Origin of the sequence: Chitinophaga sp. YR627, assembly GCF_900114995.1 — a bacterium.
In the GTDB taxonomy this organism is placed as follows: domain Bacteria; phylum Bacteroidota; class Bacteroidia; order Chitinophagales; family Chitinophagaceae; genus Chitinophaga.
In genome coordinates, this window is record NZ_FOUX01000003.1 from 865,072 (window position 1) to 922,742 (window position 57,671).

Sequence of the window (57,671 nt, forward strand, 5' to 3'; positions counted from 1 at the left end):
GTGTTTTGGAGTAATTCTTCATGACTGCCGGAACGGATGCCTTTTTTAGCAGCCCAGCTTTCCAGGTTAGGAAAAGAAGGTACCAGGAGTGCACCGGTAAATTTGCGGTTTTCACCAACAACCATGATCTGTTCAATAAAAGGAGATTCCTTGAACTTGTTTTCGATCGGTTGTGGCGCCACGAATTTACCGCCGGAGGTTTTGAAGAGTTCTTTTTTACGGTCGGTGATCTTAAGGAACTTGTTGTTCACGAGTACCCCGATATCGCCGGTATGGAACCAGCCATCGATGATGGATTCTTTGGTAAGATCAGGACGTTTATAATAACCGGGTGTAATGTTTGGTCCTTTACAACAGATCTCTCCGTCATCTGCGAGTTTTACCTCTACATTACTGATCAGCGGACCAACTGTACCGAACATGCGGTCTTTTTCGTCAACGCGGTTTACGCTGATCACCGGTGATGTTTCGGTCAGACCATATCCTTCCAGGATAGGAATATGAGCAGCGGTGAAGATCTTTAATAAGCGTACCTGACAAGGTGCAGAACCTACGACGATAGCGTCGATATTACCGCCCAGTGCATCCCGCCATTTTTGGAATACGAGTTTATTGGCAATGGACAGCTGGAAATTATACCACCAGCCCAATGATTTATTGATCTCATACTTTTTACCCAGTTCGACAGACCAGAAGAAGAGCGCACGTTTGATTCCTTTCAGCTCAAGTCCTTTTGCCATGATCTTTTCATATACCTTTTCCAGCAAACGGGGAACGGTCGTAAAGATGCTGGGTTTCACTTCACGCAGATTGTCTGCAATGGTATCCATGCTTTCAGCATAGTAAATAGGCACACCTGCGGTCAGGTATACGTAAGTGACCATGCGTTCAAACACGTGGTTGAGTGGTAGAAAGCTTAATGCCCTTGCTTCCAGACTAACCGGAAGATAAGGGATACAGGCGGTAACGTTACTCATGATATTATCATGTGTCAGCATTACACCTTTAGGCGTACCGGTGGTTCCGGATGTATAGATGATGGTGGCCAGCTGGTCTGGTTTTGTCGCTTCGCGGATAGCCGGTATACGATCCATGTCGGCCTGTGTGGCCATCTCCGGAATCTCCAGCCAGTGACGGGCACCTGCTATTTTATTGAATGAATAGATCTCTTTAAGCTGCGTCAGTTTATGACGGATAGGCTTGATCTTCTCTAGCATATCTTCTCCGCTGATGAACAGGATAGAAGCCCCTGAATCATTCAGGATAAACTCCATTTCGTGTTCACTTAAGGTTGGATAGAGGGGCGCGAGAATAGCGCCTGCCTGCTGACAGGCAAGGTCTGTTATCACCCATTCCGGACGGTTAGGAGAGATGATCGCAATTTTATCACAACCTTCAGGAGTTGCATCCCCTTTACCTATTCCCAGTTGTAGAAGCCCGGCGCTGAAACGCAATGATAGATCGGCTACTTCCTGTGTGCTGTATTTTCTCCAGACATTGTTTTCTTTTCCTACCAGCATGTCTGTTTTGGGGAAATTCTTTAGCTGGTGTTCGATTACATCAAATAATCTTCGTGGCTGCTGCTCCATGATCATAGATAGCTTTGGTGGTATGCGTTACGCCTGTTAAAAGTAGTGGAATTTATACGCCTCTGCGCTGCTTTTCTTCCTGCAGTTTTTCATATTCTTTTACAGCATCGCCAAATGGATCGCGATGCCATGCGTTAAAGTACTGGAATGCCAGTCCAAGTCCCCAGCCCAGTGCCGGCCATACAGGCCATGGTGTGCCACCATGTCCTGGTCCTTGTGTAACGAACCAGAGCACCCAGAAAAAGGCATTCATAATCAGATAAATGAGCAGAGAATTTCTGAAAGCTGCCCTTGATTTCGCAATCTTCCAGAGTCGTTCATCACGTTGCGTCGTTGTTTCCATATGTATTTGAGATTTTTAGAAAGGCTTGAATAAATATAATGTTTTTTATTGAATAGTACTGTAGGGGGAGAATACCTGGGGGGAGATGAAAAGGGGGTGTTAAAATTCACTGCCCAGCCTGTAACTGCTATGTTATTTCAGCACCAGCTGCTAATTTTGAAACAAGACCTGAAGGACAGACTACGTTACGCGATACAAGAAAATATCCCGTTATTCCACGAATCACACTTAAACTTATTGTTTGAACATTATTACGCTATTATATAAAGATTGTGTCTTAATGGTTATTTAATTGATGAAACCCAGAGCGTTTTATCTAATAATGCACTCACCAGTCTCTGGTGATAAAATTCCTTTTACCACAAGGGACCGGTGAGCTGGTTTTTTATTTTGTTTTGCCTGTACGATCTACGTTGGGCAGGAAACCTGTGAGCAATCCTATCAGCGGCAGATAGGCACATACATCAAATACATAAGCGATACTGGTGCTGTCAGCCAGTTTACCCAGTAAGGCAGACCCTATACCTCCCATGCCGAATGCCAGTCCGAAGAATAATCCGGCGATCATTCCTACTTTACCTGGTACCAGTTCCTGCGCATATACGAGTATGGCAGAAAATGCGGAGGACAGTATCACGCCAATGAAGACACTGAGCACAGATGTCCAGAGCAGGTTAGCGTGTGGTAATAACAGGGAGAATGGCGCTACACCAAGAATCGAAATCCATATTACATACTTTCTGCCGATACGGTCGCCTACAGGGCCACCGATAAAGGTACCTGCAGCAATAGCAAAAAGGAAGATGAACAGATAAACCTGTGCACTCTGTACAGAGATATGGAATTTATCAATGAGATAGAATGTATAATAACTGGTCATGCTGGCCATGTAGAAATACTTGGAAAAGATCAGCACCAGCAATATGCTCAGCGCAAATGTCACTTTCCCTTTTGATAACTGTACATGCTGCACATCGTCTGATCCTTTGGATTTACTACGGATGCGATGTGTGTTATTCCTGTACCAGGATGCGATATTCAGCATCACTACAATTGCCAGTAAGGCTGCCAGTGCAAACCAGCTGATACTGCCCTGGCCTTTCGGTACGATGATCATCGCTGCCAGCAGAGGACCGAGTGAACTACCCGCATTGCCACCTAGCTGGAAGAGCGACTGTGCCATGCCATGTTTACCACCTGAAGCCATATAGGCCAGTCTGGATGCTTCCGGATGGAAGATAGAAGAACCTACGCCTACCAGTGCAACGGATATGAGCACGAGGTAGAAATGGTGCGCCTGCGACAGACTGATAAGTCCGAGCAGGGTAAAGCCCATCCCGATTGCCAGGGAATAGGGTTGAGGACGCTTGTCCGTATACAGACCCACCAATGGTTGCAGTAATGAGGCCGTCAGCTGATAGGTCAGTGTGATCAGTCCGATCTGACTGAAAGTAAGTTTTAATGAGTCTTTTACAATAGGGTAGATCGCAGGGATCAGTGACTGTATCGTGTCATTGATCATATGCGAAAAACTCAGTGCCAGCAGTATAGAAAATACGGTATTGCTGGCTGCCTGCTGGGCCTGTGCTTTGGCTGTTTCCTGTAAAGTCTTTTCCATAGTGACTGTTTACTTTGTTGGCTCTTCGTTGTTATGTTGTGCAATGCGTTGCGCCCAGTGCCAGGCTTTCTGTGGGTCCTGTGCAATGATGCTGTTCAGCAGATTTTTATGTAGCTGCTGGGTTTCTCTGAAGGTTTCCGCGTTTTTGAATTGCGCGAGGAAGTGATTTTTCAGGTGATGAGCGACCGTTTTATACAGGTCCGTCAGAATACTGTTGTTGGAGGCTTCCGCAATGGATATATGAAAATTGATATCCGCCTCAATAGAAGCTGCTGTATCATCAATAGCGGCGGCTTCTTTTCGTTGCCGGAGCCAGGACTCCATCTTTTCCAGATCATCGGCCGTTCTGTTCAGCGCTGCTTTCTGGGCAATTTTCATTTCCAGGAGCAGGCGTACTTCATCCAGATCGTCGGCAGTGGCTCTTTTTAAGCGCTGGGGCAGTGGCTCTTCAATGCCTGTGCTGGCTTCCACAAAAGTACCCAGCCCCTGCTGTACACGGAGTACACCGCTATTGGCCAGGATGCGTACGGCTTCACGGATGGAGGAACGGCCTACGCCAAAAGTCTGCATAAGGGCTGGTTCCGTCGGCAGTTTTTCGCCCGGTTTATAAGTACCAAGGGAGATCTGTTCCTGTAAACGCTGGGCTACTTCGTCGGCTAGACTGTTTTTTCTGATCGTTGTCATAACTTAAGTCATCATATCATCTGATGATTCAAAGGTAAAAGAATCTCTTAATATCGGCACATCTTTTTTTATTTATCTTTGCGCCTCTTATAATGTAATAAGCGGTAAAACGTGCAACTTTGTAAGGGCTCTACTGATTTTTAAAACAAGATTCGCAAATGAAAGCATTTAATTTATTTATTCTATATCGTCTGCCATTAGGTATTCTCTTCCTGGTGGGTGGTGTTGCGCTGGGTATTACGATAGGATGGTGGGAAGCTACTATTCCTTTGCTGATAGCCGTAATATGCATTGTTACGCACTTTATGTTCGGACCAATGAGGCTGGTGCAGGAAGCTGTTGAAGCCGGAGATCTTGACAGGGCGATGGGAATGATGAATAAGATCGCTTTTCCTAAGCTGCTGTATAAACCTATCCGCTCCGTATACTACTTCATGCAGAGTAACATGGCGATGTACAATAAGGATCTGGACAAAGCGGAAGCTACTATCCGTCAGAGTATCGCGTCCGGCAGCCCGATGAAAGAATATGAAGGTATGCAGTACTTCCAGCTGGGTACCATCGCTTATCAGAAGAATGACCTGAAAGAGGCAGACCAGAACCTGAAAAAAGCGGTACGTATGGGACTGCCTGATAAGGAAAATACCGCTGCTGCATTACTGACCCTCGCATCTATCTGTATGAGCCGCCGTGACTTCAAAACTGCGAAAGATTACCTCCGCAGGGCTAAAGCACAGAAGGCTACTACTGGTCAAATAGTTAGTCAGATTAAAGAAATGGATAAGTACCTGTCCCGTATGCCAGGTTGATCAGCTGACCGAATTACAAAAAAGGCGTCCCTCCATTGGTGGGGCGCCTTTTTTATGCCCTTACTAATTCCAGTTATAGCAGTATATTTCCATATGTAATAACCAATTAAACCGTTATTTTTGTTTAAAACACGTTACTCCTATGTTCAGTTTTGACCAGATTCTGGCTATTACTTTCACGCTTTTCGCGGTAATTGATATTGTTGGTTCTATCCCAGTGCTGATTTCACTGAAAGAGAAGCTTGGCCATATTGACTCCGGAAAGGCGACTATCGCATCCGGTTTCCTGATGGTGCTTTTCCTGCTGGTAGGAGAACCTTTCCTCAATTTGCTGAGCGTAGATGTGCACTCCTTTGCAGTTGCAGGCTCGATCGTGATCTTTGTGATCGGGTTGGAGATGATCCTGGGTGTTGAGTTCTTCAAAAGTGAGAAAGACACAAAAACGGGTAGTCTGATCCCGATCGCGTTCCCCCTGATCGCGGGTTCGGGTACACTGACGACCATTATGTCATTGAAAGCCAACTATGAAGAAACCAATATCCTCGCGGGTATCTTGCTCAACCTGGTGATCATTTACGTGGTGCTTCGCTCCCTGAGCTGGATCGAACGTATGCTGGGTAAGGCGGGATTGATGGTCGTACGTAAATTCTTTGGTGTGATCCTGCTGGCGATCGCCGTGAAAATCTTCAAGACGAATCTCAATATGTGATCGAAAATAAGCGCAAACCGCTTTTGTAATTGATCTTTAAATACCTTAGTTTTGCCTTCCTTTCCTGGTGAACAGGATGGCTTTGGCCTCGTAGTACAATGGATAGTATAAGAGTTTCCGAAGCTCCAGATACAGGTTCGATTCCTGTCGAGGCTACTAAAAAGGCGATATAGCAATGTCCTGCTGTATCGCCTTTTTGTTTATAAACCCTTTACAGTCTTTAGAATTCAATTGTAGCTTTTGGGAATCCCTGGGTGATCTTCTTCTTATCCTCTTCACTGAACTTATTATACCGCAGATCCAGGTATTCCAGTGCTTTCAGCTCATAGATCGTTTCTGTCCAGTCGGTATCCATGTCGCCATCAAACAACAGCACATTGCCCTCATCAAGGCATTTGATAAGATCGTATTGGGATACATCAAACTGTTCTCTGATAACAGAAAGGAAGACAATTTTTGGAGTAATGGTTTTCACGATACAGGTAAATTTTTATTGACGGATATGCCGGCGATTATGGATGTTCCCGCATTTTGAAGAACATCTTAATACAAAACAGGAACTTCCGGAAAGAATTCCGTTTCTTCATTGCCAGCAGGTATTTCTTATAGGCGAAATACAGGCGCATACGATTGAAGTTGTGTATGAGAGAGTAGCTTTCGTATGTTTCAAGTAGTTCCCCAAAGACTTTCTTTTCCTTCGCAAATGCCGGTGGACAGTAATCACGGAAGGTCATCAGTCTGAATTTTGTGGCGTCGATTCTTTTTTTAGTCCCTGTATGTTTACTGGTGACATTGTTACCGTGCTGTCTCCATTTTACAAATGGTTTATCCAGGTATTTAATGGTACCGTGCAGGGTGGTAAAGAATCCCAGCCAGAGATCATGTGGCATATCCGGAAATGGCATAGCGGCATCGGCGATCTCTTTTTTCATAATCAGTGCATGCCCTGCTACACAGTTGTCAGTAGCAAAAACCAGGGGATTGTTGAAGTCCTGTATCTCCTTGAGATCAGAGTGATTCCAGCGTTTTTCCAGCTGGTCATTCACGATCTCAGAATCAGAAGTGATCATCGGGTAATCACCTATGGCAGCCATCAGTTCAGTTGTCTTTTCCGGCACCCACACATCATCCTGATCAGAAAAGGAAATATAGCTTCCTTTAGACAGGGTGACACCTTTCTCAAAATTCTTGATATACCCCAGGTTCACCTCATTTTCATATACATGTACATGAGGGTATTGACGGGCATATCTTTCCAGTATTTCGAAGGTATTATCAGTGCTGCGGTCATCTACAACAATGATCTCGGTATTGGGATACGTCTGCGCAATCAGCGAATCCATCTGTAACTCAATATATTTTGCTCCATTATAGGTAGCCACCACTATTGATACCAGCGGTTGCGCTGCTGCTTGGCTTGACATAGAAAATCTGCTATTAAAATATTAGCCCCGAAAGGCATGAGGGAGTAAAAATATTGATAATATTCATATTTACATAAAATCAGCTCAATGCTTTCGGCAGGGATTGCTTTAAAGCATAAGGCGCTGGTAACTTCCGTCACCAGCGCCTGTTACTATATCCGGCTTTACTATTTTTCCAGTACGCCTTTCAGTCTTGTCAGCCCTGTCTGCAGGTCGTCTCCGATCATTTTCTCAAAATCCATGAACAGCAGCATCAGATTAGAAGGATAGTCCATATGGCCATTAAAGCCCCATTTTACTTTGGTCTGAGTAGGGGATACCGCCTCCGTTGTCATATAAGCCTGTTCGGTAGATTCGAAGGGTTTATAGAAACGCAGTTCAAAATCGAGGCGTTCTCCTTCGGTGATCTTTTTGATCTCCTGTTCGCCTTTACCCACATCTTTTTTATCGCTGTCCCAGGCGGAAATGAAGCCCACCGTACCATCGGTGCCGGTATAGGTCTTTTTCATATCCGGGTCCATCATAGCCCATTTACTGTAGTCATTCTGATTTTTCAGCAGCTTGACATAGTCAAAAACCATCTGTTTGGGTTGGTTAATCACGATTTCCCGCTCAACAGCATAGTTTTTCTTTGTAAAGACCGCAATCAGCAGTAAAATGGCAATAACGGCGACAATTAACAGGAGGATCCTCTTTAAGACTTTCATGTAGTGTAGGTTTAAGTATCTGTTTACGTGAATGGTATATAGCTACCTGATTTGTAAAAACAATGCAACAGGGGAATTGTTTTCCGGTCTTACTCTTGCCAGTTCATACAGCTGATCATATAGTAAAACATGGCGCACACTGGCTCCCCCTTATATCTGGCAGGCTGAAATCCCTTCATTTGGAGAAATTCATCGCAGAGTTTTTCCTTCAGTTTATCCGGCATTCGGGTCTGAAAAAAGACGTCCGTAACCTTTCCCTGTCTATCAACAAGTAACTTAGCCCGTAAACTGTATAACAGGCATTCCGGATCTTCTCCACCCATGGAGCTGATAATGGGCATAATTTTCCTGCTGGAATGCTGCATCATGGTCTTTTCAAGACCGGGAAGGACTGGCATAATGTCAAACTGGTCATATACATGCGCACATTTTGACTGACAAAATGCGGCTTTTTGCACCCCTAATAGCACTAAACACGTGATTAATAATACTTTCATAGTCAGGAGATGGATCAAAATACGGCTTTCCCATTATCCACAACCGCTCACAAATCCATTTTTTTTCTCCAAATTACAGCCCTTTGGGGATTTAATATGAATAAAGACGATCTATATTGGTTAATATCCACCTCGCCAGCCATTCAAATGCTTCGCTTGCGCAATACGCAATGGATTTTACCCTTCCTATATGGTGTTTTTAAGGAGGAGAACCGGTTTTCTATATCAGAAGGCCAACTCACCCGTCTGCTTGCCGAAACGCTTGGCCAGCAGGATGATGGTACGGAAGACCTGGAAGAAGCAAAGATCAACTTTGGAGAGGATGAAGAAACCCGCGCCAGAAAGTATATCCTGAACTGGGTCCAGAAAAGGCTCCTGCAGGACCTGCCGGATGCCGAAGGGAATACCCAGTACCAGCTCAGTGCCTACACAGAGAAAGTGTTCCAGTGGATGCAAACCTTACAGCTGCGTCAGCACGTAGGGACAGAAAGCCGCTTTAAGCTGCTTTTTAATTCCCTGCGGGACATTGTGGAGAATACGGAAGATGACAGGGCTAAGAAACTGGAAATACTAAAGAACAAAAGATCGGAACTCGATAAAGAGATCAAAGCGCTCGAGTTGGGTATTGTACCTGACAGGTACAACAATGCCCAGGTGGAAGAACGCCTGGAATTGTTTACCCGGCTGTGTTATGAACTGATCAGCGACTTCCGTGAAGTGGAAGATAACTTCAAGGCTATTCACCGCACCATCGTAGAACAGCATACAAAAGCAGAACAAACCAAAGGCGCTATCATCGGTTTCGCCTTTGAAGCATATGATTCCCTACGGAACAGTAATCAGGGAAAGAGCTTCTATGCTTTCTGGGACTTCCTGATCTCCCGTGCAGGACAGGAAGAGTGGAGAGCGCTCACAGAGCAACTGGTACATACCGTTGAGGAAAGAAATATCAAAGCGGATGATCAGTTCCTGATGAACATCAAATCGATGTTGTTACAGCAGGGTAAAACGGTATACGATGCCAACGATAAGATGGCAGAAAAGCTCAGCCGTATTATTTCTGAAAAAGAAATAGCCCGTCACAGGCGTTTACGGAAGCAGATCAACAACATCAAGGAATTCGTCTTCGATCTGATCGAAGATCAGAATGTTGAAAGCGGTATTACGATTGACGACAGCGCGCAGATCCGCATGGTGATGGAAAAGAAGTTGTCTCTCGAACAGAAAAAATCAGCCGTAGAAGTTAAACAACCTGCCAATGCGACCGAACAGATCGCAGACGTAGAACGTTTCAGCCGAATGCTGAATACTTCTTTTATCAACAGAAAACAGCTTTGGGAGAAAGTGGAAACAGTGCTGAAAGATAAGCAGACAGCTACACTGAAAGAAGTACTGGAGCAGTCTCCGTTGGAATTTGGTCTGGCGGAAGTGATTAGTTACTATGACTTCCTCCGTGAAAAATCCAGCCGTGCATACATTGTAAAAAACACTACAGAACTGATTCCGCTGAATCCGGAGCAGACAAGATTTGTAGAGGTTCCATATCTATTATTTGGTAAATAACAGCACACACTATTATGAGCACAGCGAAAATACTACCTTATGCACCAGTAGTGGTAAAACTGTTGAAAGGCCCTGTAGAATATGTGGAGAAGGGCGCCTGGGAAAAACTCCTGCAATACAAAGTTGAACTCACCGGTTTCCTGCAACAACTGGGTCTGTACCTGGTGCTGGATGAACAGGATGGATTTGCTTTTGTAAAACATGCCTTGTCTGAAGATGATGAAGCTTATGTTAGCTGGGTACACCGCCGTTCTTTCAGCTACGAAGAAAGCATCATGCTGGTGTTGCTGCGTGAGATGATGGCCGAATTTGAGATCAGTGAGTCGGGGTCCCGCGAGCTGATAAAAAAACGCCGGGAAATCAAGGAATACGCAGAGTTGTTCTTCAAGGAAGGCGCCAGCCGTATCAAATTCCTCAAAGAAATAGACCGGTTGATCGATAAAGTAGAAGAAAGCGGATTTCTGCATCGTATAGAAAATCATGAAGTGCCTGATGAACAGAAGTTCAGGATCAGGAAAATTATCAAGGCAAAAGTAGACAGTGAAGCACTGGAAACTTTTCAGCAGCAGCTGAGCGAACTGGCCATTGGCAGTAGCGTGGAAGCTGAATAACATACCATAAAACTTTTTGTAAAGAACAATGCAGTTAAACGTTTTCAGTACTGATAATCATAAAAGTGGATTCCGATTACAATACCTCGAGGTATTGAACTGGGGTACATTTGATGAGCATATTCATAGTATTAAACCTAACGGGGAAACCAGTCTGCTGACAGGCGCCAATGGTAGTGGTAAAACCACCTTTATCGATGCCCTGCTGACACTGATGGTGCCTGAGAAAAGATATCGTTTCTATAACCAGAGTAGTGGTAGTGAAAAGAAAGGTGACAGAACGGAAGATTCTTATGTAATGGGCGGATACGGCATGGTCAATAACGAGGCCACCGGCGTAGCTAAAACCCTTTATTTAAGAGAGAATAAAGAAGATGCATACAGCATCCTGCTGGCCAACTTTGCCAATGAAGCAGATCAATATGTCACCTTGTTCCAGGTAAGGTATTTCGTTAACGGCGATATGCGTAAGATCTTCGGTGTTGCACACCGCGCTATGCATATAGCCGACGATTTCAGCCCCTTTGATATGGGAGGTGCCTGGAAACGCCGTATCGATCAGCTTTACAATAAAGGAGGTCGCAGACAGGTAGAATGGTTTGATGCTGCCAGCAAATATGCACAGCGTATGGTGGAGGCACTCGGTATGCAGAGCATACAGGCCGTGCAGCTGTTTAACCAGACCGTAGGTATCAAAGTGTTAGGTAACCTGGATGACTTCATCCGTACCAACATGCTGGAACCTCGTAATATGGAAGAACAATTCCAGGAGCTGAAGAAACACCTGACCACCCTGCTGGATGCACAGCGTAACATCGAGAAAGCAGAAGAGCAGATCCGTTTACTGGGGCCTATTAAAGAGCACCATGAGAACTTCTCCTCTTATCTGACTTCCATCATGCAACTGAAGCAGGAGCTCAATACAGCTACCATATGGAATAGCTTCACGCGTAATCAGTTGCTGACACAGGCACTCATCGATCGTCGTCATGAAGTAGATGCTTTGCATAAGAAGATCGAAGAGGCGAAGGTCAATATGACCGATCTCCTGGAACAGGAACGCGTGACGAAAAACCTGATGGAGCAGAATAAGGCCGGACAGCGTTTACAACAGCTCGAAAAGGATATTCAGGACCTGGAAAAGAAAAAGGCAGAAGCAGAAGAAAGCCTGAAGGAATTTGCTTCCTGGTGCGATACCCTGCATGTGAAAGAAGAAGAGATAAACGATGATGCTACCTATCAGCGTATCCTGAAAGAAGCTAACCGTGCAGCCCTGAAACTGGAAACAGAACAGCGTCTGAATGAAGAAGATGAGTACAGTGCAAAACGTGTAAAAGAACGTGCAGAGAGTGAAAAAGAGGGCCTTGAAAAAGAAATAGAATTACTGCATCAGTCCAGAAATAACATTCCTTCTCACCTGGTCGATCTGCGTAAAGAGATTTGCAGCAGTCTGAGAATCGATGTAGGCGAGATTCTCTTCGCCGGTGAACTGATACAGGTGAAATCAGAAGAGATTGAATGGCAGCCTGCACTGGAGAAACTGTTACACTCTTTCTCCCTGCGTTTACTGGTGCCGGAGAAACATTACAAAAAGGTCACTTCCTTTGTCAATAACAATAACCTGCGTACACGCCTGATTTATTATCAGATCAAGGAGTCTGCACTGACACTGTATCCGGAAGACGATACGGTATATCACAAACTGGACTTCCATCCTGATCATAAACTGAGTCCGTGGGTACAGCAGCAGATCATTCAGAATTTCAGTTACGTATGTGTGAACAGCGAGCGGGAATTGCAAAGGAATGACATGGCCATCACGGTAGAAGGTTTGATCAAAAACCGCGACAGGCATGAAAAGGATGACCGCGCACATAGTAATGATGCTTCCCGTTATGTGATGGGGTGGAACAATGAGCGGAAAAAAGATGCCCTCATTTCCAAAAGAAGCAAGCTGAATGAAGCGATCATTTCTTCCAATGAAATATTGCAGACCTGTAAGTCCAGATCCGCCCGTTTGCAGAAGCAATTCTATGCAGCAGGACGTTTGAAGGAACACAAAGGTTTTGATGAGATCAATATCGGTAAGCTACAGAAATCTATCCGTAAAGCACAGGATCAGATCGGCTCACTGACAGACGAAAACCAGGAACTGGATAGCCTGAAACAGCAGCTGCTGGATATAGAACGTCAGAAGGATGATAACCAGGAACTGCAGGCAATGCTGATCAGAAATGAAGCGCTGGAACAGCGTAACATTGAAGAGATGGAAGAAGAGCAGCAGGCGATGCAACATCTGTTGCAGCACGTTACAGAAGGCGATAAGGATGAACTGCTGAACTTCCAGCAACAGAACGGTCACCTGCTGGGTAACGTCACACTTGAGAATGTAGCTGCGATCTATAAAGCCCTGCGTGAGAATAAAGAACAGGACCTGCGACTGGCAGAAGACGCCCGTCATAAGGAAGAGGTGATGCTGAACAGAAGTATCAATCGTCTGAAGAATCCGCAGGCGGATATCCTGCAACGTTTCCCTGACTGGATATCTGATGTACATGTTTTATCTGATGATGCCGTAAATGCGACGGAGTATATCGAATGGCTGGATAAACTGACGAATGATAACCTGCCGGGATATAAAAAGGATTTCGAAAGCTATATCAACGTTACCATTACTTATAAGATCGGCGGGTTGAATGAAGAGATGGAAAAATGGGAACGTGATATCAGTAATACAATTCAGAAACTGAATGATTCCCTGGCGGGCATTAACTTCAACCGTCTGCCGGATACATACATACAGCTGGTAAAACGTCCGGTAGCTTCCGGTAGTGAGGCGCGTGAATTCAAGAGTCGTTTGCTGGATGCATTGCCACAGGCAGCTAACTGGCAACAGAGTACATTCGAAGAAAAAGCGCAGCATTTCCGTGAGCGGGTACAGCCACTGATCGCGGCACTGGATGAAAGTGAAGCATACCGCGCACGTGTACTGGATGCCCGTAACTGGTTTGAATTCTGGGCAGATGAACGTTTCCGTGAGACGAATGAATCCAAAAAGATCTATCGTCAGATGGGACAGTTGTCCGGTGGAGAGAAAGCGCAGCTGACCTATACGATCCTGTGTAGTGCGATCGCTTACCAGTTTGGTATTACCAGAGAGGGTAAGAATGCAAGAAGTCTGCGATTCATTGCGGTGGATGAAAGCTTCAGTAACCAGGATGAGGAGAAAGCAACGTATCTGATGGAACTGTGTAAACAGCTGCACCTGCAATTGCTGGTGGTGACGCCAAGTGATAAGATCCAGATCGTACAGAACTTTATTGCACATGTGCACCTGGTACAACGTGTGAATGGACGTCAGAGCGTACTGTATAATATGACGGTAAAAGAATTGCAGCATAAGATAGCGGACTCGGAAGTCCCTGTTTAAACTGACAATGATATTGTAATAAAAAGAAAGCGCTTCAGCCTGTTAGCTGAAGCGCTTTTGTATTAGTATGTGTGGGCTGACTAATAGCTCATTTCTACGATCTTCTCTACATCTGAAGGCGTCAGGTCCTTTCTTTCTCCGATACCATTCCAGCCCCTCTCTATGAATTTCTGAGAGATCGTCTGGGCGGTGCCTTTGAAATCACCGGTGTATTCAGACAGCCTGGTATTGATTTCCAGGGAGTGGAAGAAGTCTTCTGTTGCTTTGATACCCGCTTCCGCTTTTTCATCTGTAGTACCGCTGGTGATATTCCATACGCGCTCCGCATATTGCGCCAGCTTTTCCTTTTTACCGTTGAAATTGTAACGATAATGAGAAGGTGCTATGATGGCCAGTGTGCGTGCATGATCGATGCCAAATAGCGCGGTTAGTTCATGTCCCATGGCATGTACTGCCCAATCCGTAGGAACGCCTTTCTGGATCAGTCCATTCAGCGCCATGGTACAGCTCCACATGAAGTTGGCGGCTGCTTCATAGTCTGATGGATCTTTGACGATCTTCGGCGCCACTTCTACCAGGGTCTGCATGATACTTTCGGCGATTCTATCCTGTAGCAATGCACCGATAGGATAGGTCATGTATTGTTCCATGACATGTGTGAACGCGTCTGTGATACCGTTAGCGATCTGACGTTTAGGTACAGAAGCCACTACCTGTGGGTCTAGTACGGAGAACTGCGGAAATAATCCGGGTCCGCCCATGGAGAATTTCTCCTGTGTTTCATGACGACTGATCACAGCGCCTGAGTTCATCTCTGATGCGGTGGCAGGTAATGTCAGTACAGTGCCAAAGGGCAGGCCTTTCTTCGTCACAATCCTTTGGGAAAGGATCTCCCATGGATTATCCCCTTCGTATAATGCGGCAGAAGAGAGGAATTTTACACCGTCAATAACGGAGCCTCCGCCTACTGCCAGCATAAAGTCGATCTTTTCATCTTTGATCACCTTCAGTGCTTTCAGCAATACCTCATATTCCGGGTTAGCGGGAATGCCACCGAATTCCAGGACGTTGAATCCCTGTAAAGCCGATTTTACCTGATCATAAATACCATTCTGTTTAATACTGCCACCGCCATAAAGCATCAATAACTTTGCTCCGGCAGGAATTTCTTTTGCAAGGTTGGCAATCTGTCCTTTGCCAAACAAGATCTTTGTCGGGTTCCTGAATTCAAAATTTAGCATGTGGGTCTGTTTGTTAAAGTAAGTGTACTGCTCTTTTCTCTACGCAGCAAATGTAAATGGCAGCGTACTATGATTAACATGCTATTACAGTAAATAGTTTGATGCCCAATGTTAAAAAGTGGCTATCAGGCACACTCTTTACAAAGCGGAACGACCTGTGGCGTATCGGTTGACGGAGTCAATTATCGGCATCGGATGATTAAATGATAATAATTTTATTAATTGATTATCAAATTAATAAAATATTGACTTAATCAATTATATGGTAAATGGCGCTCAGTAAGTGTAGGCTGTTGTAAGGCTTAGTGTGAATAGATCAGGAAAGTCCTGCCTGTTTCAGAAACCAGTAAAACAGGAAGCTGGAATAGAAAAAAAACAATATGAAATTTACCCGTTTAGTCCATTTTTTAAAAGGATTGGTGGCTGTATATATACAACCCCATATGAAGATACTGATTGCTCCGAGCAACACATGTGTCAGTGACGCAGGATTGCTTGTTCGCAGTACCCCATAGAAAAAAGGGATTATACACGTTGGGAAAAACACGGATTCCCGGGTAAGCATGTCGGATATACCCCTGACTTTTTTTATTTCAATATGTTGCTTGAGCAGTTGTACCGCTTCCGTATAATTTTCCATGTTATAGGGAATGTCTATACTGGCACTTTTTTTCCGGCCTCTGATAATGATCTCTTTCTTCATATCAGATTGTTTGGCGGACGTGACATCCGTGTAAGGAATGCTGACAATGTCGTCGTCTGCATTTTTGCTGCTGATGCTGTCCTGATCTATGGTTATAGTAGCGGGCCCCCTGCGTTTTTTCTGATATAGATAGTCGTCGTATAATAGGACGGACCCTCCGGCTATTACAATTATGCAGGTCACGTAAATTTCTTCTAATTCTTTCAGGGTTGCAATACCGCTCAACAACTGTAACGATACCATAAATGCAATTATAAAAGTTGTGGCTCTGAGAAAGTTCAGGAGCAGATTCTTTTTTAGTGTTGGAATGGGGCGGGGCGCGATTTCGTAGATACTCATGGTAGATGGGTTAATTGCTTCCTGAATTTACTGCATTTTAGCAAAACTTTAAGGCAAACAGTTCTATCTTGTGTATGAAACAAGGAACAACAGTTATGATCAGAGCAATTAAGTTATACACAGGAGAAGACGGTCATTCGCATTTCACTATTGGTACTGTAACACATAGAGATGTGAAAGAAGCAGATTCTATTATGTTCAATGAAACGGCTCCCCGTTCTACCTATGACTGGCATCCTGCACCGACTACCCAATATGTCATTACCTTATCCGGTACACTGTTGTTTGAAATGTATAACGGAGAACAGTTTACACTAAGACCGGGAGATGTATTGATTGCCATGGATACACATGGTACAGGTCATAAATGGGAACTGATAGACGATCAGCCATGGAGACGTGTATATGTTACTTTCAAAGAAGGTGTTGATTTCAACTTCGTTCCTGACGCGCAATAATTAACGACGACTGAACAGACGGCGTAAGCGTGCGCGCAGACTTTTATCAGCATGATAAGGTTTACCGTTTTTGTCGATCAGCATTAAACCGGTGGTCGCTAATTCCTGTGTAACTATTATCAGTTCTTTTGAAAGTGATTTTTCATCCAGCTGTACAATGAGTTGCTGCGTCTGAGTTCCTACAGCCTGTATGATCAGTGTAATTTCCCCGGAAAATAGCGTTTTAGACAGCTGTAGCTGGAAGAGTCCATGTAGATCTGAGACGGTACCTATCTGCGTATCTTTCACACGTATAGTGGCATACATCAGTGTATCTTTTCTCCTTCCTTCTCCCAGGAATGTTCTGCCTTTTATAATGTAGGAGGAAGAATCATTGTCTGCCGCTACTGGATTTGTATGCTCATCAGGTGTAACAGTAAGCGGTAATTGCATCGTTAGATGCGTGTCTTTATCAGTTGCTTTCGACTGTTGACTAAACAACGCTAATAAGCTCGTAAATCCTGCGAAAATAGCAGCAGGTATAAATGCTTGCCGCGTCTGTGATAATGCCTGTATTGGCGTATTTAGCTGACCTGGAAGGAATCTTCCGCAATGGCTGCCTGGATGCTTTTTTAAGAAGTCGATTATTTGCTGATCATTCATCAGGGTAAAATCAGTCACTGTTTGCTGACAACTATTACAGAAGCGTCCTTTTTCTACCGGTGTCATCTCCTGCCATGATTCATGACAGGGAGAGGGAATGGATATTGTAATACCTTTTTTCATAAGTGGGTCTTTTAAGTGTTATGTCTGACGTCGCTGATATCCGGCTAAAAGAAATCAAGGTTCTTCTCTTGCAGTTTTTCTCTGCTGTGCACTGGCATAAGATGCCATGAAAGTCAATACAGCAATAAGCATCATAGCAGTATATGCTGTTTTGGGGGTGGTTGAAAATGCAGCTGATCGCATCAGAAATAGGTTTACTTAAAGTTACTACTAATGAAACAAAGAACCTATCTTATATTTTAGCCTTTGCCATACAGTAGACGGTCTCCAGGAATGAACTCCGCCCAATACTACTCCTTCAATATCAAATTGCTGTGGCACTAATGCAACAACTATATTTTGTTGCAGTTCAGGTGATGATATCGGCAAAATCTGTGTTTGGTAACCAATGGAAGAAATGATCAACAGGAGGTCTTCTCTTTTTATGTCTGTGGGTAGATGAAGCGTGAATGCTCCTGTAGTATCTGTAATGTTTTTTATCTTGCCACCTTTCAGGACAACCTCTATACCTGGTAATGGCTTATGATCAGCGGTAGTATCAACTACATGTCCCGAAACGACAATTGTTGTATCGCCCTTTGCAATGATATCTTCCTTTTCATTCAGCTGGACTGTTGCTATGGCTGCTGCTTTTGCACTCATCGCTGGTGCCGTCAATGTCAGTGCCGATATCATCGCCGCAATTTTCATCCATGGCGTATGCTTTTCAGTGGTATAGATTTCCCTGTTGAGCTGTGATACATGTAACCTGCCACATAGTTGTCCTTTTGAACGGTTCATCAGATTCGCTATTTCATGATCACTCATATTTGTAAAGTCAATCACTGACTTCTGACAGTGCTGACAGAACTTTCCTTTTTCATCAGGCGTCATATCCTGCCAGGATTCATGACAGGACTGCGGGATAGATAATGTAACCGGATTCTTCTTTCTCATAAAGGATAGTTTAAGAGAACAATTAATTCAGCATCATTTTTATTTTGTCGGATAAGCGCTGCCAGATAGATTTTTTCTGTAAAATGGCGTATTCTCCAAATATCATCCCCCTCGTCTCTAACCTGATACGCAGATTTTTATGCGGCCGTTTAACCTGCACTTCTTTCGTCTCAAATCCGACATACGTAATGATCAGTGTGACAGAAGCAGCACCCGGTTCTGGCAACCGAAGGTGAAAATGTCCGTCATTATCAGCGATGGTCCCGGTCCTTGTACCTTTTATCATTACCGTTGCACCTGCCACCGCTGTATTGTCATCATCTATGATAGTGCCATTGATCTCGCTGATCAGCTTAACTGGTTTTTCCTTTTTGTGGCTTGTATCTGCTGAAGGTTTTATGCCCTGTTCTGTCAATGGCGGATGCCCTGCTTTTGCTTCCGGCAGGAACAGATACAGTGCAGACAGCATGGCTGCGATAGAAATAAAAGGCTTCCTGTTGCCGGCAGGAGCTACGGTGACCCTGTTTAATTGTTCCGGCAGAAATCGTCCGCAGGTCTTTCCGGATACATTAGACATGTATTCTACCAGTTGTTGATCGCTCATCGCAGAGAAATCAATAACTACCTTCTGACAATGTTTACAGAACCGCCCTTTTTCATCAGGCGTCATCTGGTTCCAGTTCTCAGAACATGGTTTGGGTATGTGCAGTGTAAAAGGGGCTGTCTGTTTCATAAGTTTAGGATGCTGAAAAATACCGGAATCCATAAATAGACATAAAAAAAACCGGGTCTCCCCGGTTCCTGCATATTATTGAGTTACGTTATGTAAAAAGCGCTCTATCGCATAGGTGGATAGTTGTCCGCCGGGACCTTTTAGATTATAGTCAAAACCATGTGTGGCCCAGGGGAGTGAAAGAAAGAAATGCTTGATGCCATTGTCCGCCAGTTTCTTATTCAGACGGGTACTATGTTCATATGCTACCAATGCATCTTTTGCACCATGGATGATGAGGGTTGGAACGGCATGTTTATCTGCGAATTCGATCGGTGAACTGGCGGCATAATTGCCCGGTACCGCCCCGTAGGTACCACCCAGGTAGTTTTCCAGCACTTTACGGGAGTCCATTACCAGGGGATTGGCAGGAAGGGAGTAACCCCATACCATATCTGCCGGACCATAAAAGTCAACCACCGCTTTCAGACCGGGTATCTGTTGCCGGTAAGCTGCCAGCAGCGCTATTTGCGCGCCTGCAGAACGGCCTAACAGCACAAAATTGTCGGTATCTATCTGGAGTTCAGCAGCATTGGCCCGCAGGTAGTCCATGGCTGCATATACATCCTCAATAGGAGCGGGGCAGAGGAACGCCGGTGCCAGTCTGTAATTCATGGAAACGACATGATATCCGGCATGTGCCAGATAGCTGTTCAGTTCCGGTAACTGCCTGCTGTCTCCGCTGCTCCAGGAGCCGCCGTGTACGACGATCACACAGGGACGGAGTCCAGATTGCTGTGCAGGGTAGAAGTCCAGGGAAGAGGAGGCCAGATTGTCTGTACGGTAGGCATATGTCCTTGCTGCGACCTTTGGCTGGGGATAGTCGGTCAGCATCGTGATAAAGCTGAAGGGAGTCGTCCGGCCGGTTTCTTCCTCCTGCTCATCCAGGGCTTTGTCCATAGCAGCAGGGAGGTCTCTGGCAATGAAATAGGCCCTTATCACCGGCGATATATACAGCAGCAGGGCGGCGATCCCGATCAGGGTACCTGCCAGCTGAAACCTGCCGGGATATAGTCCTGTTACCAGGAGTACAAAGGTAATAGTGATAAAGACCCAGGCGAATTCAGCAACGCCGATGGCCAGCATCCACAGGTGATAGGTAGGCGCTCTGAAGACGGATAGCAAAGAAACCAGGAAAGCGATGATGATGAGAACTAAACGGACCATATTTACTTTTTGTGGAACATGTAATGTTCCTGCGGCATAAAGATATGAATGGAACCTGATATGATGATAAGCCATCCATCCCAAACTGCTTTGACATCTAAGGCAATAGCAGTAATTTGAGTTTATCGATAAAAACGTGTTGTATATGGCAGAAAGAAAAACCAATTCATCTAACTATCAGAACCAGTCTTACCTGGAAAGCAAATGTCCGCTGAACGAGCTGCTGTTTACAATGAGCAGACGCTGGACTACAGACGTCCTCTTTTGCATCGAGGAAGGGAATAACCGCTTTTCCGGTATCCGGGAAGAGCTGGCGTACATAACGGATCATATTCTGTCTGACAGACTGAAAACATTGGAGAAAACAGGACTGATCACCCGCCATCAGTTTCCGGGTATGCCGCCTAAGGTAACTTATGCGTTAACGGAGCATGGTGTGGAGTTATGTAATCTGCTGTCCAAACTGTGCGACTTCTCCAGTCTGATATACGAAGAGAAAGAAGAGAAAGCTGTCACCGCCTGAACATATTGTTCCACGTTATGAAGAAATATTGGTTTTAAGTAAGTTTTGTATCTTGGCTTACTAAATTCCCAACATGAGAAAAGTTAGCCTGTATCTGTGTCTTCTGCTGATCGCGGTTCTGCGTGTCAGTGCACAATCAAATGACAAACAAATGCAACGTCTGGCCGGCGTTGATAAGATCGTAGAAAAAATGTTGCATGACTGGCATGCCGCTGGCGTGGCTGTTGCTGTTGTGGAGAAAGATAAGGTGATCTATGCCAAAGGATTTGGCTATCGGGATTATGAGAAAAAACTACCTGTTACCCCCAACACCGTATTTGCGATCGGTTCCTGTTCCAAAGCATTTACTTCCGCCTTACTGGGTGTGCTGAGAGAAGAAGGGAAACTGGACTTCGAAACACCGGTCCGCAATTATCTGCCGGAGCTCGTCTTCTACAATGATGACATGAATGCACATATCACCCTGCGGGATATGATGAGCCATCGTACAGGTCTGTCCCGTTATGATTACTCCTGGTATTTGTTTGGCGCCCCTACAAGGGATTCCCTCTTATACCGTATTCGTTTTATGGAGCCGAATGAGCCATTGCGTTACAAATGGCAGTATAACAACTTTATGTTCATGGCACAGGGATCTGTTGCAGAGAAGCTGACCGGTAAAAGTTGGGAAGAAAACATGAAGCTCCGCTTCTTTGACAGTCTGGGTATGACGCACTCCTCAACAGGTATTGACGGTTTTAAAGTGGAAGATGCAGCAGTGGGATACGCTGTTACCAAAGACACTGCCATCACTAAGAAAGACTATAAAGATATCCAGATCATCGCTCCTGCAGGTAGTATCAACAGTAGTGTCAGTGATATGGCGCACTGGGTTTCTGCCTGGATCAACGGAGGAAAATATAACGGTAAGCAGGTAATACCTGCCGCCTATGTTGGTGAGGCACAAAGCGCACAAATGGCAATGGGAGGTGGACGACCAGGTAAAGACCAGCCGGAAGTACATGGCAGTGACTATGGTCTGGGATGGATGATCTCTTCTTACCGTGGACACTACCAGGTAGAACATGGTGGTAATATAGACGGATTTACCGCCAGCACCTGTTTCTATCCTTCCGATAGTATTGGGATTATCGTACTGGCTAATCAGAATGGTTCTCCGGTGCCTATGCTGGTCAGGAATCTCTTTTCTGACAAACTGCTCGGATTGAAATACTATGCCCTGTCAGATTCTATGCTGAAAAAGAGAGCAGCGCAACTGGCCATGGATAAAAAAGGTCAGGAAAGTAAGGATACAGCGAAAGTGAAGGGCGCAGGTGTGATCCGTAGTCTGAGCGAATATACAGGCGTTTATGTCAGTAAATCATTCGGTAGTTATGAGGTCGTTATTCAGAACGACTCTTTATTTGCTTTGATCCCGCAGGAAAAAAATTACCTGAAGCATGTGGCTTATGATATTTTCCAAACCTATCAGGTAGATAAATACACAGGCATTGATACTACCGCACCAGGTTCAAGGATCAAATTCAACGCAGATATGAACGGTGATATCAATGAATCCGAAATTGATCTGGGTGTAAAAGATGCTGTGCGTTTCAGCAGGAGCCCTAAGGTTGCACCGCTTACAAAGGCTGCATTAGAGAAATACCTCGGCGTCTATTCTTTTGGAGGAATGGAGGCAACGGTACACATAAAAGGAGAGGACCAGCTGATGATGAATGTGCCTGGACAGATGGACTTTACATTAGTACCTGTTGATAAAAACAAGTTCGCCTTAAAGGAAGTGAAGGGGTTTACAGTGGAATTCAGTCTGAATGAGAAGGGAGAGGTCGTGTCACTGACTTCTATACAGCCGAATGGCCGCTTCAAAGCAGAGAAAAAGAAGTAATCAGTTAGTAACGGATATACAATAAAAGGAGGCTGTCCGCCATATTGGTAGACAGCCTCCTTTTTTATGCTTCAACAGCGAATATATTATCTGGCGGCAGTAATTCTGAATTCAAGATTTACTGCTGTGTTGATCAGCTTATCCTGCATGGATTTATCGGCTCTGTAGGTCATGCCCCACAGCGTTCTGTCGATATTGAAATTGGCCATTGCCGTGACAGTACCATTTTCAAACCGGATAATAGCAGGGAAGGAGATATTCTTGGTGATATTCTTGATCGTCAGATTACCCTGTACAGTATAATTTGCGTTCTTCATCAATACCTCATTACCCACAGACGGCGTAAAGTCGCTAACGTTGGTAATCTCGAAAGTAGCTACCGGGAACTTTACCACATCAAAGAACAGCGGGCCTTTTAACTCATCTTCCAGTTTACGTTTCAGAGAAGTATCTGATTTGGACAGGTCGATATTCTCCAGGGAGTTCATACGGATAATGATATTACCACCGGTGATGGTAGTATCTTTTACCAATAACTTGCCTTCCTGCAGTGTAAAACGGCCGGTATGTTTGCCGGTAGGCTTGGTGCCTATCCAGCGTAATTCGCTGTTAGCAGTGTCTACCTGGTATGGGCTTCCTTTGCCCTCTTTTACCGGGTGAGCCTCTGTAATGGTTGCCTTGTCAGCTTTCGGGGCCTGTTCACAGGCTGCCAGCAAGGCGATCAGCATGATAGAAAGTATATATTTCATAAACAAATTATTCCGTCAGCTTCCGGCCACTTCCCGGTTTCCTACCCATACGAACCTGCGCAGGATGAATTCCGGGTTTGTGAAACTGGCATTTCCTGCAGGGTTGCCACCTGTCACATGAAAATCTGAAAATGCCGCATGCTGGTTTACCCAGATGAATCCGGTAAAGTTAAAGGATACCGGTGTAAATACCCCATTCATCTCTTCGGTGATCTTCTCTTTCATTTCGGGACTGGTGGTATAGGCCGCGCAGGTGATCGCACCATGTTGTTGCGCCATTTGCCGGGCCAGCTGTATGGATTCATTGGTATCCTTTGTTTTTATCAGCAACAAAACCGGGCCAAATAATTCCTGTTCGAAGATATGTTTGTCGTTGCTGCTGACTTCCAGGATGGAGGGTGTGCAACCACGGGCATGGGTAAACTCTTCATTGACCAGCGGTTGTCCTTCAAGGATAACTTTTGCACCCAGTTTGCCGGCATTATGTGCCCTTTCCAGGGTGTTTTCGTTCTGCAGCGCGCCAAGTGTGCCTGCACCCATTTTTGGGTTGTTTACGAGGCTTACAACCGCATCCTTAAATTTCTGTACCACTTCATCAAAGGATAGTTTACCGTTGCTGGTAGTGATGCCTTCTGCAGGGATAAAGAAATTCTGCGGAGCAGTACACATCTGTCCTGAATATAATGACACTGAGAAAGCCAGGTTCTGCATCACTGCATCGATATCTGCCACGCTGTCAATAATAACAGAGTTGACACCTGCTTTTTCAGTGAATACGGTCTTGTTTTTTAATGATTCCACATAGTTGCCAAAGGTGCTGCCGCCGGTATAGTCGATCAGCTGAATACCGGGATGCTCGCACAGGGTTTTGGTAATAAGGGCTGTGGAAGTATCTGCAGCCAGCTGACAAAGCGCGGGACTAAAGCCTTTTTCCTGTAATACCTGCTGTATAGCGGCTACTACGATGGCAATCGGCAGGATCGCTTTCGGATGTGGTTTTACAATCACCGGATTGCCTGTTACCAGATCGGCATAAATGCCTGGTAATGAGTTCCATACCGGGAAGGTGGAACAACCTATCACCAGACCTACTCCTTTGGGAATGGCCCGGAAGTTCTTTTTCAGCTGAAGGGATGTTTTGCCCATTGGCTTTTCCCACATCAGGGATGCCGGATAACGGTTGCCTTCATGATAGCCCATGGCAATTGCTTCAAGTGCTCTGTCGTTGGCATGCGGACCGGAAGCCTGAAAGCTCATCATAAAGCTCTGTCCGGTGGTATGCATGGTGGCGTAGGCAATGTCGAAGAAGCGTTCTTTTACTGCTTCCAGTGTTTCCACAAGGATGTCGGCACGCACGTCTACAGTGGTGTTACGCCATTGCGGAGCTGCAGCGATAGCACGGTGTACCAGTTCATCGGGAGAGAAGATCGGGTAAGTGATGCCCAGCGCCTCCTGGGTATATGGAGACACTTCTTCTCCTGCCCAGGAAGTTTCTCCTGTTTGCAGTAACTGCTTAAAGGGCTGTTGCAGCAGTGCTTTATAGCGGGTTTCTCCCTGCTCTGCTGCATTTTCACCATAGGCTTTAGGGTGTTCCGGGTACTGTGAATAAAAAGCCCGTTCATGATTCGCCTTTACGGCGTTCTCAATTGTGTTTTGGTGTTTGATGTTAAACATATGTGGAATTTGAGAATTGATTACCTGATTGGCTCAATCACCTCACCTCACCATCGTAAACTTGTTGTCGTTGTAATATTCATCCGCTCTTAACTTCAGTGGGTGATTACGCTGATATTGTAAAAAAGTATCGTATTCTGTTTTGTGCATGGTTGTCCAGGCTCTGTATGCCGGCTGATTGGCAACAGGACCAAACATCCACTGGTTATACGCTTCAAACAATCCCTGTTTCAGGAGGGAACGCTGATAGTCGAAAAGTGCATATGGAAAACGCAGACCGGAGAAACTGTACCAGTCCAGCAGGAAGCGGGTACGCAGCATAATGAGTGTTTCAGGATCTATACCAGCCATTACAACACTGATCTGTTTACCCATAGATGCTTTGAATGCCTGCGCAAAATCAGCCACTACTTTCTTCCTGTTCTTATTTTCGTTTTCGTCTTCGATCGCTTTGTTCAGCTGTGCCGGATCGTTGTATAAAGATTTATAGGCATCCAGCAACAGGGTTCTGACTTCAGCAGTACGGGCCGTATAACTTTCCAGGTTGACGAATATTTCCCCGTAAATGATCACCCACACGGGGTTATTCATATACACATATGCTTTAATGGCATTGTAATAGTTACTGGAGAAATTGGGCGCTTTCTCGATACCTTTCAGGTAACTTCCCATGCCGCCCTCAAACACTTTGAGGAACATGAGCAACTGTCCGTTATCGTTATACAGTTCCCCGCTTTCAGGGAATTTACGTAATGCTTTTTCGTACAGCTTTTGTGCTGATTTCCATTCCTGGCGTGACTGGTAGATGTTACCAGCGATCTGGAAGGTCTGCTCGTCTGCTTCTTTTTTACTGAGTATAGGCTCGATGATATTTTTAGCTTTACTCATATCACCCTGGAGGTAATATGCAAAGCCAAGCTGTTTTTTAAAGTCTATATTATCAGGTTCCTGTTGCAGCGCCTGGTTTAATACCAGGATAGCGTTGGAATAATCGCCATCACGTATAAATCCTGTCGCAGTTGTATATAATTCCTTAGCATCCTGTGCGGAAGCAGTTATTACAGAAGAAAATAATATAGCAGTAAATAAACCTGCTTTTAATAATGAAGCCCTCATATTCATGCCGATCAGACGTTTGCTGTAAAAATAAAGAAAAAATGTGCCAAACATTCAGTCCGGCAGCCCGAATGCCTATTTCGACACTGTTTCCTGTGTATTAGCACTATCAGTAAAAACAAACGCCCGCCGGACCGGCAGGCGTCTGAATAGTATGATGCAATAATTAAATCATCTGAGAGATAAGGCCATCTCGCAGTTTGGGTTCAAACCAGGTGCTTTTCGGAGGCATTACATTGCCGCTGTCAGCGATGTCAAACAACTGCTGGATAGTTACCGGGTACAGGGCGAAGGCTACTTTCGCGTCACCGCTGTCCACTCTTTTTACCAGTTCCTGTAATCCGCGGATACCGCCTACAAAATCAATACGTTTGTCGGTACGCTGATCTTTGATACCCAGTATTTTATCCAGTACATTATTGGACAGGATGGTCACATCCAGGATACCGATAGGATCAGTGGTGTAGGTACCTTCTTTGGCTACGAGGCGGTACCAGGTTCCTTCCAGGTACATGCTGAATTCATGCAGCATGGATGGCTGTTGTGGCAGGTGACCGATAGATTCTACGGTAAAATCGTATTCCAGACGGGAAAGCAGGGCTTCTTTGGTCAGACCGTTCAGATCTTTCACCAGGCGGTTGTAATCCAGGATCACCAGCTGGCTGGCAGGGAAAATTGTGGTCAGGAAGAAATTAGCCGGATCATCGGTGCCGATCATCTGTTTTTCTTCGAATTCTTTCTGTACGAGTGATGCAGATGCTGCGCGGTGGTGACCGTCAGCGATATAAGTGTGTGGCACTTTGCTGGAAAACAGCGATGTGATCTCGTTCACAGCGCCTTCTTCGTTCACTACCCAAACAGTATGCTGAATACCGTCAGCGGCTGTGAAGTCATAAGCAGGTGCATTTGCATGGATCCAATGATCGATCAGGGAGTTTACTTCCGGAACGTCGTTGTATGCCAGGAATACGTTTCCTGTTTGTGCACGGGTTGTTTTGATATTGTTGATACGGTCCAGTTCTTTATCAGGACGCGTAAATTCATGCTTTTTGATAATACCCATGTTATAATCGGATACAGAAGAAGCGCATACCAGACCTGTCTGGGTACGGCCATTCATGATCAGACGGTAGATATAATAACAAGGGGCATTGTCCTGGAACAGTGTACCTTCTTTGATAAATTTCTGCAGGTTTTCAGCAGCTTTATCATATACGGACTGACTGTACACATCGGTGCCTTCGGGAAGGTCAATTTCCGATTTGGAAACATGGTAAAACGAGTACTGGTTACCGGCAGCTTCTGCTTTTGCCTCTGCTGCGCTGAGCACATCGTAAGGGCGGGCAGCAACTTTTTCTGCAAGTTCCGGAGTAGGTCTTAATCCTCTGAAGGGTCTGATGATTGCCATGATAATAGATTGTTAGGCCGCAAAAGTAAATAATTAATTTTTCCCGTCTAAGCGATAGTCAATTAGGAATTAGGAATTAGGAATTACGAATTAGTATAACAACTGATTGAATATGCAATTAGTGCCGGCATTTTTAAATGGAATTGGTCCAAATAAAAATGACGCCTCAATAATGAAGCGTCATTCTCTTTATGACTTGAATAATATTCAGAATATTATCTATGCGACAGTCTGATCACAATAATTCCTAATTCGTAATTGATTAGGCTTTCTTCAGGCTGAAATACTTCATTGCCTCTACCAGTACTTCCACACTTTCATATGGCAGTGCGTTGTAAAGCGAAGCTCTGAAGCCGCCTACGAGACGGTGGCCTTTAATACCTACGATATCTTCTTTCTTGCAGAATTTGAGGAATTCTTCTTCCAGTTCAGGTTTGTCCATGATGAACGATACGTTCATACGGCTCCTGTCTTCTTTCTGAGCGGTACCACGGAACAGCGGATTCTGATCGATCTCGTTGTACAGCAGACCTGCTTTTTTCTCATTTTCTCTTTCCATAGCAGCAGCGCCTCCCTGTTCTTTTAACCAGCGGAGTGTGAGCATGGAAATGTAAATAGCAAATACGGGAGGGGTATTTAACATGGAACCGTTCTCAATATGATTACGGTAATCGAGGATCGTGGGGATCTTACGTGTTACTTTACCGAATGCGCTTTTGCGGACAATTACAAGTGTAGTGCCTGCTGCTCCCATGTTCTTCTGGGCGCCTGCGTAAATGAGTGTGAATTTGTTGAAATCCAGTGAACGGCTGAGTATATCACTACTCATGTCAGCGATCAACGGAACATCTGTCTCCGGCATTTTCTGCCACTGTGTACCATAAATGGTATTGTTAGTGGTGATATGCAGGTAGGTAGATTTTGGGGAGACGCTGAACTGTTTAGGAATGTGGTTGTAGCTGCTGTCTTTTGAACTGCCAGCTATATCCACGAAACCGTACTGTTTCGCTTCTTTTATTGCCTTATTGCTCCACACACCGGTATCAATATAAGATGCCGTGCCGTCGTTTTCGAGGAGGTTCAGCGGTATCTGCATGAATTGCGTTGTCGCACCTCCATGGAGATAGAGAACTTCGAAATCGTCTTCGAGTTGCATCAACTCTTTAACAAGATCCCGTGCTTCGTCCAATACAGCCTGAAACAATGGAGTTCTATGCCCTATTTCCAAAATAGACATTCCTGAACCTTCAAAGTCAATCAAAGCTTTACTGGCCTTGTACAGCACCTCATTCGGCAATATGGAAGGCCCTGCGTTAAAATTGTGCACCTTCATAGGTCGTTCTAAGTTAAATAAATTGTTTGCTTGTTCCACTTTGTTTGGTTTTGTCAGAGGAATGGAAAAAAAAGTATGGCATTTCACATTGATGCTGAACGCGTGTAGGATAAGGCTAAAAAGATAGTACTAACAAAGATAATTTATATTTTTTTAAAATCGAAATTAATTGGCAGCCTGTTTCAGGCTTCCTGCCGGCCTATCATACGTTCAGGTGTGGGATGAACGGGAGCTTGTGTGCTGACACCTTTTTTGAGATCATGTAGCATTGGCATTCCTGCATTAACCCAGGCAGTATACCAGTAGTTGGCTGTAGCTGAGATAGCGGCTCTCATTCTACGTTCTACCATGTCCCCTAATGCGCCATGATAGGCTTTCGCGTAAGCTGTTGCGTAATTTCGTATCAGTTTCCCGTTGCGTTTTTCATACGCAAATTTCCTGCCGGAAGAGAAACTTTCACTGACTGATTTTTCCTGCTGTAACACCGTATCTGCCGCTGCTGCGCTTTCCAGCACGATCTGCCAGGTGTATGTATTAATATCTTTTATATAGCATGCCTTTGCAGAGAAATAGTGAAAGGTCCTGTCAGCCATCAATTCGGGGATGCGGGATTCCCACAGTCCGTGTATTCCCTGCTGCCCCGTGAGCTGTCCGTTGTGATTGGAACAGGCATGTAACGGCACATGTGCATCGCCCGCATAGTGGCCAATGTCAGCGCTTAGCCGCATGATCCTGTCAGCATCTCTGTCTTTAAATGCCTGCGTCAAACGGGTGAGCATTTGTGTAAGATACCACGGTAAAATGCCATATGTCTGCAATGTATCCGCAGTATATTTCAGCAGGGCTTCCTGCCAGGATCTGGGTAGCTCCGCAAATGGCGCCTGTCCGTAATGATCTATGTCGATGTAATGCCGTGGCCCTTCTTCCGGAATGATATATCTTCTTTTATCTGCATCTGTCGCGTGTGTGGAGAGGTATTCAATATTAGGTTTATAGAATACCAGCATCTCCGGAGGAAGAGAAAATACCGCCAGACGGTTAATGCGCTGATGAGCGAAGAAGCCCCATCCGTAAACAGGAATAGCAATCAGGTGCAGGCAGAACGCCAGAAAGATATAGTGCATAAGCTTGGTTGGTTAACAGACAATTGTAATATTAAGATAAATAATCAGTTCGTGGAGCGGATAAGATGATGTAGTGATAAGGATTGGATAGTGCTTTAGTATTTGTTATCCTACGTTAATCCTACGTTCATGAACGTAGGATTAACGTAGGATAACAAATATCTAAACGGCATCTGACCGATGTCAGGATATGTTTACAGGAGGATAAAATCAGCGTACTTCTTTTTTGTCATGCTTGTCATGTGCTTCGATGTTGGTCACACCGCCACTTACAGCAAACTTCATGGCTTCACCGGCAGAAATGTTGGTCAGTGGTTTCACCTTGCCGACAGGCACCATGAATACTTTACCGGTAATGGCATAAGCATGCGGCACATATACAGCAGTATAACCTTCCAGTCCGAAGTTGGACACATCAGGCTGCGTGATAAATCCCATTTCCCATACATCCTCACCATAGACCTGTACCAGCACAGGATGATCGAATTTCTTTTTCTCACCGACAAATGCATCAAACACATCTTTTACAGACGTATAGATATACTTAATAAATGGTGTCCTTTCCAGCATGTGGTCAAACAATGCAAAGATGCGGCTCACAATAAAGGAGGAGCTCAGGTAACCCACTACGATCACCAGTAACAAAACCAGTACGAATCCAACGCCTTTGTAGCGCAGATACCTGAGTGGTGTTTCCAGTGGCAGAATTTCCTTTGGAATGATATTGTCAATAGTAACAAATACCCAGTACAGCGTCAGGGCGGTTACACCCATAGGCGCGAGTATCAGTAAACCCTGGAAGAAATACCTCAATATGCGGGCTGCCAGGACTTTAAGACGACTTTTAGGAGACATATAATTTAAATGCAAATACGTGAATGATCCGGGAATATCCAGGATAATGATATCTGACGGGGTCAAAGTTACATCGTTTATTTTATCCCCGGGGGATGTTATCCTGGCATACGTTTCACGATAGTGAACCCGATATGAATAACAGGTTGGTTTACATTTGACGCTATGTTCTTAGATAAGAGGGATAAACAATTGGGCTGATATGCTGCTGAGGTAGATTTGAATCCTGCCCCTGAAACTCTCTTGAGCGGCTTCTTAATAGTAAGCATAATATGAATGCCGGATAGATACCATGAGGTTATCTGGTCAGAAAGATGCCAGGCCCGAGAATAAGACGTGGACCTGATATGCTCGTAAGGTGGACTTGATCAACTCCTGAAACCCTCCTGACCAGCTCCCTGAATAGACATGATAAGGTGAAGACAGGAGTATATTGAACCTCCTATACTTAAATTCAGAACACTGTTAACAGGATAAGTATATTAAAATTATTTGCGTTGGAAACTTTTGTAGTTTAAAAAGTTTCCATAGTTTTGTCCCAGCATTGCAAATCAGTTAGAGACCACCAAAGAAACTATGAAGCCGGAAGGTAGTGAACGAACCATCACTATAAGGATTTGCAGAAGATAATACGAAACATACATACCGCAAAAAATGGAGATACAGGAACGTATTCTGGATACTGCATTCAGTTTGTTCTGCCAGTTCGGAACACGCTCAATCACAATGGACGATATCGCTCAGCGCATGGGTGTATCCAAAAAGACCCTGTATGCTCACTTTGCAGATAAAGACGAGCTGGTGATGCATGCCATCGCGCGGTATCTGCAACAACTGGATAAGGAATGTATTGAAAATCAGGAGAAAGCCGCAAACGCCATAGACGAACTGTTCCTTGTCATGAAACAGCTGGATATGAGCTTCCGTAACATGAACCCGATCATCCTGTTCGATCTGCAAAAGTTCCATACGAAAGCCTACCAGGTATTTCAGGATTATAAGAATAACAACCTGCAAAAAACCGTAAGACAGAATTTAGAAAGAGGCGTACGCGAAGGATTATATAGAAATGATTTTGATATCGAAATAATGACCCAGTACAGACTGGCTACTTCCATGCTATGTTTTCAGCCTGACATATTCCCCTACGGGAAATATGACATGAGCAAAGTACAGTGCATCCTCCTGGAACATTTCCTGTATGGACTCGTTTCTCAGGAAGGCTACAAACGTGTGGAAGAGAACAAACTACAACTATCGTAAAACCAATGACCTTTATGCAACTTGACAAAAAGCACGCAGGTTTGACAGGACTCCTGCTGCTGATGATCTTTCACTGTGCGATGGCCCAGCAGCCCGCAAAAGCGCCGCTGCAGGAAACTATCTCACTGTCTGCACAACAGGCGGTAGATTATGCACTTGCCAATCAGGCTTCCGTACGCTCGGCTAAACTGGATGAACTGATCCAGCTCGCCAAGAATAAAGAAGTAAGCGGTATGGCACTGCCTACGCTTGCCGGTTCAGGCACTTATCAGCATAACCCTATTGTACAGAAACAACTGATTGATGCGTCCAACTTTAGTGATACCGTTCCCAAAGGTACGCTGGTGCCTTTTTCCTTCGGTCTGAAGTTCAACGTGATCGGAGAAATTACCCTGAAACAGGTACTGTTCGACCCCAGTGTACTCGTGGCTTTACAGGCAAGAGAAACACTGGAACAACTGGCTTCCAAATCAGTAAAGAAATCAGAAGTAGATGTGAAAGTAGGCGTTTATAAAGCCTATTATAACGTGCTCTCCGCCCGCAGAGGTCTGGAGATTCTTGGTAATAACATCACCAACCTGGAGAAACTGCTGAACGAAACCAAAGAGACCTATAAAAACGGTCTGGTGGAAAAGCTGGATGTAGACAGGCTGGTCGTACAACTGACAAACCTCCGTACAGAAGAAACAAAGCTCCGCAACGTGACCGAAGTAGGTCTCGCGGCGCTCAAATATCAGATGGGAATGGCGATCCAACAGCCTATCCGGCTGACGGATACCTTGTCAACTGCTGAGATTAAATCTGCTATCGCTTCGGAACAATTTGACTATTCACAGCGTATAGAATATCAGTTGCTCCAGACGCAGAAGAAAGCATATGAATATGACCTCAAACGCTACCAGTTCCAGAAACTGCCGACCCTGTCATTGTTTGGTACCGGTGGTATGAGCCGAGCAAGTGATCAGTTCAACTACTTCAACCGTGAAACATGGTATGGCTATGTGTCCTATGGAGTGAACCTGTCGTTTACCATCTTTAGTGGTATGCAGCGCAGACGTAAGGAAGATCAGGCTTTCCTGCAGGTGAAAAAAGCAGAACTGACGCTGGAAAATACCAAGCTGGGTATCGATATGGAACAGGCGCAGTCTACTTCCAGCCTACGGAATAATATCCTGACACTGGAAGCACAGGAAAGTAACATGAAACTGGCAGAAGAAGTATACAATACCACACAGATCAAATATCGCGAAGGTGTTGGTTCCAGCCTGGAAATGAGTACTGCTGAAAATGAACTGCTCACTGCACAGAATAACTACTTTACTGCACTGTATAATGCAGCTGTGGCAAAAGTAGATTACCTGAAAGCATACGGAAAACTGTAAGCGAAAACTACAACTAACTATTAACTCTTTATTATATGTCCAAGATATATCGTCCCGCTCTGCTGATCGTTGCACTCATGGCTGCCTGTGGCAGCCCTTCGCCGGAGCAAAAACTGGCGGAGCTTAAAAAACAGGAAGCTACGCTGAAACAGCAGATCGCTGAACTGGAAAAACAAACGCAGAAAGGAGATACAACTGAACGTAAAAAGAAAGCCGTGATCGTTGCGGCAGTACAGGATACTGTATTTGAACATTACATCGATGTACAGGGTGCTGTGGATGCACGTGAGAACGTTAGTGTATCTGCTAAAATTCCCGGCATCGTTACAGCGATACATGTAAAAGAAGGACAGAACGTAAGCAAAGGACAGTCACTGGCACAGGTGGATGATCAGATCATGCGGGCGAATATGGCGGAACTGCATACACAACTGGACCTGGCGAATACCATGTTCCAGAAACAGCAGAACCTCTGGAATCAGAAGATCGGTTCTGAAGTACAATACCTGAATGCAAAAACACAGAAAGAATCACTGGAGAGAAAAATGGCTACCCTGCAGGATCAGATGTCACAGGCAAGGATCATTTCTCCTATCAATGGTACTGTTGATGCGGTGATCGTTAAACTGGGCGATAATGCAGCTCCTGGTAGTCCTGCGTTCCGTGTGGTGAACGGCAGCAATCTGCGCGTACTCGCGAATGTAGCAGAAGCTTATGCCAGCAAGGTGAAAACCGGCGATCAGGTAGTACTGGAATTCCCGGATATCGATAAGAACATCCGTACCAAAATCGGTTTTGCTTCAAAGGTGATCGATCCGACAAGCCGTACTATAAAATTAGAAGTGCCTTTACAGAATGATCCGGAACTGCGTCCAAACATGATCGCGAGAATGAAGATCATCGACTACGTTGCACAGAAAGCAATTGTAATACCGGTGAATATTATACAGTACTCATTAGGTAAACCTTACGTGATCATTGCACAGAATCAAAGTGGTAAGATGATAGCGAAAAGAAGAGAGATCGAAATGGGCCGCACCTATAATGATAAGGCAGAGATCACCGGCGGACTGCAGACAGGTGACAAGATCGTAACTATCGGTTACCAGGGATTGAATGATAATGACCTTATCCAGCTTTAATACTCTAAAACTGGTTTATGCAAGACAACCTGAATAAAGAATTTAAACCTACCAGCTGGTCCATTGATAATAAGGTGAGCATTTACGTGGCTACCTTTATCCTGGCCCTTGCAGGTATCATGTCCTATCAGAGCCTGCCGAAGGAACAGTTTCCGGAAGTAGTGTTCCCTCAGTTTTATATCAGCACCATTTACAGTGGGACTTCTCCGGAGGACATGGAGACGCTGGTGACGAAGCCTATAGAAAAGCAGTTGGGTGGTATCTCCGGTGTGAAGTCTATCAAGAGTACTTCCATGCAGGACTATTCTGCCATCACGATAGAATTTGATGCGAGTGAGAATATGGAAACCGCACGACAGGAAGTGCGTGAGAAAGTAGATGACGCGAAAAAAGACCTGCCTAACGACCTGACACAGGAGCCACAGATCATCAAGATAGACGTATCGCAGATACCTATCATGAACGTGAACCTGTCAGGTGATTTTGATCTGCAGTCACTGAAAAAGTATGCAGATGAGATGCAGGACCGTATCGAGGCATTGAATGAGATTACCCGTGTGGATATTGTCGGTGCACTGGAAAGAGAAATCCAGATCAACGTTGACAAATACAAAATGGACGCGGCGAAGATCACTTTTGATGATGTGGCCAATGCAATCGCCATGGAAAACCGTACCATCTCCGGAGGTCTGGTTTCTATGGATGGACAGAAGCGTACATTGAGTGTAAAAGGTGAATATAAAGATGCGAATAAAATACGCGACATCGTTGTGCGTGGTATGTCAGGCGCAACAGTGTACCTGAAAGATGTGGCAGAAGTTGTGGATGGATTTGAAGAACAGGAAAGTTATGCACGTCTGGATGGTAAGAACGTAATCACCCTCAACGTGATCAAGCAGAGTGGTAAAAACCTGATCGATGCATCAGATAAGATCCGTGTTATCATTGATGAAATGAAAGCGGATTATCTGCCTGCAGGACTGGATGTAACCATTACTGCCGATCAGTCTAACTCTACCCGTGTAACGCTGCATGACCTGATCAATACGATCATCATCGGTTTCTTACTGGTAACGCTGATCCTCATGTTCTTCATGGGTGCAGTGAACGCAATATTCGTGGCATTGTCTGTACCGATCTCCATGTTCATTGCATTCCTGCTGATGCCGATGTATGACTTCACCCTGAATATGATGGTGTTGTTCTCATTCCTGCTGGCATTAGGTATTGTGGTGGATGATGCGATTGTGGTGATAGAAAACGTGCATCGTATATTTTATGAAAGAAAAGACCTGGGTATTGTAAAGGCTGCGAAAGTGGCAGCAGGAGAAGTATTCCTGCCGGTATTCTCAGGTACGCTAACGGTATTGGCGCCATTCTTCCCACTGTTGTTCTGGCCTGGTATCATTGGTAGTTTCATGTTCTTCCTGCCGGTAACGCTGATCACTACACTGGGTGCATCACTGATCGTGGCGTATATAATCAACCCGGTGTTTGCGGTTGACTTTATGGACCGTCATGAGGGAGACAACCATCCGAAGCCAACGTTCAACAGGAGTATGATGATCCTGAGTATTGTGTTCGTGGTGGTAGCATTGATCGCATATTTAGCAGGTAGCAGAGGTGTAGGGAATTTCACCCTCTTCGCACTGGCGATGATCATGCTGGAGAGATTCTGGCTGGGTGGTGTAGCCCGCCGTTTCCAGACCAATACGTGGCCGCGTGTACAGGAACGTTATAGAAAGGTGCTGAAATGGTGCCTCGTTGGATGGCGTCCGGTATGGATCCTGATCAGCACTTTTGCATTGCTGGTATTCAGTATCATACTGACCGTTATTACCAGTCCGAAAGTCGTATTCTTCCCACAGGCAGATCCGAACTTCATCTATACATATATTGAATTGCCGATGGGTACGGATCAGAAATATACTGACTCCGTTACGCATATCATTGAAGGGAAAATTACAGCAGTAGTTGGTAGGAAGAATCCTATTGTAGAGTCTATCATCTCCAACGTTGCGGTAGGCGCCGGCGATCCTTCCCAGATGGATATGAGTGTGCAGCCGCACAAGGGCAAAGTGACAGTCGCATTCGTCGAGTTTGGTAAACGTGACGGACACTCTACGGTACAATACCTGGATAAGATCCGTAAGGCCGTAAGAGGTATTCCTGGTGTGGATATTACGGTGGAGCAGGAGCAGGGTGGTCCTCCGACAGGTAAACCGATCAACATCGAGATTTCCGGAGATGAATTTGAAGCGCTGACTGCTACGGCTGATAAAATGAAACGTTATCTGGATAGTCTGGAGATCGGAGGTGTGGAAGAACTGAAGTCAGACTTCCAGAGCAATAAGCCTGAGATCCTTGTAAACATTGACCGTGAAAGAGCAAACAGGGAAGGTATCAGTACTACAACCATAGGTATGGCGTTACGTACAGCCCTGTACGGACAGGAAGCTTCCAAGTTCCGTGATCCGGAAGATGACTATAAGATAATGGTACGTTTCCGTGAGGATCAGCGTAACAACATCAATACCCTGATGAACCTGAATATTGTGTACCGTGATATGAACATGAACGGGATGATCCGTCAGGTGCCATTATCAGCGGTAGCTACGATCAGGTATTCTAACACCTACGCAAGTATCAAACGTATTGATCAGAAGCGTGTTGTGACCTTATACTCAAACGTGTTGACAGGTTTTAACACGAATGAGGTGGTGCAGCAGATACAGACAGCGATACAGGACTTCCCGAAAACGCCGGGTATCAGTGTGAAAATGACAGGAGAGCAGGAAGATCAGCAGGAGACGTCTAACTTCCTGGGTATGGCGATGCTGGGTGCTTTTGGTCTGATTCTGATGATCATGGTGACACAGTTTAACTCGATTGGTCGTCCGCTGGTGATATTTATGGAAATATTATTCTCCATCATAGGGGTATTCCTCGGTTTTGCCATCTTTGGTATGGACATCTCTATTGTAATGACCGGTGTAGGTATTATGGCGCTGGCGGGTATCGTTGTACGTAATGGTATCGTACTGGTGGAATTTACCGACCTGCTGGTACAACAGAAGATGCCGGTATATGAGGCCGTGATTGAGGCGGGAAGAACCCGTATGACCCCGGTGTTACTGACGGCGATTGCGGCCATTCTGGGTCTGATACCGCTGGCAGTAGGATTTAACATTGACTTTGCCGGACTGTTCTCATCCTTTGAGCCTCATATCTTCTTCGGAGGTGATAACGTGGCCTTCTGGGGTCCGCTGGCCTGGACGATGGTATACGGACTGGTGTTTGCAACTTTCCTGACATTGATCCTGGTACCGGTGATGTATGCAATGAATAAACGTTCTATTGACGTACTGGACCGTTACGGCCTGGCAAGGAATCTTAAATATGTGCCTTTCCTGGTGTTGATACTGAAGCTCTTTATGAGCAGAGAGGAAGTACGGAAGATGCACGACCCGGCTTATATGTCGCCTAAGCCTTATAATTTCTTCCCGGGCGGGGAGGAGCATGAGGCGGAGGTAGCCGAAACACACACCAATCACACACATCATCAAGATAAGAAGATGCATGAAAGAGTTTAGTTCACACTATACAGTGTAACAGTTGTAGGTTTAACAGGTACCGCTTCGTTTCCACGAGGCGGTTTCTTTTTTTATACCTTAACAAATTTTAACAATTGACTGAGGCAGCAATTGCTTACATTTGACGCACAAGAGCCATTCTTGTTAACCTGATTAATATATCATACGCTATGCGACGCAACCATGAAATAGATTACCGTATCTATGGCGAAGAAATACAGATTGTCGAGATTGAGCTAGATCCACAGGAGACTGCAATTGCTGAGAGCGGCAGTTTTATGATGATGGATCAGGATATTCAGATGCAGACTATGTTCGGGGACGGTTCACAAGCTAATCAGGGACTTTTTGGCAAACTGGTATCAGCAGGCAAACGCATGCTGACCGGGGAGAGCCTTTTTATGACCGCTTTCACGAATGTGGGGCAGGGTAAGAAAAAGGTGAGTTTTGCTGCGCCTTATCCGGGTAAGATCCTTGCGATGGATCTGCAGCGGATGGGTGGCAAGGTGATCTGTCAGAAGGATGCGTTCCTTTGTGCAGCGAAAGGTGTTAGTATTGGGATTGAATGGCAGCGTAAGCTTGGAACCGGTATTTTTGGCGGTGAAGGCTTTATTATGGAGAAGCTGGAAGGGGATGGAATGGCCTTTGTGCATGCAGGGGGGATGGTTATCGAGAGGGACCTTTTACCTGGACAGGTATTAAAAATAGACACAGGTTGTGTGGTAGCATATACTTCAGGAGTACATTTTGACGTTGAATTTGTAAAAGGAATCAGAAATATGGTATTTGGTGGCGAAGGATTGTTTTTTGCCACTTTAAGAGGTCCTGGTAAAGTATGGATACAGTCCTTACCGATCAGCAGAATGGCCGCAAGACTGGTGTCTTATGGTACAGGTAAGCGTAAGGAAGAAGGTAGTATCCTGGGAGGGCTTGGTAATTTACTGGACGGAGATTGATATTAAGACACGTTATAGTGATTCCGTTTGCCCTGGGAGGCAGCAACAGTACTCATTTTTTTAAGTAGAGTACAGGTAAGGACGGAATCAGGTTAAGAGAAACCTGGAATTTTGATTTATGTTTGAATTATCAAGGAGATTTGCTGAAGAGCAAGACCAATCAGACCCATTAAAGACGTATAGAGAGCAATTTTATTTCCCGCAGAGAAATGGAAAAGATGCCATCTATTTTTGCGGAAATTCTCTGGGTTTACAGCCGAAGAACGTTAAGCCGGCAATAGAACAGGAACTGAATGACTGGAAACATCACGCGGTAGAAGGATACTGGAATGCAGAAAATCCGTGGCTTTATTATCAGCAATATTGTAGCAAACCACTCACAAAAATAGTTGGAGCCAGCCAGGAAGAGTTGACAGTGATGAATACGCTTACTGTAAATCTTCATCTTTTACTGATGAGTTTTTACCAACCTACCAAACAGCGCTTTAAAGTGCTGATGGAGGCGGGCGCTTTTCCGAGCGATCAGTATGCATTGGAGACACAGGTACGACTGCATGGCTATAATCCGGCTGAAGCTATAATAGAAGTGGCCCCCCGGCCCGGTGAGCAATTGATCAGGGAGGAAGATATTTTTGAGATTATTGAGCGGGAAAGTAGTAGCTTAGCAATAATATTATTGGGGGGAATAAACTATTATACCGGCCAATTGTTTAATATGCAGTCCATTACGGAAGCAGCCCATAGAGTTGGGGCTGTAGCCGGGTTCGACCTGGCACACGTAGTAGGAAACGTACCTTTGAATTTGCATGACTGGGAAGTAGATTTTGCCGTTTGGTGCTCATATAAATATTTAAATGGAGGCCCCGGCGCTGTAGGTGGAGCATTTATACACGAGAAACACGCCCTCGATACTAACCGGCAAAGACTAGGTGGCTGGTGGGGCAATGAAGAAAGTACCCGTTTTAAAATGGAGAAGGGTTTTAAACCCAAAAACCGTGCAGAAGGCTGGCAAATAAGCACGGCGCAGGTATTTAACATGGTAGCATTAAAAGCCTCACTGGAACTATTTGAGTCCGCCGGGATGGCAGCTTTAAGAGATAAGAGCATAAAACTCACCAATTATCTTGAATTCCTGTTAAAACATATAGAAAACATAAAATTTGAAATAATTACGCCAAAAAATTGTAAGGAACGCGGTGCTCAATTATCTTTGCTCTTTCATGAAAAAGGGAGAGAAATCCAACAAAAGATGACTGACGCCGGTATAATCGTCGACTGGCGGGAACCCGGAGTAATTCGTATTTCACCGGCGCCCTTATATAACTCATATGGAGACGTATTTCATTTTTATGAAATCATAGCTAATATTGATTCAAACGCTTAATTAAGTAAGATGACTTTTGAGAGAAACGAACGCCCCCGCAGGCCCTACTCTCCACCTGGTACAGAAAAAGACCAAGATCCCAATAAGGAGAGACCGGGCGGTTACTTCAAACCCGATTTTAATAACGAAAGGGAGGGCAGACCTAGAGAAGATAGGCCTTATAATTCTGATCGTGACAACGGTGGTTACAACCGTGGGGATCGTGATGGCGGCGGCGGTGGATATCGCCCACGCGATAATGGTGGATATGGCGACCGTGACGGCGGTGGTGGTGGCTACAACCGCGGTGGCGGTGGTGGTTATGATCGCGGCGGTGGCGGCGGTGGTTACGATCGCGGCGGTGGCGGCGGTGGTTACAATCGCGGCGGCGGCGGTGGTGGTTATGATCGCGGCGGTGGCGGCGGTGGTTACGATCGCGGCGGCGGTGGCGGAGGCTACAATCGCGGCGGTGGTGGCGGAGGCTTCAACCGTGGCGGTGGTGGTGGAATGCGTAAACCATTCCCACCAAAAGTGGACAACAAGATCTATTTTATCGCCTTACTCCCTACTGCTGAAGTAGGTAAGGAGATCATCAAAATAAAACAGGAATTTGCTGAGAAATATGGTCCGATGTATGCGCTGAAAGTACTGCCGCATATCACGCTCCAGGTACCTTTCACAGCTGATCCTGCACTGGAAAAAGCTTTCTGTGATGAACTGGCTGAATTCGCCAAAACACAGGCTCCGTTCGAGGTATCCCTCGATGGTTACGGCACCTTCCCGAATAAACAGAACCGCGTTCTGTTCATTAACGTAGAGAAGAGCGAAACTATGGGCGCCCTGCACAGACAGCTGATCAACTTCCTGCGTAAGGAATTTGGTTTCAGTACAATGCTGGCCCGTACCGGTTTCACTCCGCATGTAACAGTTGCTTTCAAAGACCTGGAAGATGCGCAGTTCGAAAAGGCATGGCCTGAATACGAAAACAAGGAATATAAAGCCACCTTCAAGGTGAATAACCTGTACTTCCTCCGTCATAACGGTAAATCCTGGGAAGTTTTGCAGAAATGCAAACTGGGAGGAGCCTGACAATAAAAAAGGTGGTCTGTCAAACAGACCACCTTTTTTTATTTATCACTGAGCATTGTTTTATTTACCCAGTCTGTACACACTTCCTTCTTTCGTCAGATTCACATTCGCACTTGCCGCAATTGTATTCAATACCTCTTCTAATGGCTGACCCGGTGTTACCCTGGTCCTGATCGTCAACTCCTGTACATTCTCGTCTGCCATGATCTTCACATCATATAAAGCCTCTACTTTTCTGATCACATGGCTGATCGGCTCATCATTAAACACCATAATATTGTCTTTCCATGCGATAAAATCATGGTTGGCAATAGCATCTTCCGCCAGCTGCTGATCTTTACCCACAGTTACTTTCCGGCCTTCCGTCAATACGACCTGTCTGGTCTGCTGTTCCTGTCCTGACACGGATACTTTTCCGCTCAGTACGAATACTTCTACTGGTTGTACAGTGTATGCCTTTACATCGAAAGTAGTGCCCAGTACCTGGGTCCTCGTCTGTGGTGTATACACAACAAAAGGATGCGCATCATCTTTTACTACATCAAAAAAAGCTTCGCCTTCCAGGTGTATCGCTCTTTCTCCGTCACTGAAATTCTTTGCGTAACGCAGGGTACTATTGTTATTGATGAATGCTTTCGAGCCGTCAGGCAATACAATAATATTGGTTTCATTTGCTGCCGTTTGTATGGTCATCTGCTCAGGCCCTTTCAGCATGAAATAGGCTGTTGCAGCGCCTCCCAGCAACAACACAGCGGCAGCGGCACGGATCAACCCGCGATAGCTGTTTACGTTTCTTACGATTGCCGTAGGTTGCTGTTGCGTACCATGCTGCAGTTTGCGGTTAAAGGATGCCCAGTTGGCATCAATATCCGGCACGATCTCATCCTCTTCGGCATTGCCGGTCAGATCCCATGTTTTACGCAATTCCTCATAATAGCGGCGGTTGGCGTCATCCTCCTCCAGCCAGCTTTGCAGGGTTGTCTGCTCGGCTTCACTCAAACTGCTTTCCAGCGAGCGCACGATCAACGATTCTATATGATCAAAGGTGTATGACATACATTAAAATTGTAAAAGTAAAGGATAAATAGCGCTGCCTGCCAGGAACAGAATGACTACCTGTAAATAATCCTGGAGGGATACCCGAAGTTTTTTAAGCGCTGTCATCATCTGGTTTTCGACGGTCTTGACAGATATATTCAGCGTAGTGGCGATCTCCCGGTAGGATAGTTCTTCATAACGACTGAGGATAAAGATCTCTCTGCATTTTTCGGGCAGTTTATCGATGGCCTGCTGTATATGCCGGGTAGTCTGATGAAGACTCTGACCGGCAGGAGCTGCCTGTACAGGTTCCATATATTCCTCCATAGGCATATGTACACCTCTGCGTTTATTTTTATCGATATAATCCAGTGCCATGTTGATAGCTGCTCTGTGCAAATATGCTTTAAAATATACCTGGTGGAGCTCGGCGCGCCGGTTCCAGATCTTAATGAACACATCCTGTGCAAGGTCTTCCGCGGTTGCATTGCTTTGTACAATGCGGTAGATGGTCTTGCAGACAAATGAAAAGTAGGTCCTGAAGAGCGCTTCCATAAAGGCATCTTCATTCTCCATTAGTAATTGTTGTAGTTCTGCATTTTCCGGCATAGTGCAAAAATAGGTTTTGTCCTTATTCCTGCTCACAAAAGTGCTGGCAGTACCTGAAAATGCTGTTATGTAACCAGCCTGCATGTGTGACGCTTTCGGTAATTTATAATTTGATTATTTTTCCTGATCCTTTTATATCTGATCTGATGGTGGCGGCGCCTTTGTACCTGACATCCCCGCTACCACGTATGCTTACATCCAGGGAATGGGATACACTGAGCGTATGATTACCTGATCCTTTTACGGAAAGGTTCGCATCCTGGCAGTTGAGGTCCAGTCCGCTGATATCTCCGCTGCCATTGATCTCACTGTAAAAGTTAGTGGCGCTGCCAAATAACTGTATGTTGCCACTACCATCGACAGTTGTTTCCAGTCTGTCGGTTACTATCCTGAAACGGGCATTACCGCTGCCATCCATTTTATAGGAAAAACGGTTGGTTTTGATAGTATCCAGGCTTTCTACGCTACCAGCGCCGGAAAAGGACACGCCATAATATTGGGTGGAGCTGACATAAATATCAATGTCTCTGGAGGTATGCAGTTTGACGCCGTTTTTAATACGCAGGTGCAGGGTACTGCCGCTGACATAGGTATCGATCGCTTTCATGACATTGTCATCTGCGGTTACTTCCACAGGACCATCTGTACCTTGCCTTAAATGCACCCGGAATGAGCCTTCAGCGACTACGTCTGAGAACGCAGGCACCTGTCTGGTTTCTGTAATGACAACGCCGGAGCCGGATATGACTTCCTTATTACAGGCAGTCAGGGCGATGCTGAAAAAGGCGAGTAAGAGTAGCTCCCAGCCAGCGGAGCTCCATTTGCCGCAAAAAATGCTTTTATAGTTCAGTGCTTTCATCTTTTAAGGGGACTTTGAACATTATAACGGCAAATGAGAGAAGTACCCCTAAACGGGCTCATTATGTACCAAAAAAAAGAGCCGGCCATACGGACGTATGGAACCGGCTTTTTGATTAACCCCTATGAAAACCAACTATTGCTCTTGTTTATTGTTCTAATTTGATTTCGCCCAGATCGGTCACTTTTCCTTCCTCTACTCTTACGTCATTCAGTGTCACATTTTTAAATGGTTGTTTTGCACTGATAATCACGGTGTAGTTACCGGTCTTCGCGCCCTGCACGTTGAATGTGCCGTCCAGCAGATCCGCTTTCAGTGTATCTGCGCCATAAATGGCCCAGGCTGTACTGGCTCCATCCAGCGGAGTTACTTTACCAGTGATGGACCCTCCTTCCATATTACGGAAAGAGAACGCTGCAATTGCTGAAACTGCAAGGGCGAATATGCTTACCTGAACTTTGTTCATATCGATTTGATTTAAGGTTATACAATAAAGTATGGCCTTGTGGTGTAAGCATATCTGCTGATGAAATCAATTAAAGAACTTCGTGTAGAAAAGATCAATTACCATGCCACCGGGCCAGTTACTGAAATATCGTGCGGGGTTTTAACATTCCTTTACAAAGGCTTTAACAATAGGGGATTAGGCCTTAACATAAACCTGTCAGCAGGTGAAAAATGGTCATGTCAATATGGAGAAAGGACACAACAAAATGGCGCATACTGCCAACAAAAAGCCCGCACATTGGTGCGGGCTTTTTGTACTATCTATCTATTTTAAAAAGATGTTATCTTCTGTTCAGTTTGGCGAGCAGGTTCAGAATTTCCAGATACAACCAAACCAGGGTCAGCAGCATACCAAAAGAGGCCAGCCACTCAACATATTTCGGAGCACGCTGTTGTGCGCCTTTCTCGATGAAATCAAAATCAATACAGAGGCGGAGGGAGGCTACTGCCACAACTACCAGAGAGAAGATGATACCGATCGGGCTGCCTTCATGCAGGAATGGAATGCGCACGTTGAACATGCTCAGGATCCAGGCTAATGCATAGAATATAGCGATACCGGCAACAGCCGTAAAAACGATCTGTTTGAACCTTTCGGTAACACGGATGATACGTGTTCTGTACAGGATCAGCATAGCGGCGAATACACCAAAGGTGAGACCGACTGCCTGGTATACGATACCATTATAAAGATTGTGGAACAGTACAGATAGTACGCCCAGTGTCAGCCCTTCGGCAAGTGCGTAAGCTGGTGCCAGGTATTGTGCCCACTCGTTTTTGAACATAATAATGAGGGTGATGATAATACCAGCGATCATACCGCCATAAAGGAAAGGAAGAGGATTCTGGTTTCTGCCCGGAACGCCCCATGCATAAACTGCTGCGGCTACTACCAATGCTAATAAGAAGGCCATTTTACCAATGGTGCCATTGATGGTCATGGTGCCTTCTGTGCTTTGAGAACCTGCTTTCTGAAGTGTTTTGTCACTCAGTATAGGGTTACTGCTGGATCCAAATAATGCCATGATAAAAAAGGTTTAGTCCCCACGAAATTACAATTTAAGGGAGAATTTCAGTCACTGATTACAGGTATTTATAATGTAAATAGCTAAGCACTTGTTGTACAATCCATATTTTCAGTGTACCGGAACCCTGGACCGGGACGTATTGCAACAGAAATAGCCGCCCCCCTGATCAATTTCCCAAATACATAAACAACGAAAGCAAAGCTGTCATAGCTTTGCGGTCCAGATCAGGCAGACTGTAAGTAGCGCACGTTGAGTGCCAGGTCGCATAATTACTTAAAGTTATGCGGCATAACATTAAACTATATAGCTCTCTTCGGAAAAGTCTATCGACTTTGTGTACTTTTGTCTTCCCTGACCTTGGCTGCCTGCTTTAATATATCGGAGGTTACTACCTGACGAATTATTAAATTTACAGCCTGAAAAACAAAGGATAGTTAAATAAGATATTCAATGTCAAATACTTCGGTTCAACAGATAGAAGATGTTGTGATAAAATTTGCCGGCGACAGTGGAGACGGTATGCAGTTGACTGGTACGCAGTTTTCCAATAATACGGCGCTGATCGGCAATGACCTGAGCACATTCCCGGATTTTCCGGCAGAAATACGCGCCCCGCAGGGTACCCTTGCAGGGGTGAGCGGCTTCCAGCTGCATTTTTCCTCTAACCGTATTTTCACCCCGGGCGATGCCTGTGATGTACTGGTAGCAATGAACGCTGCAGCGTTGAAAGCCAACCTGAAAAGCCTGAAAAAAGGGGGTATCATCATCGCCAATACAGATGGTTTTGATGCCAAGAACCTGCGTCTGGCTAACTACCCTGATGGTGTAAATCCGCTGGAGGATGGTTCATTGCAGTCTTATCAGCTGCACACCATGGACGTTACCAAAATGACCCGTGAAGCATTGAAAGAATCGAGCATGGGTATGAAGGAAAAAGACCGTGCAAAGAACATGTTTGTACTGGGTTTCCTTTATTGGTTGTACGACCGTAACATGGAAAGCACTGAGAACTTCCTGAATGAGAAATTCGGCAAGAAGCAGGAGATCCTCGATAGTAACCTGAAGGTACTGCATGCGGGCTATAACTTCGCAGAAACAGTAGAAGCATTCAGCACCCGTTTCCGTGTAGAGAAAGCGCGTATGGAACCGGGTACTTACCGCAGTATCACCGGTAACACTGCCCTGGCGTACGGTCTGATCGCCGCCAGCCAGAAAGCCAACCTGCCGTTGTTCCTGGGTACTTATCCTATTACACCGGCTTCCGACATCCTGCATGAACTGAGCCGTTATAAGAATTTTGGTATCCGTACATTCCAGGCGGAAGATGAGATAGCCGGTATCACTTCCGCAATAGGTGCTTCCTATGGTGGTCACATGGGTGTTACGACTACTTCCGGTCCGGGTATGGCACTTAAAGGTGAAGCAATGGGTCTGGCAGTAATGCTGGAAATTCCCCTGTTGATCATCAATATCCAGCGTGGTGGTCCATCAACAGGTCTGCCTACCAAAACAGAACAATCCGACCTTTTACAGGCTTATTATGGCCGTAATGGTGAGTGTCCGATGCCGATCGTATCTGCATCCACACCGTCTGACTGTTTCAGCGCAGTATTTGAGGCGTTCCGCATTTCAATTGCACATATGACGCCGGTGATCGTGCTGAGCGATGGTTATATTGCAAATGGTGCTGAACCATGGCGTTTCCCGCAGAGCAAAGATCTGCCTGCTATTCCTGTAACGTTCAAAAAAGGCCTGGAAGATCACGAAGAGCAGTTCCTGCCTTATCACCGTGATGAAAACCTCGTACGTCCATGGGCTGTGCCAGGTACGCCAGGTCTGGAGCACCGTATCGGTGGTCTGGAAAAACAGAACATTACCGGTAATGTGAGTTATGATCCGGAAAACCATGAGTTAATGGTGCGTATCCGTCAGGAGAAAGTGGACAAGATCGCTGATCATATTCCTCCGCAGACCATCGAACTCGGACCTGAAAAAGGGAAAGTACTGGTACTCGGATGGGGTTCTACCTACGGCGCCATTAAGAGTGCTGTACTGGAATTGCTGGCAGAGGGTCATGAAGTGGCACACGCACATATCAGATATCTGCGTCCATTCCCAAAAAATCTGGCAGAAATCCTGCACAGCTATGATAAGGTACTGATCCCTGAGATCAACAATGGTCAGCTGATCAAGATCATTCGTGAGCAGTTCCTGATCGATGCGGTCGGTTACAATAAAATAATGGGAGTGCCTATTACTAAAGGAGAACTGGTAATCAAGATCAAAGAGATGTTACAGCAGTAATGCGGTCATTTCTTTCATGATAATTATATGGAATCCTGCCTTTCGGGGCAGGATTTTTATTATATTTAATACTATATAACAAAACAGGCGACTGCACGTTTGCTATATAAGTAAGGAATACTACAACATAGCCAAAACCTTTATCATGAAAGGCGCCATCTGGTCTACACTGTTTATCTGCCTGTTTACATTAAACAGTGCATTGTTACACGCCCAAACGCACAATTACGAAATACGTTTCAGTAATCACGTTATTGGTAACGTGACTGCACATTGTAAAGTAAACGGCGCAGCCCGCAATATCTCTATCCAAAGTAAAGTGGACATGAAACTGCTGGCGAAATTCAATCTGGATATTTCCTGCGATTTCGACAATAACATTCTCGTCCGCTCCAAAGTGATCAAAAGCTCCGGAAAAGAGGGGGATGACAAAACTATCGTTACACAGCGGGAAGCGAAAAATTATTCTGTGGTGCTGAACGGACAGAAGTCCGTATTAAACACGGCGGAGATCATTCATTCCGTGGGCGAAATGTACTTCATAGAACCCCGGCAGATCACAAAGATCTTTTCTGAGACTTTAGGCATCTTTCTGACGCTTAACTCACTCGGTAATGGTTTGTATGAACTGCTGCTGCCGGAGGGCAAAAAAAACGTCTATAAATACGAAAAAGGTACCCTGGTACAGGTAGAGGTATCACAAACCCTGGGTAAGGCTTACATTATCAGGGTAAGCTGATGCTTCTGCACAGATGCTGCTAAAAAATATTGCATAAAAAAAGGGACTGAGAAGTCCCTTTTTCATTTACTTATATCGTGCGTTCAATGATCTGTCCTGTTTTCTTCTCTTTCAGGATGAGTTTCTTCGCGCCGAAGTGCGTCATCTCTTCTTTCACGAGATAGTGATCAGCGTCATAGTCTACCAGCGTCTGTGGTTTCGTTAAGCCCGTCTGACCACGCCAGATATCCAGTTTTACCGGTTCCCACTGTTTGCTGGCGGCGCTGCGGTAAGCAGCATCCAGTACCGCATTCACGACATATCCGTCATAGAATGTTTCCCTTGCCGGCTGATTGTTCTCAATCGCGTTAAACATATCGGCAAACATATGATTATAGCCCAGTTCATTCAGTTCATCACCTACCGGGAACAACCAGCCACTGTTACTTTCTGCCTTTTCAGCTACATAGTCAGCGCCTTTACCGGTGGTGAACATATCAAAGCCGGTACGCAGGAAGCTATTCAGCCAGATGGTACCTTCGGTGCCCATGACTTCATCACGGAGGTCAAGTCCGCCGCGGAATGTCCAGCTCACTTCAAACTGACCGATAGCGCCGTTTTCATATTTCACCAGACCGATGGCATGGTCTTCCGCATCGATGGGTTTTACCTGTGTATCGGCCCAGCACATTACTTCTACCGGTTTGATATCTTTTCCGATAAAGCTACGTGCGATCTCTACGCAATGGCATCCCAGGTCGAGGATACAACCACCGCCTGCCTGTTCTTTATCCCAGAACCATTCGCTGTGCGGTCCGGGATGTGTTTCCCTGGATTTAGCCCAGAGGATACGTCCCAAAGCGCCGTTTTTAACGCTATCCAGTGCTTTCAGGAATTTCGGTGTGTACACCAGGTCTTCGAGATAGCCGTTGAATATACCAGCTGCTTCCACCATTTCCAGCATACGTTTCGCTTCTTCTGCATTACGGCCCAGTGGCTTGGTACAGATCACTCCTTTCTTGTGTTTACAGCAGAGTGCAACTGCTGCTTCGTGCAGGTTATTTGGCAGGGAGATACAAACCACATTCACATCCGGATGTGCAATGGATGCTTCCATATCCGTAGTCCAGTGAGCAACATTGTAGTCTTCTGCAAATTTCTTCGCACTCTCTTCTCTGCGCGAATAAATACTGACAATCTTGTCCCGGCTTCTCTGTCCCTGTAAGGAGTCTGCATAGAAGCGGCCGATAAAGCCGGAACCTAACATGGAAATACGTTGCATAATTATCTGATTGAATTAAGTGATAACGATAGGGCTGAAATAAAAACTCCGCAGTAAAACACCAGATTACATAGGTAGTTCACTGCGGAGTGTGATATGTTGTACAGTACGTATTACGCCTGTTTAGCTTCAGATTTTTCGCGGAACAGCAGCAGGAACAACAGCATTACCACCAGTGCGATACCAGCAGGGATCAGCCAGATGCTGGTCCAGTTGTGTGCACCTTCGCCTGTTTTGAAAGCGCTTACGATAGGAGCAGAGATCAGGAATCCGATCATCATACCCACACCATAAGTAGCCAGTGTCACCATACCCTGTGCAGCGTTTTTGAAACGTTCGCCTGCCAGCTGATCGGTGTAGATCTGACCGGTTACGAAGAAGAAGTCATAACAGATACCATGCAGTACGATACCGCCGATCAGCATCCAGTAGTTGGAATCAACGTTACCATATGCAAACAGTACATAACGCAGTACCCATGACAGCATCGCCAGACCAAGCATTTTCTTCACGCCCAGGCGTTTGAAGAACAGCGGCATGATCATGATGAAGATGAACTCAGAGGCCTGACCCAGTGCCTGTTTACCTGCGGCAGCTTTCATACCGATCTCATTCAGGAATGGGTTGGTAAAGTTATAGTAGAAGGCCAGCGGAATACAGATCGCTACAGAAGACAGGAAGAACATCAGATAAGATTTGTTCTTCAGCAGTCGGATAGCATCCAGACCGAGTATTTCGCCAACAGAGATTTTCTGTCCTTTTTTAGCAGGAGGAGTATTAGGCAGGAAGAAGCTATAGACACCCAACAGCGCAGATGCAGCAGCAGCCATTTTAAAGGTGCCAGGCAGCATACCTTTTTCTTCCCATGCCAGGTACCCGATCGTGATACCAGCTACGATCCAGCCGGCAGTACCGAAACCACGGATCACAGGGAAATCCTTACTGGAATCTTTCATTTGTCCGAAGGATACGGAGTTCACCAGCGCCAGTGTAGGCATGAACAATACCATGTAGGTCAGGATCAGCGGGAAAAAGGTATCAAAGTTGGTGGCGCCTGCGCAGAACCAGAGCAGGACAGCACCCGCAATATGGATAACTCCCAGGATGATCTGTGCAGGGAAATAACGGTCAGCAATAATACCCACGATGAACGGTGCAATTACAGCGCCGATAGACTGGGTCAGATAGGCAAGACTCACCTCGGTTTCGCCTGCTGCCAGGTTTTTAAAAATGAAAGTTCCCATAGTAACGAACCAGGCTCCCCAAATGAAGAACTCCAGGAACATCATGAACGATAGTTGAAAGCGAGTACCTAATTTCATAACGATTTTTAGACTTTATGCGCTGTGATAAAACATTAACGGCAAAAGATAAGTAAAATATAAACGAATTTCCAAATTAGTAGTACGGATGGTTATGATTTACAGCAATTTTTTCGGCATGACACTGATATCGGAGCCTTCCGCCAGTAATGCGGATACCGGCGCCTGCTGTAACATCGGTACGAAAGCAGGTCCATATAGTGCTGATGTGTCACAACGATAACTGTAATCAATGATCCGGTGTGTGCGCCACTGTGGATGGCTGACCTGGTATTCTCCTGTACGGGCTGCGGCCATCTGCGTATACCCCCAGTAATGATCTGTAATAAATGCAGCCTCGCTATCGGGTGTGATCGGAAAGGCTTCTTTTTCAGCAGTCGCTTTTACAAAATTCCAGTCCTGTTTCACTTTCCATTCATAGCTAACCTGCAAGAGGTTATCAGGTGTGTGCTGCCATTGGTGGCGCATCGGGTGTGTGGCATATTTCTCTTTGTAGACCGTATTGGCGACAAAAGTGATCATATGTTTAGGAACGATCTCTTTCACGAATACGACGCCTCTTTTCCATATACCGTCTTCCTTGTAGCGTACATAAAAACGGAGATTGACCTCTTCAAAATCACGATGGAAAGGGAGGGAGAGTCCTTTTACGCGGGTATTTTGAAACAGGAAGCCTACCAGACTGACATACAGTGTATTGTTCCAGGTATCCAGTTCGGTATTATAAGGCACAAGTGGTTGCAGCACAGCGGGATCTGCCTCAAAGTTGATCATAAGGAGGTTACGCCAGGCTGCTGTCAGAAAGGGCTTTTCCATAGTAGTCAGTTAGTTTCCCCGGACGAGTGAGTGGTAATATTTACATACGGGTCTGAGTCCGCATTCTTCACATTTCGGGGAGCGGGCCACGCAGATATACCGGCCATGCAATATCAGCCAGTGGTGGGCGATATGCACTTTTTCCGTAGGAATATATTTAAGTAATTGCTTTTCTGTTTGCAGGGGAGTGGTGGCATTGGTCGTCAGACCGATACGTGCGGACACGCGGAAAACGTGTGTGTCAACAGCCATATTAGGCTGCTGGTGTACCACGGAAGTGATGACATTAGCCGTTTTACGGCCTACGCCTGGTAGTTTGACCAGTTGCTCGACGGTGGCAGGGATTTCTCCGTTAAAGTCTTCCACGACCATCTGGGCCATACCGATGAGGTGTTTGGTCTTATTGTTAGGATAGCTGATACTGCGGATCAGGGGAAACAGGTCATCAAATGTGGCGTGGCTGAGTGCCTCCACATCCGGATATGCCTGGAAGATAGCGGGGGTGGTCATATTGACACGTTTGTCGGTACATTGTGCCGACAGTATCACCGCTACCAGCAGTTGATAAGGATTGTCGTAAATGAGTTCTGTCTCCGCATTGGGAGCCTGTTCTTCGAAATACTTGAGTACGAAGGCAAAGCGCTCTTTCTTTGTCATATCTGTAAAGATAGGGCAAAGATCATATGCTGCAAATACACAGCATGTGTAGTGGTAGCGGGGCCTGTGTCCGTAATTATTTTTACGGGCGTGCGGCCAGTACCTTGATACTCATTAGGTTATTTCGAAGGCGTAGTTGCCTTTTTCGCATAGTCTGCGATAGCCTGTAATGTTTCTGGTCTGGGTGAGAAACGAATGGTATCGAGCGCTTTTCTGGTCTGATTAAGACACAGCTCCTCTTCACGGGATAATTCCGGGTCCTGATTAGTCATTGTCTTTAATTTATTGGCGCTATTAGTTACAGAATTTAAGGCAAAAAATGAGTGTGTAGAATTCCCCATGCAATATATTTTTAATACAATTGATTAGTTGCTAATATTATAACGGAGATTATGGATGAAGTATTGTCGGACTAAGTGAAATATTTCGAAACCAAAGATAACCAGCCTGCGCGAAACGGTGTACGGCAAAGGAATAAGTGGTAACGTGGGCCGGCATAGTTAGTTTTTCTCAGTGATAATGAACAGGTCTTCATTATCTCTTTTCATCAGGTATTTTTCACGTGCGAATTTCTCCAGCTTTTCGGGGCTGGACAGTAACTCCTGTTGTTCTTTTCTGGTCTTTTTGATCTCATCTATGAAGAAGGCTTTCTGGCCTTCCAGTTTATTTACTTCAGTCTGCAGTTCGTACTGGGAGAGGAAATTCTTGCTGTCGATGAATGCCAGCCATACAAAAAAGGCAGCTGCGGAAACGAAGTATTTGTTTCGCATGTAAGCTGGCAGTTTGATGGATTTTAAACCTGGCATAAAATAGTGTGACTAAGGACGATGTTAAAAAAAAGCCGGGTTTTGAAGTAAATCAAAACCCGGCGAATATGGACCACTAATTAAAATGTCGTCATCAAAGATCAGATCCCGAAATTCGACGTACGAGACTCAATCGAGCGTTGTTTCTTACTTCTTACCAAATTTAACGGATTTTCCCGGATAATATGCAACGTTGTCCAATTCTTCTTCGATACGGAGCAACTGGTTGTATTTAGCCATACGGTCAGTACGGGAAGCGGAACCGGTTTTGATCTGGCCACAGTTCAGTGCAACTGCCAGGTCAGCGATGGTAGTATCTTCAGTTTCGCCGGAACGGTGGCTCATGATAGAGGTAAAACCTGCTTTGTGCGCCATGTTCACTGCATCGATTGTTTCAGTTACAGTACCGATCTGGTTTACTTTGATCAGGATGCTGTTAGCGATGCTCTGGTCGATACCTGTTTTCAGACGTTTAACGTTAGTAACGAACAGGTCATCACCTACCAGCTGTACGGTAGCACCAACAGCTTCAGTCAGTTTTTTCCAGCCATCCCAGTCATCTTCAGCCATACCGTCTTCGATAGAAACGATTGGGTATTTTTTGCACCACTCAGCCCAGAAAGCAACCATTTCTTCGCTGCTGATCACTTTGCCGGAGCTTTTGTAGAATTTGTAAGTTTTATCAGCGTCATTGAACATTTCGCTGCTTGCTGCGTCCAGTGCGATAGCGATCTGCTCACCTGGTTTGTAACCAGCTGCTTCGATAGCTGCGATTACAGTTTCGATCGCTTCTTCGTTGCTCTGGATTTCAGGAGCGAAACCACCTTCGTCACCTACGTTAGTGCTGTAACCTTTCTTTTTCAGAACGGATTTCAGGTGATGGAACACCTCAACACCCCAGCGCAGACCTTCAGAGAAAGAAGATGCACCTACCGGAACGATCATGAATTCCTGGAAGTCGATTTTGTTATCAGCGTGCACACCACCATTGATGATGTTCATCAGCGGAATAGGCAGGGTTGTAGCGTTAACACCACCCAGGTAGCGGTACAGTGGCAGGTTAGCTTCGTCAGCAGCTGCTTTTGCAACGGCCATGCTCACAGCGAGGGTAGCGTTTGCACCCAGTTTACCTTTATTTTCAGTACCATCCAGCTCAATCAGGAATCTATCGATACCGGCCTGGTCTGTCACTTCCCATCCTACCAGTTCTTCTGCGATAATATCGTTCACGTTGTTTACTGCCTGGATAACACCTTTACCCATGTACACGGCTTTGTCATTATCACGCAGTTCAACTGCTTCGTGTTTACCAGTAGAAGCACCGGATGGAACGGCTGCACGGCCAAAGTGACCGTCTTCTGTGGTTACATCTACCTCTACAGTTGGATTGCCACGGCTATCAAGGATCTGCCTTGCATGGATTGATGAAATGGTACTCATTGTCGTTTAGTTGTTTTAATATGATAATGTGTAAGTTATCAGTTTCCCGGGTATATTGAGCATCCAGGGAACCCCCTACTTTGTCAATTCCCTGAAGATAGACTCCAGGCTTTGTGAATTGCTCTGCAAAGAAAGGATGTTCCGGTTACTTATCAAAGCAAATTGTAGCAGGTTTTTGCGCACATCTTCCAGATTGGCGGCAAATAGTTGCCAGGTACCGGCGTCCTGCTGTTTTACCCGTGTTACGCCTGGTATCTGCAACAGCTCGGCCTCTGTAGGAAGCGGTGCGCCGAAAGATACCTGGATATAACCATTTTGCTGGTCGCCTTGTTGCAGGTTCTGGAGGGAATCGTCCGCAATAATGTTGCCTTTGTTGATAATAATGACCCTGCTGCACATGGCTTCCACCTCCTGCATAATGTGTGTGCTGAGCATAATGGTCTTGGTTTTACCCAGTTCTATGATCAGGTCGCGCACATCTACCAGCTGGTTGGGATCGAAGCCGGAGGTCGGTTCATCCAGGATCAGCACTTCAGGATCGTGAATCAGTGCCTGGGCCAAACCAACACGCTGCTGGTAACCTTTGGACAACTGTCCGATCTTTTTTTTGCTTTCCGGCTGTAAGCCGGTCATAGCGATCACTTCGGAAATGCGTTTTTCCTTATTACTACCGAGTTTATGTACTTCAGCGATAAAGCTGAGGAACTCCCGGACGTACATGTCTTTATAGAGAGAATTGGCTTCCGGCAGGTAGCCGATACGCTGCCTGACTTCCATGGGATGCGTCACTACATCATAGCCGCATACGCTGGCATTACCGCCACTGGGGGGCAGGTAACCGGTGATCATCTTCATGGTAGTGCTCTTGCCGGCCCCGTTAGGACCCAGAAAACCCACTACTTCGCCTTTGTTCAGCGAGAAGGAAATATCATTGACTGCCCGTTGCTCTTCGTATACCTTGCTTAACTGTGTTACTGTGATTGACATTAGGTTTTCCACTTTGGCGGCCCTAAAGTATGAAAATCGAGTTAGAATAAAAACCGCTGATAATCGTCTACATGTTAAATAACTGTGTAAATGGGTGTTAAATGAGTCATACTACCGATTTAACTAAATATTTATGACTAAAATTGGCACGGAATATATAATTTTAAATATATTCACAAATTGTAACCTGATGCAGGGCAGCATGTTCTGATATATTCTGGTTATATTTATCACCTACATTGTATTGAATGCATGATCGCAACAGTTGTTAATCAATAATCACTATACATTTTAAACCCTGCAAACTTTAAGATTTCATGGCAATTAATTTATCGAAGGGACAAAAAATCGACATCGGGCTTTCCAAAATCAGCGTAGGTCTGGGTTGGAATCCAAATGAGGGGACGGGCAATGATTTTGATCTTGATGCATCCGCGTTTATGATTGATAATAACAGGTTAATTCCTGGAGAAGGTTACTTTGTATTCTACGGTAATACCACGTCACCGGACGACGCCCTGCTCCATACAGGTGATGATCCTACCGGTGGAAATAGTGCAGAAGGAGATGATGAAACCATCCGGGTAGATCTGTCCAAAGTAAATGCTGATATCAAAGAAATACTGTTTGTTGTCACCATCCATGATGCTGCTACACGCAGACAGAATTTCGGTCAGGTAAGAAACTCATATATCCGTATCGTTGATGATGCGAGTGGCGAGGAAATCGCTAAATATGAACTGGGTGAAGACTTCTCCGTAGAAACCGGTGTTGAATTCGGCCGCCTTTACCAGAGAGATGGCAAATGGCGCTTCGAGGCTTCCGGTATCGGATATAAAGAAGACCTGGCTTACTTCCTGGGCAAATACTACAAGGGACAAATCATCAAATAGTCTATTCTATCAACACACTATCGAAATAAAAATTTTATGGCAATTAATTTAGTTAAGGGACAAACCATTGACCTCCGCAAAAACGATAAAGGTGAAAGCTTTGATCTGTCAACAGTAACCATAGGTCTCGGTTGGGACGTACGTAAAAAAAGCGGTGGCTTTTTTGGCAAACTTTTAGGTGGTAAAGAAGAGGAATTTGACCTGGATGCTATCGCATTCCTGCTTGATAAAAATGGTAAAGTAGCTGACTTAGGCAAAACCGTACAGACAAACGACGGTCGTAACCTGAGCCTTTACCAGGGAGATGTGATCTTCTTTAACAGCCAGCGTCACCCGTCAGGCAATATCTGGCTGACAGGCGATAACCGTACCGGTGCAGGCGATGGTGATGATGAGCAGATCATCGTAAAACTGGATAGCCTGGACGCGAAATATGAGAAAATCCTTTTCGTAGTATCTATCTATCAGGGTCGTCAGCGTAACCAGCACTTCGGTGGTATCGAAAACGCTTTCATCCGTGCAGTAGACAACAGCGGAAAAGAGATCGCTAAATTTAACCTCTCCGGAGATGCATCATATACCAAC

General features: G+C 45.3%; 53 protein-coding genes and 1 tRNA gene (2 of these 54 only partly in view). 20 read left to right on the top strand and 34 right to left on the bottom strand.

The window, feature by feature from the left end; genetic code table 11:
* From BMZ72_RS19045 to BMZ72_RS19065, 4 genes are all read right to left on the bottom strand, one after another.
* Positions 1 to 1,589, bottom strand: the 5' portion of a protein-coding gene (locus BMZ72_RS19045; protein WP_255373236.1) for an AMP-dependent synthetase/ligase. It extends 196 nt beyond the left edge of the window; 1,589 of the gene's 1,785 nt are visible here — the first part of the coding sequence; the start codon lies at positions 1,587 to 1,589; its stop codon lies beyond the left edge, outside the window.
* A gap of 52 nt (positions 1,590 to 1,641) precedes the next feature.
* Positions 1,642 to 1,932 (bottom strand): 2TM domain-containing protein, encoded by a 291-nt coding sequence (locus BMZ72_RS19050; RefSeq protein WP_089811138.1) that lies wholly within the window; start codon positions 1,930 to 1,932, stop codon positions 1,642 to 1,644.
* Between the two features lie 385 nt (positions 1,933 to 2,317).
* Positions 2,318 to 3,550, bottom strand: coding sequence for an MFS transporter (locus BMZ72_RS19060; protein WP_089811142.1), 1,233 nt, complete (start codon positions 3,548 to 3,550; stop codon positions 2,318 to 2,320).
* A gap of 9 nt (positions 3,551 to 3,559) precedes the next feature.
* Positions 3,560 to 4,234 carry a FadR/GntR family transcriptional regulator gene (locus BMZ72_RS19065; RefSeq protein ID WP_089811144.1) on the bottom strand — a complete coding sequence of 225 codons (675 nt, stop codon included), beginning with the start codon at positions 4,232 to 4,234 and terminating at the stop codon, positions 3,560 to 3,562.
* A 158-nt stretch (positions 4,235 to 4,392) separates the two neighbouring features.
* Between BMZ72_RS19065 and BMZ72_RS19070 the strand changes: the two genes are divergently transcribed.
* The 3 genes from BMZ72_RS19070 to BMZ72_RS19080 all read left to right on the top strand — a co-directional run bounded on the left by BMZ72_RS19070 (position 4,393) and on the right by BMZ72_RS19080 (position 5,908).
* Entirely contained in the window at positions 4,393 to 5,043 is a 651-nt protein-coding gene (locus BMZ72_RS19070; protein ID WP_089811146.1) for a tetratricopeptide repeat protein, read from the top strand.
* A gap of 142 nt (positions 5,044 to 5,185) precedes the next feature.
* Positions 5,186 to 5,752: a MarC family protein gene (locus BMZ72_RS19075; protein WP_012788793.1), complete on the top strand. Its 567-nt coding sequence runs from the start codon at positions 5,186 to 5,188 to the stop codon at positions 5,750 to 5,752.
* Between the two features lie 84 nt (positions 5,753 to 5,836).
* A tRNA-Arg gene (locus BMZ72_RS19080) sits at positions 5,837 to 5,908 on the top strand.
* Between the two features lie 64 nt (positions 5,909 to 5,972).
* On the opposite strand, the gene BMZ72_RS19085 is transcribed toward BMZ72_RS19080, so the two are convergent.
* The 4 genes from BMZ72_RS19085 to BMZ72_RS19100 form a co-directional block, all read right to left on the bottom strand.
* Complete coding sequence (locus BMZ72_RS19085; protein ID WP_089811148.1) at positions 5,973 to 6,227, bottom strand: hypothetical protein; 255 nt, start codon at positions 6,225 to 6,227, stop codon at positions 5,973 to 5,975.
* Between the two features lie 37 nt (positions 6,228 to 6,264).
* The gene (locus BMZ72_RS19090; protein WP_089811150.1) at positions 6,265 to 7,176 is read right to left on the bottom strand and encodes a glycosyltransferase; all 912 of its coding nucleotides are present in this window, start codon (positions 7,174 to 7,176) and stop codon (positions 6,265 to 6,267) included.
* A gap of 167 nt (positions 7,177 to 7,343) precedes the next feature.
* Positions 7,344 to 7,883: an SRPBCC family protein gene (locus tag BMZ72_RS19095; RefSeq protein WP_089811152.1), complete on the bottom strand. Its 540-nt coding sequence runs from the start codon at positions 7,881 to 7,883 to the stop codon at positions 7,344 to 7,346.
* A gap of 89 nt (positions 7,884 to 7,972) precedes the next feature.
* Positions 7,973 to 8,380: a hypothetical protein gene (locus BMZ72_RS19100; RefSeq protein WP_089811154.1), complete on the bottom strand. Its 408-nt coding sequence runs from the start codon at positions 8,378 to 8,380 to the stop codon at positions 7,973 to 7,975.
* A 96-nt stretch (positions 8,381 to 8,476) separates the two neighbouring features.
* Between BMZ72_RS19100 and BMZ72_RS19105 the strand changes: the two genes are divergently transcribed.
* From BMZ72_RS19105 to BMZ72_RS19115, 3 genes are read left to right on the top strand one after another with little or no spacing between them, the layout of a single operon-like run.
* Positions 8,477 to 9,943 carry a DUF3375 domain-containing protein gene (locus BMZ72_RS19105; protein WP_089811156.1) on the top strand — a complete coding sequence of 489 codons (1,467 nt, stop codon included), beginning with the start codon at positions 8,477 to 8,479 and terminating at the stop codon, positions 9,941 to 9,943.
* Between the two features lie 14 nt (positions 9,944 to 9,957).
* Complete coding sequence (locus tag BMZ72_RS19110) at positions 9,958 to 10,554, top strand: DUF4194 domain-containing protein (protein WP_089811159.1); 597 nt, start codon at positions 9,958 to 9,960, stop codon at positions 10,552 to 10,554.
* 28 nt (positions 10,555 to 10,582) lie between these two features.
* Positions 10,583 to 13,984 (top strand): ATP-binding protein, encoded by a 3,402-nt coding sequence (locus tag BMZ72_RS19115; RefSeq protein WP_089811161.1) that lies wholly within the window; start codon positions 10,583 to 10,585, stop codon positions 13,982 to 13,984.
* A gap of 80 nt (positions 13,985 to 14,064) precedes the next feature.
* Here the strand turns inward: BMZ72_RS19115 and BMZ72_RS19120 are convergent, their stop codons facing one another.
* Together BMZ72_RS19120 and BMZ72_RS19125 are read right to left on the bottom strand one after the other, a co-directional pair.
* Positions 14,065 to 15,225 (bottom strand): iron-containing alcohol dehydrogenase, encoded by a 1,161-nt coding sequence (locus BMZ72_RS19120; RefSeq protein WP_089811163.1) that lies wholly within the window; start codon positions 15,223 to 15,225, stop codon positions 14,065 to 14,067.
* A gap of 316 nt (positions 15,226 to 15,541) precedes the next feature.
* Positions 15,542 to 16,267: a hypothetical protein gene (locus BMZ72_RS19125; protein WP_089811165.1), complete on the bottom strand. Its 726-nt coding sequence runs from the start codon at positions 16,265 to 16,267 to the stop codon at positions 15,542 to 15,544.
* A gap of 74 nt (positions 16,268 to 16,341) precedes the next feature.
* Here BMZ72_RS19125 and BMZ72_RS19130 point away from each other — a divergent pair, with 74 nt between their 5' ends.
* Positions 16,342 to 16,725, top strand: a complete 384-nt coding sequence (locus BMZ72_RS19130) for an AraC family ligand binding domain-containing protein (protein WP_255373237.1) — start codon at positions 16,342 to 16,344, stop codon at positions 16,723 to 16,725.
* Here the strand turns inward: BMZ72_RS19130 and BMZ72_RS19135 are convergent, their stop codons facing one another.
* From BMZ72_RS19135 to BMZ72_RS19150, 4 genes are all read right to left on the bottom strand, one after another.
* The gene (locus BMZ72_RS19135) at positions 16,726 to 17,490 is read right to left on the bottom strand and encodes a carboxypeptidase-like regulatory domain-containing protein (protein ID WP_089811167.1); all 765 of its coding nucleotides are present in this window, start codon (positions 17,488 to 17,490) and stop codon (positions 16,726 to 16,728) included.
* Positions 17,491 to 17,700: 210 nt separating this feature from the next.
* Positions 17,701 to 18,426 carry a carboxypeptidase-like regulatory domain-containing protein gene (locus BMZ72_RS19140; protein WP_089811169.1) on the bottom strand — a complete coding sequence of 242 codons (726 nt, stop codon included), beginning with the start codon at positions 18,424 to 18,426 and terminating at the stop codon, positions 17,701 to 17,703.
* A 22-nt stretch (positions 18,427 to 18,448) separates the two neighbouring features.
* Positions 18,449 to 19,159 (bottom strand): carboxypeptidase-like regulatory domain-containing protein, encoded by a 711-nt coding sequence (locus BMZ72_RS19145; RefSeq protein ID WP_177222840.1) that lies wholly within the window; start codon positions 19,157 to 19,159, stop codon positions 18,449 to 18,451.
* 75 nt (positions 19,160 to 19,234) lie between these two features.
* The gene (locus BMZ72_RS19150; protein ID WP_089811602.1) at positions 19,235 to 20,365 is read right to left on the bottom strand and encodes an alpha/beta hydrolase; all 1,131 of its coding nucleotides are present in this window, start codon (positions 20,363 to 20,365) and stop codon (positions 19,235 to 19,237) included.
* Positions 20,366 to 20,510: 145 nt separating this feature from the next.
* Between BMZ72_RS19150 and BMZ72_RS19155 the strand changes: the two genes are divergently transcribed.
* Positions 20,511 to 20,888, top strand: coding sequence for a winged helix-turn-helix transcriptional regulator (locus BMZ72_RS19155; RefSeq protein ID WP_089811172.1), 378 nt, complete (start codon positions 20,511 to 20,513; stop codon positions 20,886 to 20,888).
* A 73-nt stretch (positions 20,889 to 20,961) separates the two neighbouring features.
* Positions 20,962 to 22,773, top strand: coding sequence for a serine hydrolase (locus BMZ72_RS19160; RefSeq protein ID WP_089811173.1), 1,812 nt, complete (start codon positions 20,962 to 20,964; stop codon positions 22,771 to 22,773).
* Between the two features lie 86 nt (positions 22,774 to 22,859).
* Here BMZ72_RS19160 and BMZ72_RS19165 read toward each other — a convergent pair whose 3' ends face one another.
* The 7 genes from BMZ72_RS19165 to BMZ72_RS19195 form a co-directional block, all read right to left on the bottom strand.
* Entirely contained in the window at positions 22,860 to 23,522 is a 663-nt protein-coding gene (locus BMZ72_RS19165; RefSeq protein WP_089811175.1) for a YceI family protein, read from the bottom strand.
* A gap of 15 nt (positions 23,523 to 23,537) precedes the next feature.
* Entirely contained in the window at positions 23,538 to 25,196 is a 1,659-nt protein-coding gene (gene paaN, locus BMZ72_RS19170; RefSeq protein WP_089811177.1) for a phenylacetic acid degradation protein PaaN, read from the bottom strand.
* A 42-nt stretch (positions 25,197 to 25,238) separates the two neighbouring features.
* Positions 25,239 to 26,318 carry a tetratricopeptide repeat protein gene (locus tag BMZ72_RS19175; protein WP_177222841.1) on the bottom strand — a complete coding sequence of 360 codons (1,080 nt, stop codon included), beginning with the start codon at positions 26,316 to 26,318 and terminating at the stop codon, positions 25,239 to 25,241.
* A 160-nt stretch (positions 26,319 to 26,478) separates the two neighbouring features.
* Positions 26,479 to 27,720, bottom strand: a complete 1,242-nt coding sequence (locus tag BMZ72_RS19180; RefSeq protein ID WP_089811180.1) for a DUF1015 domain-containing protein — start codon at positions 27,718 to 27,720, stop codon at positions 26,479 to 26,481.
* 262 nt (positions 27,721 to 27,982) lie between these two features.
* Positions 27,983 to 29,053: a 3-phosphoserine/phosphohydroxythreonine transaminase gene (serC, locus tag BMZ72_RS19185; protein WP_089811182.1), complete on the bottom strand. Its 1,071-nt coding sequence runs from the start codon at positions 29,051 to 29,053 to the stop codon at positions 27,983 to 27,985.
* Positions 29,054 to 29,235: 182 nt separating this feature from the next.
* Complete coding sequence (locus BMZ72_RS19190) at positions 29,236 to 30,177, bottom strand: zinc dependent phospholipase C family protein (protein ID WP_089811184.1); 942 nt, start codon at positions 30,175 to 30,177, stop codon at positions 29,236 to 29,238.
* Between the two features lie 210 nt (positions 30,178 to 30,387).
* On the bottom strand, positions 30,388 to 31,032 hold the full coding sequence (locus BMZ72_RS19195; protein ID WP_089811603.1) for a DUF502 domain-containing protein: 645 nt from the start codon (positions 31,030 to 31,032) through the stop codon (positions 30,388 to 30,390).
* Positions 31,033 to 31,686: 654 nt separating this feature from the next.
* Between BMZ72_RS19195 and BMZ72_RS19200 the strand changes: the two genes are divergently transcribed.
* From BMZ72_RS19200 to BMZ72_RS36990, 7 genes are all read left to right on the top strand, one after another.
* The gene (locus BMZ72_RS19200) at positions 31,687 to 32,295 is read left to right on the top strand and encodes a TetR/AcrR family transcriptional regulator (RefSeq protein ID WP_089811186.1); all 609 of its coding nucleotides are present in this window, start codon (positions 31,687 to 31,689) and stop codon (positions 32,293 to 32,295) included.
* A 14-nt stretch (positions 32,296 to 32,309) separates the two neighbouring features.
* Positions 32,310 to 33,677, top strand: a complete 1,368-nt coding sequence (locus BMZ72_RS19205) for a TolC family protein (RefSeq protein ID WP_177222842.1) — start codon at positions 32,310 to 32,312, stop codon at positions 33,675 to 33,677.
* 35 nt (positions 33,678 to 33,712) lie between these two features.
* Positions 33,713 to 34,819 (top strand): efflux RND transporter periplasmic adaptor subunit, encoded by a 1,107-nt coding sequence (locus tag BMZ72_RS19210; protein ID WP_089811191.1) that lies wholly within the window; start codon positions 33,713 to 33,715, stop codon positions 34,817 to 34,819.
* 17 nt (positions 34,820 to 34,836) lie between these two features.
* Positions 34,837 to 38,412, top strand: coding sequence for an efflux RND transporter permease subunit (locus BMZ72_RS19215; protein WP_089811193.1), 3,576 nt, complete (start codon positions 34,837 to 34,839; stop codon positions 38,410 to 38,412).
* 170 nt (positions 38,413 to 38,582) lie between these two features.
* Positions 38,583 to 39,368, top strand: a complete 786-nt coding sequence (locus tag BMZ72_RS19220; RefSeq protein ID WP_089811195.1) for a TIGR00266 family protein — start codon at positions 38,583 to 38,585, stop codon at positions 39,366 to 39,368.
* A gap of 118 nt (positions 39,369 to 39,486) precedes the next feature.
* Entirely contained in the window at positions 39,487 to 40,752 is a 1,266-nt protein-coding gene (gene kynU, locus BMZ72_RS19225) for a kynureninase (RefSeq protein WP_089811197.1), read from the top strand.
* Positions 40,753 to 40,761: 9 nt separating this feature from the next.
* A complete protein-coding gene (locus BMZ72_RS36990; protein ID WP_255373238.1) occupies positions 40,762 to 41,820 on the top strand; it encodes a 2'-5' RNA ligase family protein in 1,059 nt (352 codons plus the stop codon).
* Positions 41,821 to 41,880: 60 nt separating this feature from the next.
* Here BMZ72_RS36990 and BMZ72_RS19240 read toward each other — a convergent pair whose 3' ends face one another.
* The 5 genes from BMZ72_RS19240 to BMZ72_RS19260 all read right to left on the bottom strand — a co-directional run bounded on the left by BMZ72_RS19240 (position 41,881) and on the right by BMZ72_RS19260 (position 45,858).
* Positions 41,881 to 42,876 carry a FecR family protein gene (locus BMZ72_RS19240; RefSeq protein ID WP_089811199.1) on the bottom strand — a complete coding sequence of 332 codons (996 nt, stop codon included), beginning with the start codon at positions 42,874 to 42,876 and terminating at the stop codon, positions 41,881 to 41,883.
* A gap of 3 nt (positions 42,877 to 42,879) precedes the next feature.
* The gene (locus tag BMZ72_RS19245; RefSeq protein WP_089811201.1) at positions 42,880 to 43,551 is read right to left on the bottom strand and encodes an RNA polymerase sigma factor; all 672 of its coding nucleotides are present in this window, start codon (positions 43,549 to 43,551) and stop codon (positions 42,880 to 42,882) included.
* A gap of 19 nt (positions 43,552 to 43,570) precedes the next feature.
* A complete protein-coding gene (locus BMZ72_RS19250; RefSeq protein ID WP_089811203.1) occupies positions 43,571 to 44,326 on the bottom strand; it encodes a head GIN domain-containing protein in 756 nt (251 codons plus the stop codon).
* Between the two features lie 148 nt (positions 44,327 to 44,474).
* Positions 44,475 to 44,792, bottom strand: coding sequence for a peptidase associated/transthyretin-like domain-containing protein (locus tag BMZ72_RS19255; RefSeq protein ID WP_089811205.1), 318 nt, complete (start codon positions 44,790 to 44,792; stop codon positions 44,475 to 44,477).
* 322 nt (positions 44,793 to 45,114) lie between these two features.
* Entirely contained in the window at positions 45,115 to 45,858 is a 744-nt protein-coding gene (locus tag BMZ72_RS19260) for a Bax inhibitor-1/YccA family protein (protein WP_089811207.1), read from the bottom strand.
* Between the two features lie 453 nt (positions 45,859 to 46,311).
* Between BMZ72_RS19260 and BMZ72_RS19265 the strand changes: the two genes are divergently transcribed.
* Together BMZ72_RS19265 and BMZ72_RS19270 are read left to right on the top strand one after the other, a co-directional pair.
* Positions 46,312 to 48,165, top strand: coding sequence for a 2-oxoacid:acceptor oxidoreductase subunit alpha (locus tag BMZ72_RS19265; protein WP_089811209.1), 1,854 nt, complete (start codon positions 46,312 to 46,314; stop codon positions 48,163 to 48,165).
* A gap of 145 nt (positions 48,166 to 48,310) precedes the next feature.
* The gene (locus tag BMZ72_RS19270) at positions 48,311 to 48,904 is read left to right on the top strand and encodes a DUF6134 family protein (RefSeq protein ID WP_089811211.1); all 594 of its coding nucleotides are present in this window, start codon (positions 48,311 to 48,313) and stop codon (positions 48,902 to 48,904) included.
* A 70-nt stretch (positions 48,905 to 48,974) separates the two neighbouring features.
* Here the strand turns inward: BMZ72_RS19270 and BMZ72_RS19275 are convergent, their stop codons facing one another.
* From BMZ72_RS19275 to gldA, 8 genes are all read right to left on the bottom strand, one after another.
* Positions 48,975 to 50,165, bottom strand: a complete 1,191-nt coding sequence (locus BMZ72_RS19275; RefSeq protein ID WP_089811212.1) for a Gfo/Idh/MocA family protein — start codon at positions 50,163 to 50,165, stop codon at positions 48,975 to 48,977.
* A gap of 113 nt (positions 50,166 to 50,278) precedes the next feature.
* Complete coding sequence (locus BMZ72_RS19280) at positions 50,279 to 51,487, bottom strand: nucleoside permease (RefSeq protein WP_089811214.1); 1,209 nt, start codon at positions 51,485 to 51,487, stop codon at positions 50,279 to 50,281.
* Between the two features lie 99 nt (positions 51,488 to 51,586).
* On the bottom strand, positions 51,587 to 52,303 hold the full coding sequence (locus BMZ72_RS19285; protein WP_089811216.1) for a YqjF family protein: 717 nt from the start codon (positions 52,301 to 52,303) through the stop codon (positions 51,587 to 51,589).
* A 9-nt stretch (positions 52,304 to 52,312) separates the two neighbouring features.
* The gene (nth, locus tag BMZ72_RS19290; protein WP_089811218.1) at positions 52,313 to 52,960 is read right to left on the bottom strand and encodes an endonuclease III; all 648 of its coding nucleotides are present in this window, start codon (positions 52,958 to 52,960) and stop codon (positions 52,313 to 52,315) included.
* 119 nt (positions 52,961 to 53,079) lie between these two features.
* Positions 53,080 to 53,232, bottom strand: coding sequence for a hypothetical protein (locus tag BMZ72_RS36600; RefSeq protein WP_177222843.1), 153 nt, complete (start codon positions 53,230 to 53,232; stop codon positions 53,080 to 53,082).
* A gap of 228 nt (positions 53,233 to 53,460) precedes the next feature.
* Complete coding sequence (locus BMZ72_RS19300; RefSeq protein ID WP_255373239.1) at positions 53,461 to 53,730, bottom strand: FtsB family cell division protein; 270 nt, start codon at positions 53,728 to 53,730, stop codon at positions 53,461 to 53,463.
* Positions 53,731 to 53,913: 183 nt separating this feature from the next.
* On the bottom strand, positions 53,914 to 55,206 hold the full coding sequence (eno, locus tag BMZ72_RS19305; RefSeq protein ID WP_012788836.1) for a phosphopyruvate hydratase: 1,293 nt from the start codon (positions 55,204 to 55,206) through the stop codon (positions 53,914 to 53,916).
* A 75-nt stretch (positions 55,207 to 55,281) separates the two neighbouring features.
* Positions 55,282 to 56,193, bottom strand: a complete 912-nt coding sequence (gene gldA, locus BMZ72_RS19310; RefSeq protein WP_089811224.1) for a gliding motility-associated ABC transporter ATP-binding subunit GldA — start codon at positions 56,191 to 56,193, stop codon at positions 55,282 to 55,284.
* Positions 56,194 to 56,510: 317 nt separating this feature from the next.
* Between gldA and BMZ72_RS19315 the strand changes: the two genes are divergently transcribed.
* Both BMZ72_RS19315 and BMZ72_RS19320 read left to right on the top strand, forming a co-directional pair.
* Positions 56,511 to 57,086, top strand: a complete 576-nt coding sequence (locus BMZ72_RS19315) for a TerD family protein (RefSeq protein WP_089811226.1) — start codon at positions 56,511 to 56,513, stop codon at positions 57,084 to 57,086.
* Positions 57,087 to 57,122: 36 nt separating this feature from the next.
* A protein-coding gene (locus BMZ72_RS19320) for a TerD family protein (RefSeq protein ID WP_089811228.1) crosses the window boundary here: on the top strand, positions 57,123 to 57,671 show its 5' portion. Its footprint extends 120 nt past the window's final position; the window shows 549 of its 669 coding nt (coding positions 1-549); its start codon is at positions 57,123 to 57,125; its stop codon lies off the right edge, out of view.

Bases quoted from the DNA above. Each gene is read 5' to 3' on its own strand.
- BMZ72_RS19115 (WP_089811161.1), top strand. From the start codon at position 10,583: ATGCAGTTAAACGTTTTCAGTACTGATAATCATAAAAGTGGATTCCGA.
- BMZ72_RS19210 (WP_089811191.1), top strand. From the start codon at position 33,713: ATGTCCAAGATATATCGTCCCGCTCTGCTGATCGTTGCACTCATGGCT.
- BMZ72_RS19065 (WP_089811144.1), bottom strand. From the start codon at position 4,234: ATGACAACGATCAGAAAAAACAGTCTAGCCGACGAAGTAGCCCAGCGT.
- BMZ72_RS19195 (WP_089811603.1), bottom strand. From the start codon at position 31,032: ATGTCTCCTAAAAGTCGTCTTAAAGTCCTGGCAGCCCGCATATTGAGG.
- BMZ72_RS19270 (WP_089811211.1), top strand. From the start codon at position 48,311: ATGAAAGGCGCCATCTGGTCTACACTGTTTATCTGCCTGTTTACATTA.
- BMZ72_RS19205 (WP_177222842.1), top strand. From the start codon at position 32,310: ATGCAACTTGACAAAAAGCACGCAGGTTTGACAGGACTCCTGCTGCTG.
- BMZ72_RS19265 (WP_089811209.1), top strand. From the start codon at position 46,312: ATGTCAAATACTTCGGTTCAACAGATAGAAGATGTTGTGATAAAATTT.
- BMZ72_RS19180 (WP_089811180.1), bottom strand. From the start codon at position 27,720: ATGGCAATCATCAGACCCTTCAGAGGATTAAGACCTACTCCGGAACTT.
- BMZ72_RS19220 (WP_089811195.1), top strand. From the start codon at position 38,583: ATGCGACGCAACCATGAAATAGATTACCGTATCTATGGCGAAGAAATA.
- BMZ72_RS19135 (WP_089811167.1), bottom strand. From the start codon at position 17,490: ATGAAAAAAGGTATTACAATATCCATTCCCTCTCCCTGTCATGAATCA.
- nth (WP_089811218.1), bottom strand. From the start codon at position 52,960: ATGACAAAGAAAGAGCGCTTTGCCTTCGTACTCAAGTATTTCGAAGAA.
- BMZ72_RS19280 (WP_089811214.1), bottom strand. From the start codon at position 51,487: ATGAAATTAGGTACTCGCTTTCAACTATCGTTCATGATGTTCCTGGAG.
- BMZ72_RS19250 (WP_089811203.1), bottom strand. From the start codon at position 44,326: ATGAAAGCACTGAACTATAAAAGCATTTTTTGCGGCAAATGGAGCTCC.
- BMZ72_RS19050 (WP_089811138.1), bottom strand. From the start codon at position 1,932: ATGGAAACAACGACGCAACGTGATGAACGACTCTGGAAGATTGCGAAA.
- BMZ72_RS19245 (WP_089811201.1), bottom strand. From the start codon at position 43,551: ATGCAGGCTGGTTACATAACAGCATTTTCAGGTACTGCCAGCACTTTT.
- BMZ72_RS19165 (WP_089811175.1), bottom strand. From the start codon at position 23,522: ATGAAATATATACTTTCTATCATGCTGATCGCCTTGCTGGCAGCCTGT.
- BMZ72_RS19150 (WP_089811602.1), bottom strand. From the start codon at position 20,365: ATGGTCCGTTTAGTTCTCATCATCATCGCTTTCCTGGTTTCTTTGCTA.
- BMZ72_RS19110 (WP_089811159.1), top strand. From the start codon at position 9,958: ATGAGCACAGCGAAAATACTACCTTATGCACCAGTAGTGGTAAAACTG.
- BMZ72_RS19120 (WP_089811163.1), bottom strand. From the start codon at position 15,225: ATGCTAAATTTTGAATTCAGGAACCCGACAAAGATCTTGTTTGGCAAA.
- BMZ72_RS19190 (WP_089811184.1), bottom strand. From the start codon at position 30,177: ATGCACTATATCTTTCTGGCGTTCTGCCTGCACCTGATTGCTATTCCT.
- BMZ72_RS19315 (WP_089811226.1), top strand. From the start codon at position 56,511: ATGGCAATTAATTTATCGAAGGGACAAAAAATCGACATCGGGCTTTCC.
- BMZ72_RS19175 (WP_177222841.1), bottom strand. From the start codon at position 26,318: ATGAATATGAGGGCTTCATTATTAAAAGCAGGTTTATTTACTGCTATA.
- BMZ72_RS19100 (WP_089811154.1), bottom strand. From the start codon at position 8,380: ATGAAAGTATTATTAATCACGTGTTTAGTGCTATTAGGGGTGCAAAAA.
- BMZ72_RS19130 (WP_255373237.1), top strand. From the start codon at position 16,342: ATGAAACAAGGAACAACAGTTATGATCAGAGCAATTAAGTTATACACA.
- BMZ72_RS19255 (WP_089811205.1), bottom strand. From the start codon at position 44,792: ATGAACAAAGTTCAGGTAAGCATATTCGCCCTTGCAGTTTCAGCAATT.
- BMZ72_RS19145 (WP_177222840.1), bottom strand. From the start codon at position 19,159: ATGAAACAGACAGCCCCTTTTACACTGCACATACCCAAACCATGTTCT.
- BMZ72_RS19105 (WP_089811156.1), top strand. From the start codon at position 8,477: ATGAATAAAGACGATCTATATTGGTTAATATCCACCTCGCCAGCCATT.
- serC (WP_089811182.1), bottom strand. From the start codon at position 29,053: ATGAAGGTGCACAATTTTAACGCAGGGCCTTCCATATTGCCGAATGAG.
- paaN (WP_089811177.1), bottom strand. From the start codon at position 25,196: ATGTTTAACATCAAACACCAAAACACAATTGAGAACGCCGTAAAGGCG.
- BMZ72_RS36990 (WP_255373238.1), top strand. From the start codon at position 40,762: ATGACTTTTGAGAGAAACGAACGCCCCCGCAGGCCCTACTCTCCACCT.
- BMZ72_RS19070 (WP_089811146.1), top strand. From the start codon at position 4,393: ATGAAAGCATTTAATTTATTTATTCTATATCGTCTGCCATTAGGTATT.
- gldA (WP_089811224.1), bottom strand. From the start codon at position 56,193: ATGTCAATCACAGTAACACAGTTAAGCAAGGTATACGAAGAGCAACGG.
- BMZ72_RS19060 (WP_089811142.1), bottom strand. From the start codon at position 3,550: ATGGAAAAGACTTTACAGGAAACAGCCAAAGCACAGGCCCAGCAGGCA.
- BMZ72_RS19275 (WP_089811212.1), bottom strand. From the start codon at position 50,165: ATGCAACGTATTTCCATGTTAGGTTCCGGCTTTATCGGCCGCTTCTAT.
- BMZ72_RS19160 (WP_089811173.1), top strand. From the start codon at position 20,962: ATGAGAAAAGTTAGCCTGTATCTGTGTCTTCTGCTGATCGCGGTTCTG.
- BMZ72_RS19200 (WP_089811186.1), top strand. From the start codon at position 31,687: ATGGAGATACAGGAACGTATTCTGGATACTGCATTCAGTTTGTTCTGC.
- BMZ72_RS19300 (WP_255373239.1), bottom strand. From the start codon at position 53,730: ATGCGAAACAAATACTTCGTTTCCGCAGCTGCCTTTTTTGTATGGCTG.
- BMZ72_RS19260 (WP_089811207.1), bottom strand. From the start codon at position 45,858: ATGGCATTATTTGGATCCAGCAGTAACCCTATACTGAGTGACAAAACA.
- BMZ72_RS19285 (WP_089811216.1), bottom strand. From the start codon at position 52,303: ATGGAAAAGCCCTTTCTGACAGCAGCCTGGCGTAACCTCCTTATGATC.
- BMZ72_RS19155 (WP_089811172.1), top strand. From the start codon at position 20,511: ATGGCAGAAAGAAAAACCAATTCATCTAACTATCAGAACCAGTCTTAC.
- BMZ72_RS19090 (WP_089811150.1), bottom strand. From the start codon at position 7,176: ATGTCAAGCCAAGCAGCAGCGCAACCGCTGGTATCAATAGTGGTGGCT.
- eno (WP_012788836.1), bottom strand. From the start codon at position 55,206: ATGAGTACCATTTCATCAATCCATGCAAGGCAGATCCTTGATAGCCGT.
- BMZ72_RS19095 (WP_089811152.1), bottom strand. From the start codon at position 7,883: ATGAAAGTCTTAAAGAGGATCCTCCTGTTAATTGTCGCCGTTATTGCC.
- BMZ72_RS36600 (WP_177222843.1), bottom strand. From the start codon at position 53,232: ATGACTAATCAGGACCCGGAATTATCCCGTGAAGAGGAGCTGTGTCTT.
- BMZ72_RS19125 (WP_089811165.1), bottom strand. From the start codon at position 16,267: ATGAGTATCTACGAAATCGCGCCCCGCCCCATTCCAACACTAAAAAAG.
- BMZ72_RS19240 (WP_089811199.1), bottom strand. From the start codon at position 42,876: ATGTCATACACCTTTGATCATATAGAATCGTTGATCGTGCGCTCGCTG.
- BMZ72_RS19215 (WP_089811193.1), top strand. From the start codon at position 34,837: ATGCAAGACAACCTGAATAAAGAATTTAAACCTACCAGCTGGTCCATT.
- kynU (WP_089811197.1), top strand. From the start codon at position 39,487: ATGTTTGAATTATCAAGGAGATTTGCTGAAGAGCAAGACCAATCAGAC.
- BMZ72_RS19075 (WP_012788793.1), top strand. From the start codon at position 5,186: ATGTTCAGTTTTGACCAGATTCTGGCTATTACTTTCACGCTTTTCGCG.
- BMZ72_RS19140 (WP_089811169.1), bottom strand. From the start codon at position 18,426: ATGAGAAAGAAGAATCCGGTTACATTATCTATCCCGCAGTCCTGTCAT.